The following is a 56025-nucleotide window of genomic DNA, read 5'->3' as shown; positions in this document are numbered from 1 at the left end:
TGGCTAACACTTCCCCTTGCCGGGCGTGTAGAGGACTTTCACCTCCAAGTGAGTGCGCCCTGCCGGGCGCACCAAAAGCAAACCGGCCGCATCAGCGGCCGGTTTTTTACCATCGTGCGATCGAGCGAGGCGCTTACTTGAGCGTGACAGGCACGCTGAAGTACTTCTTCGCGAGGTTGTCGATCGTGCCGTCGGCCTTCAGGTCCTTCAGCGCCTGATCGAGCGCGGTCTTCAGCGCCGCGTCGTTCTTGCGCAGGCCGAAGCCGACGCCCGAGCCGAGGATCTCGGCGTCGCTGACCGTGCCGCCCGCGAACGCGAAGCCCTGGCCTTGCGGCTTCGTCAGGAAGCCCTTCGAGCCCGCTTCCGAATCCTGGAACGTCGCGTCGAGACGGCCCGACTTCAGGTCGGCATACGCCAGATCCTGCGTCTGATACGGCACGACATCAACGCCGGCCGGCGCCCACTTCTTCTTCGCGTACGCTTCCTGGATCGTGCCCTGCAGCACGCCGACGCGCTTGCCCTTCAGCGATTGCGGGGTCGGCAGCAGGCCGCTGCCCTGCTTCGCGATCAGTTGGTTCGGAATCGTGTAGATCGGATCGGTGAACGCGATCGCATGCTTGCGCTGGTCGGTGATCGTCATGTCCGAGTTGATCGCGTCGAACTTGCGCGCCTGCAGCGCCGGGATCAGGCCGTCGAAGTCGTTCTCGACCCACACGCACTTCGTCTTCAGCTTCGCGCACACCGCGTTGCCGATGTCGATGTCGAAGCCGGTCAGCTTGCCGTCGGGCGTCTTGTATTCGAACGGTGCGTACGAGGCCTCGACGCCGAACCGGATCTCCTTCAGATCCGCGGCAAACGCGCTGCCTGCCGCCACCGCCGATGCCGCTACCACCGCGTGCGCGGCCACTTTACGCCAATCCAACTTCATCAGGTGTTCTCCTCGATACTCGAATGTTCCGGAACGACGGACGCATGCATCATTGCAGGGTCGAATGCCACCGACAATGCCCACGCGGCGCCGTGATGCGGCGCAACAGCCGCAAGGCCGCGATTGTACCAATCCGCGCGGCCCGATACGGCAAAGCGGCCGCCGGTGCGCGATGCTGCGCTGCGCGCACGGCGGCCGCCGCGCGACCCGTCGAACTTGCAAGACGGTGTCGCAAATATGCAAGCGCGCCGTCCGCGCAGCGGGCGGGCGTCATCGCAAAAAATGAATCGACTGCCGGACGATGCGCGGTCCGCACGATTGCACGTCGATCAGACGAGCGCCGCCAGCGTGTCGCGCGTCGTATCGACGACGAGCAGGCCCGCGCGCAAACCCGGCTTCACGGTCGGGTTCGGAAATACGATGCGTTCCTCGTCGTGCTTCACCGTATAGCGGTAGTCGCCGTCCTGCGCGAGCACCGTGCCGCGCGCGAACGCGGTGAAGTTCGCGACGTCGGCCGCGACGAACAGCTCCAGCGCATCGCTCTGCTTGGTGATCTGATCGATCACCGTGAACACCCGCGGCAATGAGGCGTCGACGTCACGCCGCTCACCCGACACGAGCTTGCGCACCGCGCGGTCGGCCGGCGCGAAGCGCGTCAGGTCGTTCTGGCCGAACGGCCGCACCTTGCCGAGTTCCAGCGTGCACGCGAGCGCGCCGCACTGCTCAGCCGTGAAATGCGAATACGTGTTGCCCTTCGCGGTATGCAGCAGCACGGCCGCGATGCGTGCATCGCCGAGCCATTCGACCATCGCGCGCGTCGGCGGCGTGCCCGTATGCGGCAGCAGCGCGAATTGCTCGAAGACCGATGCGCGAATCGCCGTGTGCATGTCGATGTGCCAGCGCGCGCTGCCTGCCGGCGCGGCCGCGAAGAATGCGGCGGCCGCCGCCTCGAGCTGCGCGGCGCGCGGCGCTTCGCGGCTCGCGCTCACCTGCGCGTGACGGCCGCTGAACAGGCGGTTCAGGTCGTCGTCGAGATAGCGTTCGCCCGCACGCATCGCCGGCACGTTGCCGAGCACGACCAGCAGCCGGCACGCGAGCGGCAGCGCGCCCGCCGCGAGATCGCGCACCAGCATCGACAGCAGCTCGATCGGCGCCGTCTCGTCGCCGTGCACGCCGGCCGACACGAGCACGCTCGCGCGCGCCGCCGCGTCGGCGGCTGCCGGTTCGAACGCGAGCAGCCCGTCGCCGAGCCAGCGCCAGCGCACCGCGCCGCCCGCGCACGCGCCGTCCCGTTCGGCCGGCGCGCCACCGGCCAACGTGAACGCGAGGAAGTCGTCGAGCAGCGCGGCGGCCGGCATCCGTGCCTCAGCGCTGGAAGTCATACAGCGAACCGACGCGCAGGATCTGCGTGAGCTCATCGAGCGCCGTGCGCGATTCGTCGAGCAGCGCCGGATCGGCGAGGTCTTCCGGGGCGAGGCGATCGCGATAGTGCGTGTCGATCCACGCGTCGAGCGACGCGAACAGCGTGTCGTTGATCCACACGTTCGACGTGACGGCCGCGCGCTCGGCTTCGGTCAGCACGACGCGCAGACGCAGGCACGCGGGGCCGCCGCCGTTCTTCATGCTTTCGCGCAGGTCGAACACGAGCACGTCGTGAATCGGGCCGTTGCCGGCAGCCAGTTGATCGAGATAGGCGGCGACCCTCGCGTTCTCGCGGCATTCCTGCGGCACGACGAGCACCTGCGAGCCGTCCGCGCGCGACAGCAGCTGGCTGTTGAACAGATACGACGTGACCGCATCGTTCACGCTCACCGCTGCGTCGGGCACCTCGATCACGTTCAGGCGCGCCCCGCGTGCGTCGAGCGCGGCGGTCAGCGTGTCGTAGATCGCCTGCTTGTTGACGAACGCGCGTTCGTGCGTGAACAGCGTGTCGCGGTTGCCGACCGAGATCACGTCGTTGTGGAACACGCCCGCGTCGATCACGTCCGGATCCTGTTGCGCGTAGACCGTCGCTTCCTCGGCGAGCCCGTGGCGATGCGCGACTGCGCGGCTCGCCTCGAAGGTCTGCCGTGCCGGGAAGCGCTTCGGCTCGGGGCCGCGGCGGTATTCGGCGCGGCCGTACACGAAGAATTCGACGCCCGGCTTGCCGTATTCCGCGCAGAAGCGCGTGTGGTTCGCCGCGCCTTCGTCGCCGAGCGCCGGCGTGCCCGTCAATGCTTCGTGCACCGCGAAGTGCGTGGGGTCCGCGAACAGCGTCGACAGCGTGCGGCGCGTCGCTTCGTGCTCGATCGCGCGATGCAGCTTGCTGCACAGGTTCGCCGGCGTGAAATGCACGCGGCCGTCGCTCGTGTCGGCCGACGGGCTGACGGTGGCCGCGTTCGCGGTCCACATCGCCGACGCCGAGCTCGCCGCGGCGAGCAGTTCGGGCGCCTGCTTCGCCGCCTTCGCGATCACGTCCGCGTCTTTGCCGGAGAAGCCGAGCTCGCGCAACAGGCGCAGCGACGGCCGCTCCTGCGGCGGCAGCACGCCTTGCGCGAAACCGAGGTCCGCGAGCTGCTTCATCTTGCGCAGCCCCTGCTTCGCGGCGGCCTTCGGGTTCGCGGCCGACTTCTCGTTGTTCAGCGACGCCACGTTGCCGAACGACAGCCCGGCGTAGTTGTGGGTCGGGCCGACGAGCCCGTCGAAATTGGCTTCTTGTGCGTTCATCGTCGCTCCCTCGATCAGAAATGCAGGCCCGGCGACAGGCTCGCGGGCAAAGTCAGTTGCGTGCTTTCCACCGACGCCATCGGGTACGCGCAATAGTCGGCCGCGTAGTACGCGCTCGGCCGATGGTTGCCCGAGCGGCCCGTGCCGCCGAACGGCGCGGCCGACGATGCGCCGTTGGTCGGGCGGTTCCAGTTGACGATCCCGGCGCGGATCGTGCGGCGGAAGTGATCCCATGCGTTGGCGTCATCGGCCAGCAAGCCCGCGGACAGGCCGAACGCCGTGTCGTTCGCGCGCTCGATCGCTTCGTCGAACGTCGCGTAGCGGACGATCTGCGCGAGCGGGCCGAAATGTTCTTCGTCGGGCAGGTTCGCGACACCCGTCACGTCGATGATCGACGCGTTCACGAAACCCAGGCGCGGATCGCGCTGCGTCATCGCGATGATCGGCTTCGCGCCCTGCTCGACCAGGCGCGCCTGCGCATCGACCAGCTTCGCGGCCGCGCGCGCCGAGATCACCGCGCCCATGAACGGCTGCGGATCGGCGTCAAACACGTCGGCCGTGATCTTCGACGTGACGTCGGCAAAGCGTGCGAGGAAGCGATCGCCGAACGCGCCCTGCGGCACGAAGATGCGGCGTGCGCACGTGCAGCGCTGGCCGGCCGACAGGAACGCCGACTGGATCGTGTGATGCACGGCCGCGTCGAGGTCCTCGACTTCGCCGATCACGAGCGGGTTGTTGCCGCCCATCTCGAGCGCGAGCACGATTTCCGGACGGCCGCCGAACTGCTTGTGCAGCAGCGTGCCGGTATCCGAGCTGCCGGTGAAGAACAGCCCGTCGATCTGGCGGTGATTCGCGAGCGCGATGCCGGTGTCCTTCTCGCCCTGCACGAGATTCAGCACGCCGGCCGGCAGCCCGGCTTCGCGCCACACGTCGACCGTCGCGCGCGCGACGCCCGGGGCAAGCTCCGACGGCTTGAACACCACGGTGTTGCCGGCGATCAGCGCCGGCACGATATGACCGTTCGGCAAGTGGCCGGGGAAGTTGTACGGGCCGAACACCGCGACGACGCCGTGCGGGCGGTGACGCAGCACCGCGACGCCGTCGGCCATGTCCTGGCGCTTCTCGCCGGTGCGTTCCTGATAGGCCTGGATCGAGATGCCGACCTTCGCGGCCATCGCCGCGACTTCGGTGCGCGCTTCCCACAGCGGCTTGCCGGTCTCGCGGCCGATCGCGGTCGCGATCGCTTCCTTGCGTTCGGTGAGCAACGCGGCAAAGCGCTTGACGATTTCGCAGCGCGCTTCGAAGTCAAGCGCCGACCAGCCGGCGAATGCGCGGCGTGCGCTCGCGACCGCACGGTCGACGTCCGCTGCCGATGCGCTGCCGCCCTGCCATGCGATTTCATCGGTACCCGGGTTGCGCGACGCGAAGACGGGGCCCGAGCCTGCGACCCAGGCGCCGTCGATGAAGAGTTCCGTCATGATTCGTTTATCCCTGTTTGACTTTGAGCGGCAGCACGCGGACCGGATCGCCGGCCTTCACGTCGAGCGCGGCGGCATCGTCGGCCGACAGCACGAACGCGCCGTTCTCAACCACGCCCGGCGCGACGCCGACGCGGAAATCGCCGAGCGACGTGTTCGACACGAGCGACTTCGGCGGATGGCCGCCCCGCGCGTCGTCCCGCGCGTCGGGCACACCGATCGCAACCGGCACGACGACGCTCTCGCGCACCGTGCGCAGGTCGTTCACATGGCATTCGAGCACCGGGCCCGCGTCGAAGATGTCGACGTGGTTCTGGTAGCGCAGCCCTTCCGCTTCGAGCATCTTGCGGGCCGGCAGCGTGTCGCGGTGCGTGAGGCCGACTGCGTCCTGCGCGTCCTGCGGCAGCAGGTCGACGTACACCGGGTAGCGCGGCATCAGCTCGGCGAGGAACGACTTGCGGCCGTGCGAGCTCAGGTAATCGGCCGCGTTGAAATCGATCTGGTAGAAGTGCGAACCGACCGCGCGCCAGAACGGCGACGTGCCGTCCTCGTCGAAGTGGCCGCGCAGTTCCGCGCAGATGCGTTCCGGAAAGCGATCGCGGAACTGCGCGATGAACATGAAGCGCGAGCGCGACAGCAGGCCGCCGACGCCGCCCGTCCGATAGCGCGGGCTCAGGAACAGCGAGCACACTTCCGCGTAGCCCGTCAGGTCGTGCGAGATGTTCAGCGCGGACATCCGCGTCCACACGCCGAGCTCCTGGCTCGCATGCACGACCGTGCTCACGCGATAGTTGTAGAACGGCTGTTCGAGGCCGACCTGCGTCTCGATTCCGCACACGCCCGCGATGTCGCGCGTCTTCGAATCTTCCATCACGAAGAAGTAGCCGGCCTCGCCGGGCGCCGCGTGGCCTTCGAGCGTGCGGCGCGAGCGTTCGATGCGAGCGGCCAGCGCGTCGCGGTCGGGCTTGAACGTGGTCAGGCCCGGCCCGGTTTCCTGCGCGAGCGACACGAGCGCGTCGACGTCGCCCGTTTGTACGACCCGAACGACGATCATGCTGCGTCTCCCTTCAAATCTTCATCGTCGCGGCGATGCAGCGGCACGCAGCGCACGACATCGCCTTCCTTCACATCGAGCGCCGCGCGCACGTCGCCGGCGAGCGGCGCCTCGGTGCTCCGCGCATCGGCCGTGTCGCCCGGCAGGTCGGCCAGCACGCAGCGGAACGATTCGCCGCTGCCCGTCGACACCATGTACGCGACGTCGCCCTGCTGATGCGCGGCCTCGCGCACGACGCGCTCCGACGCCTGCTTCACGCACGCGGTGCGGTCGACCTGCGCGGTCAGCACCGGGCCCGCGTCGAAGATGTCGACGAAGCGGTCGGGCTCGAAGCCTTCCTCGAGATGGATGTCGTACGCGAGCAATGCCGTTTCGTTCGGCTCGCCGAGCACGCGTTGCGCGGCTTCCGGCAACAGCGGCACGTAGAGCGGATAGGCCGGCATCACTTCCGCGATGAACGTGCGGCTGCGACCGCCCGATGCGATGTCGACGTCGGTGAAGTCGCGGCCGAAGAACTTGCGGCCCACCGCCTCCCAGAACGGCGACGCGCCGTTGCCGTCGCTCACGCCGAGCAGCAGCGTGAACACTTCCGGCGTGAAGCGGCGGCGGTTCGCGGCGATATACATCATCCGGGCGCGCGAGATCAGGTGCGCGGCCGCGTCGCCGCGCAACGACGGATCGACGTAGAAGCCCGCGAGCCGGCTCTTGCCGGTCAGCTCGTGCGACATCGTGAGCGCATGGATCTTGCGGTTCACGTGCAGCTCGCGCGACGCGTGGATCAGCGCGTCGTTGCGGAACGCGTAGAACGGTTCCGAGTAGCCGGCCGCGGCCACGATGCTCGCCGTGCCGAGCAGCTTGCCGGTTGTCGAATCCTCGAGCACGAAGAGGTAGAACTCCTCGCCGGCGAAGTCGACGTCCGCGCGAAACGAATCCTCGGAGAGCGCCACGCGCGCTTCGAGCGCCGCGCGGTCGTGCGGCAGCGAGTGCAGGACCGGCTGCGCGGTGCGCGCCATGTGCGCGAGCGCATCGAGATCCGTGAGTTTGCCGGGGCGAACAAATAGCATCGTCGTTCCTGTCTGCGATGGGGGCGCCGATCAGCGCGCGGTGGCTTCCTGTGCGGCAAGCACTTGTTCGACCGCCTTCTCGAAGCGCTTCACGCCTTCGTCGAGCAGGTCGAACGGGATCACCAGCGACGGAACGAAGCGCAGCACGTTCGGGCCGGCGATCAGCATGATCAGCCCGTGCTCGGCGGCGGCGGTGACGAAATCCTTCGCGCGACCGTCGAATGCGGCGGTGAGTTCCGCGCCGACCAGCAGGCCCTTGCCGCGGATGTCCTTGAAGATGCCGAAGCGCGCGTTGATGCGTTCGAGTGCGCCCTTCAGGCGCACGCTGCGTTCGCGCACGCCTTCGAGCAGCGCCGGGTCGCCGATCAGTTCGACGACCTTGTCCGCGATCGCCGATGCGAGCGGGTTGCCGCCGTACGTCGTGCCGTGCACGCCGACCTTGAAGTGCGCGGCCAGGTCGTTCGTCGTCAGCATCGCGCCGATCGGGAAGCCGTTGCCGAGCGCTTTCGCGGTCGTCAGGATGTCCGGCGTGACGCCCGTGTCCATGTAGGCGTAGAACTGGCCGGTGCGGCCCACGCCCGTTTGCACTTCGTCGAAGATCAGCAGTGCGCCGTTGGCGTCGCACGCTTCGCGCAGTGCCTTCAGGAATGCCGGATCGGCCGGGATCACGCCGCCTTCGCCTTGCACCGGCTCGACGATCACGGCGCAGGTTTTCGGGCCGATTGCGGCCTTCGCGGCTTCGATGTCGTTGAACGGCAGGTGCTTGATGCCTTCCGGCACCGGGCCGAAGCCTTCCGAGTACTTCGGCTGGCCGCCGACGCTGACCGTGAAGAACGTGCGGCCGTGGAACGACTGCACGAACGACACGATTTCGTATTTGTCTGCGCCGTGGCGGTCGAACGCGACGCGGCGCGCGAGCTTCAGTGCGGCTTCGTTCGCTTCCGCGCCCGAGTTCGCGAAGAATGCGCGGTCGGCGAAGGTCAGCGATTCGAGACGCTTCGCGAGGCGCAGCACCGGCTCGTTCGTGTAGCCGTTGCCGATGTGCCAGAGCTTGCGGCCTTGTTCGTCCAGCACCTTCAGCAGTTCCGGGTGGCCGTGGCCCAGCGACGTGACCGCGATGCCGCACGCGAAATCCACGTACTCGCGGCCGGCCGTGTCCCACACGCGGGAGCCCTCTGCACGGTCCGGCACGAACGGCGCGGGAGAGAATACCGGCACCATCACTTCGTCGAATGTCTGGCGGGTCACGGTCGAGGTCGTCATGGTCGTTCCTTTCGGTTTCGTAAGAGGGTTCAACAGGATCAAGTTTAGGGAAGGGTGACGCAAGCGTCTTGCGGAATTGCGACGGGTTCTATCGGAAGGTTTTGGTTTTGCCCTTTCGGGCTGGCCGGGGCGGCTACGCCGTGTCGGTATTTTGGGGCTTTTTCTCGCTCGTCTGGGGTCGGCTTCCCGGGTCGTGAAGCACCTGCGATCGTGTCGGTCTATTAGCGTCGCCCCTCCGCGGGGCAGCGGTTACTTTTCTTTGTCTTGCCAAAGAAAAGTAACCAAAAGAAAGGCGCTCGGATATCGCATAACCTCCCGGTGCCATCGCCAACAGAGTGGTCCGCACAAAAGTGTCCGCGCCAGTCAGGAATCCGGAGTGGTTCGAGCAATGGTTCTGACACCACTGCCTGCCCCACGGAGCGGTATACCGCTCGCTAGCTCCGTCCTCGCTTCGCTCGGCCGATAGGTCCATCCCGGCCAATGCCGCCATCTTCCGCCCGTTGCAAGGCACTCGCTCTACTTTCGATAAACGGGAATTCGCTGCTCTGCCCGTGAAAAAAATGGGGGACACAAATACATCGTCTCGCGCAGACATCGATCGTCAAACGATCCGGTCATACAAATGCGGAGAGCAGAAAAAGTGCCTGGCAGTCGACAGTTCATGCAGGAAGCAAGAGCGCCCTCCCCGCCCTGAAGTACCTTCCAGCCGAGCGTAGCGAGGATGGAGCTAGCGGACGGTATACCACTCCGTGGGGTAACGAGAGATGTCAGAACCATTGCTCGAACCACTCCGGATTCCTGACTGGCGCGGACACTTTTGTGCGGACCACTTTGTTGGCGATGGCACCGGGAGGTTATGCGATATCCGAGCGCCTTTCTTTTGGTTACTTTTCTTTGGCAAGACAAAGAAAAGTGACCGCTGCCCCGCGGAGGGGCGACGCTAATAGACCGACACGATCGCAGGTGCTTCACGCCAACCGCGGGCGGACCGCCAACCAAACCAAGTCAAACCCGGATCTCAATCCTTCCCGCGCTCGACGAGCGCCCCACCCCGAGGTTCGCTGCCGCCGCCGGTCTGCTTCTCGAGCCACGCTCTTCGATCCTCCCGAGGCGTAACACCAAACCTTTCGCGATAAGCGTTAGAGAAGTGCGCAGCAGAAGAGAACCCACAAGCGAGAGAAACCTGAACGACAGACTTGCTGGTCCGCTGCAACTGCGTCCTTGCCTTGAGCAACCGAAGATTGAGGTAATACTTCGAGGGCATTGCCCCGAGATACTGTCGAAAGAGCCGCTCCAGTTGCCGGCGTGAAACGCCGACGAGCCCGGCGATCTCATCGGTAGTAAGCGGATCCTCGATATTGGCTTCCATCAAAAGCAAAGCATCATTCAACCGAGGATGTCGCTCACCGGGCGCGGTAACAAAAGGAATCCGTTGGCGCTCCTCACCACTCCGCAGCGTCCCGGCCCCGAGCGCATCAGCAATCCGCTCCGCGAGATCCACCCCATGTTCCCGGCCAATCATGGCCAACATGAAATCGACGGTCGCCTGCCCACCGGCACAGGTGGCCCGATCGCGATCGATCTCGAAGATCTGCTGCGTGACGATCGACCGCTCGAACTGCTCGGCGAACTGCTGATACGTCTCCCAGTTCACGCTCACGCGATACCCGGAAAGCTGCCCGGCCATCGCCAGCCACCACACGCCGTGATGAATGCCGGTCACAACGGGCGTACGCTGCCCGACCCGCGCGAGACTCGCGAGAAACAACCGGTAATCGGCAAACTGCTGAAACCGCTCGGACACGACGATTACCCAGTCGCACGCGATCGCATCGTTGAACGCCGCATCGGCATGCCACTGCGCGCCGCCCGCGAGCGGCACCGGCCGACCGTCCCACGAACACACCTGCCAGCGATACAGCAGGCGTCCGTCGATCTCGTTCGCGAGATTCAGCGCATCGACGATCGGACCCACGCCCGACATCGACACGGGCGGCAATGCAACGATCGCCACCTGCGTCGTGCGGGTGGCGCCTGCGGGACGAGACACCGGTACCACGTTGAAACCTGCCCTGTCGCGTTACTTGAGGCTGCCCGACAGGAACTGCTTGAGCCGCTCGCTCTGCGGGCGCACCAGCACCTCCTTCGGATCGCCCTCTTCCTCGGTCCGCCCCTGATGCAGGAACATCACATGATTCGACACGTTGCGCGCGAAACCCATCTCGTGCGTGACGACGATCATCGTGCGGCCTTCCTCGGCCAGCTTCTGCATCACCTTCAGCACTTCGCCCACCAGTTCCGGATCGAGCGCGGAGGTCGGCTCGTCGAACAGCATCACGTCCGGATGCATCGCCAGCGCCCGCGCGATCGCCACGCGCTGCTGCTGGCCGCCCGACAGATGCGACGGATACTGCTTCTCGACGCGCGGCGGCAGACCGACCTTCTCCAGGTACTCGCGCGCACGCTCCTCGGCTTCCTTCTTCGAAATGCCGAGCACGTGCACGGGCGCTTCCATCACGTTCTCGAGCACGTTCATGTGCGCCCACAGGTTGAAGTGCTGGAACACCATCGCGAGCTTCGTGCGGATGCGCTGCAACTGCTTGTGATCGGCGACTTCGAGCGCGCCGGCGCGGTCGGTCTTCGTGCGCACGGCCTCGCCGTCGACGACGATCTGCCCCGCATTCGGCCGCTCGAGAAAATTGATGCAGCGCAGGAACGTGCTCTTGCCCGAGCCGCTCGCGCCGATGATGCTGATGACGTCGCCGGCCTTCGCGTTCAGCGACACGCCCTTGAGCACCTCGTTGTCGCCATAGCGCTTGTGGATGTCGACCGCGGCAAGCTTGACGGAAGCGGACGCGCTCGTTTGAGTGATCTCGGCCAACTGGCTCTCCTCGAAGTAATTCAATGACGGGCGGCCGCGAGATACGCGAGCCAGTGGCGCTCCGCGCGGCGAAACGCCGCGACGAGTGCGAACGATACCGCAAGATAGATCAGCGCGGCGATCCCGAACGACTGGAACGCCATGTAGGTCGCGGAATTGGCGTCGCGCGCGACCTTCAGGATGTCCGGCACGGTCGCGGTGAACGCGACGGTCGTCGCGTGCAGCATCAGGATCACCTCGTTGCTGTACAGCGGCAGCGCGCGGCGCAGCGCCGACGGCAGGATCACGCGGCGGTACATCGTGAACGGCGACATCCCGTAGGCCCGCGCCGCCTCGACCTCGCCGTGCGGGATCGCACGAATCGCGCCGGCGAAGATCTCGGTGGTGTACGCGCAGGTGTTCAGCGCGAACGCGAGGATCGCGCAGTTGAAACCGCTGCGGAAAAACGCGTCGAGCAGCGAGTGCGAGCGCACGAACTCGAGGCTGTACATGCCCGTGTACATCAGCAGCAGCTGCACGTAGAGCGGCGTGCCGCGGAACACGTACGTGTAGAACCGCACGGGCATCGACACCCACTTGTTCCTCGACACGCGCGCGACCGCGAGCGGCACCGCGCACACGAAGCCGAGCGAAATCGACGCGACGAGCAGCCACAGCGTCACCGCGAGGCCGGACAGGCGCTGGCCGTCCCAGAAAAGGAACGCCTTGCCGAATTCCTGGAGGATCTCGATCATAGTTCTGCGTGCCGCACGCCCATGGAATAACGCTTCTCGAGCTGGATCAGCACGAGGTTGGAGACGGTCGTGATCGCGAGATAGATCAGCGCCGCGACGAGGATGAAGAAGAACATGTTGAACGTGCTCTTGCCGGCGTCCTGCGCGGCCTTCACGACGTCCGCGAGACCGATGATCGACACCAGCGCGGTCGCCTTCACGAGCACCTGCCAGTTGTTGCCGATGCCCGGCAGCGCAAAGCGCATCATCTGCGGAAACATGATCCGCACGAACACGCGCGCGCCGCTCATCCCGTAAGCCGAACCGGCTTCGAGCTGGCCGCGCGGCACCGACAGGAACGCGCCGCGAAACGTCTCGGTGAAGTACGCGCCGTAGATGAAGCCGAGCGTCAGCACGCCGGCCACGAACGGATCGATGTCGATCTGGTTCCAGCCGACGAGGTCGGTGAACTGATTCAGCCAGATCTGGATGCTGTAGAACAGCAGCAGCATCAGCACAAGGTCGGGCACCGAGCGGATCAGCGTCGTATAACCGGTCGCGATCGCTCGCAGCACCCGGTTGTGCGACAGCTTCGCCACCGCGCCGATCAGCCCCAGCGCCACCGCAGTGGCGAGCGACAGCACCGACAGCTCGATGGTCTGCACAGTGCCGGCCCAGAGGACGGGACCAAAGCCGTAAAGGAACACGCGCGTCTCCAGAGTTGAATGAATGCCGACGCGTATGCCTGTCCCGCGCCGGGCTGACGCGGATAGTCGCAAGCGAAATTATTTGCCTCAAATCACCGTGCGCGCGATTGCTGCGTCGCAACAATTCGTCCCATCATTTCTGCGCACGGCCTACGCCGCTGTTTCAAAAGGAAAAAACCCGCTTCCTGACAGTCCGATGACGCGCCGGGAAGCGGGCTTTTTGCAATTTTCCGGTCGCTTTTTCGATATAGCGCCGGCTTGGCCGTCAGGCCGAATGGGCAGATCCGGACCGACGCCACACAATCGCTCGCTCATGCCCGCGACGCGCTGCGCGGGCTGGCTGAAGAAGCGCCGCGCGTGAGCGTCACCGCCCTTTCAGGATGTCGGAGCGCGATGTCGTATAGACGAGCCCGTCCGGGCCGAAATGGACGTTGAAGAACGCGTCGGTGTTGACGCCGTCCTCGAGCCAGCGCCAGCTCCAGACCGTCTCGGGTTTCAGCGGATACTGCGCGACGTCGCCGGGCTTGCCGAGCAGGCGCCGCACCTCGTCCTCGTCCATCCCCGGGCGCACTTTCGCGAAATTCTCGGCGGTCAGCACCTGTGTCGCGCCCGTGTAGCGCCCGTTCGCGTCGAGATCGACGAACCACGTCTGGTTGCCCATCGGGCCGCGCGGATATTCGAGACGCTTCGAGCCGTCGGTGAACGTGCGCTCGGTCTCGGGTTTGCCCATCGTGCCACGCACGTCGGCCTCGGTCGATTCGCCGACCTTCAGCCCCTTCAGCAGCAGCGGCGCGGGCTTGATCGCGTTGAAGAAGTCCCTGATACGTTGCACGTCGAGATGGCCTTGGTCGTCGCAACCGGTCAGCGCCAGCGCGGCGGCCAGCATCGTCACGGAAAGCAGCCGGAAACGAAAAATCATCGGAAAAATGGCGCGTGGAGAAACACGCGGCAAGGATACTCGCGCGGCGCCGAAAGCGCGAGACGGGCCGCGCGGCCCGTCGGAGGTTCAATGCGTCGTTTCGGTTTCGGTCCGGGCTTCGGACGCCCGAGTCGCCGGCGGCGCCGGGCGCGGCCCACTCGGCGGCGCGCCCGGACGGCCGCGCGTGCGCACCAGCTCGGCAAGCTGCCACGAGCCGAGCGCGAGGCAGCCGAACAGCACTTCGCGGCCACGCTTGACCACCGCGAGCGACAGCGCCGTCTCGCGGTCGACGCCGAACATCTGCGCGAGCAGCACGACGGTCGCCTCCTGCACGCCGAGCCCGCCCGGCACCATGAACGCCGCATGCCGGACGGCCTGCGTCATCGCCTCGATCGCGATCGCGCCGCCGATCGACACCGGATGGCCGAGCAGCGCGAGCGCCCAGTAGATCTCGAGCGCGCCGAGCACGTAGCCGGCCAATTGCCAGAAGAACGCGCTGAACAACAGGCCCGTGCGCGACATCAGCGAATCGATGTCGGCGTCGAGCCGGCGGCCGTCGACGCCCTGCAGCAGCCGGTGCGAATCGCCGAGCAGGCGGCCCGCGAAACGCTCGATCGCATGGAAGATGCCGCCGCGCCGCATCAGCACGACGCCGAGCACCGGCAACGGCAGCGTCAGCAGCAGCGCGAGGCCGATCGTGCCGCCGCCCATGTTGTCGGTCGTCGCGAGCAGCAGCACGAGGCCGAGCGCCGCGAACGCATACTGGACGACGATCGTCACGAGCACCTCGACGATCACCGACGCGGTCACGCGGCTCGCGTCGGGCACCTGCCAGCGCGCGAGCCGGATGCCGGCGATCTCTCCGCCGATCCCGACCACGGGCAGCAGCCGGTTCACGGCCTCGCGCACGGTCGCGATCCACCACAGGAACGCCAGCGACGCGCGCCGGTCGAGCAACTGGTGCCACGCGTATGCATCGAGCAGCAGCGGCAGCGCGTGGAACGGCACGAGCCACAGCAGCGCGTAACCGGCGCGCGCGAGCATCTGCGACACGTCGCCGACGCCTTCGTGCAGTCCCAGCGCGAGCAGGATGCCGATGCCGATCGGCCAGCCGAGCCACTTGATCCACTTGCTCATGACGGCTGCGCTCCCGGTGCGCGCGACGCATGCGCGCCGCGCCGGGCCGCGGGCCCGCCGAACACGTCGGCAAAGCCGCCGGTCGCGACGCCCGCCGCCTTCAGCGCGGCCGCGACACGCGGCGACAGCAGCGCATCCAGTTCGTCGACCGGTCGGTAGCCGGCCATCGTCGGCGTGATCGGACCGTCGCCGGCTTCGGCCGGATGGCAGTAGATCTCGCCGACGCCCGGCGGCAGCTTCGCGAGCGCGTCGAGCAGCACGGCCTCGTCCATCGCACCCGTATGCTCGATGCCGACCACGTAGTCGTTGTGCGCGAGCCCGGCCCGGTCGAGCCGCGCGCGCACCAGCGCGATCCACGGCTTGAGCAGCGCGGGCGCGCTCGTTTCGTACGGCAGCCGCACCGCGCGCAGCCCGTAGTCGCGGCCGATCTCGACGATCATCGACAGCACGGTCGGGTGCAGGTGGAAATGCTTGTGCGCGTTCACGTGATCGAGCGGCAGGCCGCTCGCCGCGAACGCGTCGAACTGCGCACGGATCTCGCGGCGCAGTTGCGCGCGCACGTGCGGCAGGAAGAAGAAGCGACAGCCGTCCTTCGCCATCGCGTCGCCGAAGCGCCCGTCAAGGCCGACGAGCGCGGGAATCTCGTGCGCGGGCAGCGTGGCTGGCCCGTCCGCGAGCACCAGATGCAGGCCGACCGCGAGCGACGGCAGCCGCCGCGCGCGCTCGATCGCATCCTGCGCCGCAGGCGCACCGACCATCAGGCTGGCGGCGTTCAGCACGCCGTCGCGATGCGCACGCTCGACCGCCGCGTTGACGCGCGGGTGCAGCCCGAAGTCGTCCGCGGTAAAGATCAGCGCCCGCGCCGCCCGCTGCGTCGTCACGGATCAGGCCTCGTGCGCGCGCAGGAAACGGAAGAACTCGACGCCTTCGCGCAGGCGACGCTTCATCATGTCCCAGCTCGTCAGCATCTCGCGCACGATTTCCCAGATCTTCGACGGGCGGAAGTAGAACTGGCGATAGAACTGCTCGAGATGGTGATAGATCTCGTCGCGCGACAGGTGCGGATAGCCGATCGCCGCGAGCTGCACGCCTTCCTTGCTGACCAGGTTGATGGTCTTGTTCTCTTCCATCCAGCCGTTCTCGACGGCCTGCTTGTACAACGTCGTGCCCGGATACGGCGCGGCGAGCGACACCTGGATCGTGTGCGGGTTGATTTCCTTCGCGTACTCGATCGTCTTCCTGATCGTCTCCTGCGTCTCGCCCGGCAGGCCGAGGATGAAGGTGCCGTGGATCTTGATGCCGAGCTTCTTGCAGTCCGCGCTGAAGCGGCGCGCGAAATCGGTGCGCACGCCCTTCTTGATGTTCACGAGGATCTGGTCGTCGCCCGATTCGAAGCCGACCAGCAGCAGGCGCAGGCCGTTGTCCTTCATGATCTTCAGCGACTTGTACGGCACGTTGGCCTTCGCGTTGCACGACCACGTGATGCCGAGCTTGCCCAGGCCGATGGCGATGGCTTCGGCGCGCGGCAGGTCGTCGGTGAAGGTGTCGTCGTCGAACATCAGTTCCTTCACTTCCGGCATGTTGTCGCGGATCCACTTCGCTTCCGCGAGCACGTTCTCGACCGAGCGCGTGCGGTAGCGATGGCCGCTGACCGTCTGCGGCCACAGGCAGAACGTGCAGCGCGACTTGCAGCCGCGGCCCGTGTAGATCGACACGTACGGATAGTTCAGGTAGCCGATGAAGTAGTTGTCGATCTTCAGGTCGCGCTTGTAGACGGGCGCGACGAACGGCAGCTCGTCCATGTTCTCCAGGATCGGACGCGCTTCGTTATGCTCGATCGAGCCGTCCTTCGCGCGCCAGCTCAAGCCCTTGATTTCGGGGAACGGCTTGCCTTCGGCGATTTCCTTGCAGGTGTAGTCGAATTCCTCGCGACACACGAAGTCGATCGCGTCGCTCGCCGTCAGCGAGTTGTGCGGATCGACCATCACCTTCGCGCCGACCATGCCGACCCGCATCGACGGCTTCATCTTCTTCAGGTCCTGCGCGAACATCGCGTCGGTCGGGAACGACGGCGTGCTCGTATGGATGATCACGAGGTCGTAGTCGTTGGCGATCTTCAGCGTTTCCTCGACCGACAGCCCGTCGGCCGGCGCATCGACGACGCAGCTGCCCGGCACGAGCGCGGCCGGCTGCGCGAGCCAGGTCGGATACCAGAAGGAACGGATTTCGCGCTTCGCCTGATAGCGCGAGCCGGCTCCGCCGTCGAAGCCGTCATACGAAGGGGCCTGCAAGAACAGCGTTTTCATGAATGCTCCGGTAGCCTGCATAGTTCGTTTCGTTACAACGATTCAGTCAAAAAACCGCGGGCCGCCCTGCCGGCGCCCGCCTCTCTGTCATGTCGCGCCGCGCGGCTTCGCCGTGCGACGCGTCTCGGCCCGCGGGCCGGGTTCGATCGACGGCGCTAGCGGCCGTCCACTGCTTCCACGGCCGCCGTCGCGCGTTCGCCGCCGACGACCGTCATCCTGGCGCCGCGCCACACGACCTGCGTGCCGAACACGGCCGCGAGCCACTCGAGCGCGAGCAGCGTGTCGCGCACCGCGACGAGCGGCAGGTCGCGCCAGAACGCGCGCCAGCCGTCCTCGCCGCGCGCGTGCAGCACGAGCCGCCCGAATGCGCCGACCGCGGCCGCCCCGCCCGCCAGCGTGCCGGCGAAGGTGCCGTCGAGGCGCAATGCCAGCACCGCGCCGATCGCGAGCCACGGCACGGTAAACGTGATGAACAGGAACGCGAAGCCGGCCGGGTTCAGCGAACGAATCGTGCGCAGCCAGCGCGTCTCGCGGTGCCACAGCGGCCCGAACGACGGTTCGATCACGTCGGTCGCGACCTCGACCTCGGACAGCACGGTGCGCCGCCCGAGGCGGCGCGGCAGCTCGGCCAGCCAGAAATCGTCGGCCAGCTCGTCCTTCAGCGCGAAGAGACCGCCGATCCGGTCGAGCGTGTCGCGCGTGAGCGCGAGCGTCGCGCCGAAGCCGAAGCGGCTCGAGCGGCCGAGGTGGGTGATCCGCACCGACGGCGCGAACCACGCGTCGACGAACTGCGCGCCGATCCGCGTCCAGAAGCCGCCGACGCTGCGCGCATGATACAGGCACGTGACGACCCCGACCGACGGGTCCGCGAGCGGCGCCGTCACGCGCTCCAGATAGTCGGGCTGCACCGCGATGTCGCTGTCCGCGATCACGATGCGGCCGTATTTCGCGCGCTCGGCGAGATTGATGAGGTTGCTGACCTTCAGGTTCTTGCCGTGCACACGCGCGTCGATCACGAGCGTGATGTCGCAATCCGGATGATCGGCGCGCAACCGCTCGACGACGGCCGCGGCCGGATCGGCCGACGATGCGACGCCGAACAGCACCTCGTAGCGAGGATGGCGCTGCGCGCAGAAGGTCGCGAGGTTTTCATACAGGTGCGGCTCCGCGCCGCACAGCGGCTTCAGCACGCTGACCGGCTCGAAGCCGTCGCGCACCGTCGTGCGCGGCGTGCGCGGCCGCGGCGCGAAGGCCGCGACGAGCGCATAGCCGGCCGCGGCCAGCGTGAACGCGATCAGGAGCCAGTCGAGCAGCGTGGCGGTGGGCGTCATGTGCGATGCCTCCCGGCGACGTGGGCGCCATGGCAACCGCTTGAGCGTGATTGAGCGTGATGCGGTATTCCGACAACGACGAACGCGGGCACGACCCGACTCCTTGTTCCAGCAGCGTCTGTAAGGGGAAGGCGCGACCCGTTGTTCGGGTTCGGCCATGCCCGGCTTCGCGTGGCGTATCCCCGCGCAGCGCCCGGACGGCATGCGGGAAGACTCGAATGGCTCCATCGGCACAAGATGGGCAGGCGGCGGATTTTAGCAGTCTGCGCCCCCCCGCGCGCGGTGCTACGCGAAACGGACTAGTGCAATTCCGGCAAAGCTGAGCGGTCGACGAGCCTGATCGGCCCGGCCACGTTCACATTAGCGTAAGCACTTTGCAGGCGTATTGCAGTCTTTAAAATCAAACGTTTCGTGCAAATTTGTATGTCGATGCGGTTTCACTTCCAATCGCCGTAAAGTTTGGTAATAAATCAGCGATTAGATTGATTTTCGCAACGATGGTCGCAAGCAACCCTGCGCCCCTGTAAGGCGCATGGGTATCCGCGCGCCGCCAGCACGTTCCGGAACCCTTTGGCAAAATCCTTGGCGTCTGTTGCGTCCGCGCATCACCACGCCACCCCGTTTCGAAGGTCTTCCGATGACACCGTTTTCCGTACTCGATCTCGCGCCCATTCCGGCCGGCGCCGACGCCTCGCAGGCGTTCCGCAACACCGTCGATCTCGCGCAGCACGCGGAGCGCTGGGGCTACCGGCGTTACTGGCTGGCCGAGCATCACAACATGCCGGGGATCGCGAGTGCGGCCACCGCCGTCGTGATCGGCCACGTCGCGGGCGCCACGCAGACGATCCGGGTCGGCTCGGGCGGCATCATGCTGCCGAACCATGCGCCGCTCGTGATCGCCGAGCAGTTCGGCACGCTCGCGTCGCTGTATCCGGGGCGCATCGACCTCGGCCTCGGCCGCGCGCCCGGCACCGACCAGACCACGTCGCGCGCGCTGCGCCGCGACCTGATCGGCAGTGCGGATTCGTTCCCGGACGACGTCGCCGAGCTGCAGCGCTACTTCGCGGAGCCGGTACCCGGCCAGCGCGTGCGCGCGGTGCCTGGCGCGGGGCTCGACGTCCCGGTGTGGCTGCTCGGTTCGAGCCTGTTCAGCGCGCAGCTCGCGGCGATGCTCGGGCTGCCGTTCGCGTTCGCGTCGCACTTCGCGCCCGACTATCTGATGCGGGCGCTCGAAATCTATCGCGCGCAGTACCGGCCGTCGGCCGCGTGGCCGAAGCCGCATGCGATGGTCGGCGTCAACGTGTTCGCGGCCGAGACCGACGACGAGGCGCGGCGCCTGTTCACGTCGCTGCAACAGCAGTTCATCAACCTGCGGCGCGGCACGCCGGGCAAGCTGCCGCCGCCCGTCGACGCGCTCGAGGCGAACGAACTCGAACTCGCGACCGTCGCGCATTCGCTGTCGTTCGCGGCGGTCGGCTCGCGCGACACGGTGCGCGACAAGCTGCGCGACCGTATCGCGCAGACGGGCGCCGACGAGCTGATCATCACCGCGCAGATCTACGATCATGCCGCGCGGCTGCGCTCGTTCGAACTGGCCGCGCAGATCCGCGACGAACTCGCGAGCGAGGCAAGCTGACGGCACGACCGCGCGCGGCCGGCCGCCCGCGCCGCGTCACTGCGGGCGCACGGCGTCCAGCCCGTCGAGCAGCGCCTTGTGGAACGCGTCCGGGTCCTGGATCTGCGGCGCGTGGCCGAGCGCCGGGAATTCGACGAGCTGCGCGCCGGGAATCGCGGCCTGCGTGCGCTTCGCGAGTTCGGGATAGCGGCCGAGCTTCGCGTGCACGTCGGGCGGCGCGACGTCCTTGCCGATCGCGGTCGTGTCCTTGTCGCCGATCATCAGCAGCGTCGGCACGCGAATCGCGCCGAATTCGTAGACCACCGGCTGCGTGAGGATCATGTCGTAGATCAGCGCGGAGTTCCACGCGACCGCGTCGCGGCCGGCGCCGCGATACATGCCGGCGAGCATCTGCACCCAGCGCTCGTACGACGGCGCCCACTTGCCCGCGTAGTAGGTCGCCTGCTCGTAGCGGCGGATGCCGTCGGCGTTGGTCTTCAGCTCGCGCGCATACCAGTAGTCGACCGACAGCGGCGGCACGCCGAGCGCCTTCCAGTCCTCGAGGCCGATCGGGTTCACGAGCACGAGCTGGTCGGTCGCCTTCGGATACATCAGCGCGTAGCGGATCGCGAGCATCCCGCCCGTCGAGTGGCCGACGATCGTCGCCGATTTCACACCGACCGATTCGAGCAGCGCGTGCGTGTTGCGCGCGAGTTGCTGGAAGCTGTACTGGTAGCGCTCGGGCTTCGACGACTTGCAGAAGCCGATCTGGTCGGGCGCGATCACGCGATAGCCGGCGCGGCTCAGCACGCCGATCGTGTCCTCCCAGGTCGCCGCGCAGAAGTTCTTGCCGTGCAGCAGCACGACGGTGCGGCCGTTCGGGTGCGCGGGCTGCACGTCGAGGTACGCCATCTCGAGGGTTTCGCGCTGCGACACGAACGCGTATTCGTGCACGGGCGCCGGATACGCGAACCCTTCCAGACGCGGGCCGTACGCGGGCCCGTCGTTGGCGGCGGGCGTCGCGGCGACGCTCGCAACGGGCATCGCGCACGCGGCGGCGCTCGCGCCGAGCACGGCGGCGCGCGCGGCGGACAGGATCTTGCAAATCGAAAGCATGGCGATCACGGTGATGGGGGGGCGCGCGCGGGCTGCCGGGTTGCCGCGGGCTGTCTCGGGCTGTCTCGAGCTGTCTCGCGCCCCGCGATTCTACGCGGTCGCGTGACGACGGCGCGCAACACTCCAACGCCGCGCGACTTCCGCGCGTACGACGAACTCGGGTATCGTGTGACGTGACCCTGAAACGCGTGCAGGCGAATTCCCATGAAAAACGTCCTCAGCATTCAGTCGCACGTCATCTACGGCCATGCCGGCAACAGCGCGGCCGTGTTCCCGATGCAGCGCCTCGGCGTCAACGTCTGGCCGCTCAACACCGTCCAGTTGTCGAATCACATGCAGTACGGCCACTGGGCCGGCAGCGCGATCGACGCCGCGAAGATGGAGCAGCTCGTCGACGGCATCGCCGCCATCGGCGCGCTCAAGCGTTGCGACGCGGTGCTGTCCGGCTTCCTCGGCTCGCCGCCACAGGCACGCGCGGCGGTCGAGATCGTGCGCTCGGTGAAGGCGATGAATCCGAACGCGTGGTACTTCTGCGATCCGGCGATGGGCCAGACGGGCGGCGTCCGGCCCGAGCCCGGCGTCGAGGAATTCATCGTGCAGGAGGTGCCCGCGCTCGCGGACGGCATGTCGCCGAACCATACCGAACTGCAGAAGCTCGCCGGGCGACGCATCGAGACCGTGGCGGAAGCCGTCGACGCGTGCCGCGCGCTGATCCGCCGCGGCCCGAAGATCATCCTCGTCAAGCACCTGCACGACCGCAACAGCCCGGCCGACCGCTTCAACATGCTCGCCGTCACCGAAACCGAAGCGTGGATCGGCCAGCGGCCGCTGTATGCGTTTCCGCGCCATCCGGTCGGTGTCGGCGACCTGACCAGCGCGATCTTCGTCGCGTGCCGGCTGCGCGGCGACTCGGTGCGCGCCGCGTTCGAACACACGCTCGCGGCCGTGCACGCGGTCGTGAAGGCCACCTACGACGCACGCCGCTACGAGCTCGAGCTCGTCGCCGCGCAGGATGAAATCGCGCGGCCGAGCGAATGGTTCGGCGCGTGGGTGACCGACGCCTGACGCGTGCGCATCGCCCTGCTCGCCGCGGCTGCCTGCTGCCGCACCTCGGCCGTCCTGCGGCTCCCTCGCTGTTCCCGCTGTTCCCGCTGTCCGCGTGCCGCGCAGCACCCGCCTCGCCCGTTGCCGCTGCCCCGCAGTCCGTGCGGCGGCGCACCGCCGGCTGCAACCCGGTCCACGCGTGCAAACGTTTCCGGACTTCACATGAATGACACCGATTCCTCGCTATGCTCGCGGCGGCACGCATCGGCGCAGCCGCATCCTGCGACCCGGTGTGCGCCCTTTCCGCAGGTCCCGCCAATCGGCTCCCTCTTTACCCCACGATAACGACCATGACCCGATCGAACCGTCGTGACTTCCTGCGCGTCGCCGCCGGCACTGCCGGCGCCGCCGCGCTGAACCTGTTTCCGCCCGTGATCCGCGATGCGCTCGCGATTCCCGCGAACCGCCGTACCGGCACGATCCGCGATATCGAACACATCGTGATCCTGATGCAGGAGAACCGCTCGTTCGACCATTACTTCGGCACGATGCGCGGTGTCCGCGGCTTCGGTGACCCGCGCCCGCTGCGCCTCGCGAACGGCAAGTCGGTGTTTCACCAGCCGGTCGGCCCGGCCGAACTGCTGCCGTTCCACCCGGGCGCCGACAAGCTCGGCCTGCAGTTCCTGCAGGACCTGCCGCACGGCTGGCAGGACATGCACGCTGCCTGGAACAAGGGCCGCTACGACCAGTGGGTGCCGAACAAGGGCACGACGACGATGGCGTACCTGAAGCGCGACGACATCCCGTTCCACTACCAGCTCGCCGACGCGTTCACGATCTGCGACGCGTACCACTGCGCGTTCCCGGGCTCGACCGACCCGAACCGCTATTACATGTGGACCGGCTACGTCGGCAACGACGGCACGGGCGGCGGCCCGGTGCTCGGCAACGATGAAAAGGGCTACGGCTGGACGACCTATCCGGAAGTGCTCGAACAGGCCGGCGTGTCGTGGAAGATCTACCAGGACGTCGGCACGGGGCTCGACGCGAAGGGTTCGTGGGGCTGGACGTCCAACCCGTACATCGGCAACTACGGCGACAACGCGCTGCTCTACTTCAACCAGTACCGCACCGCGCTGCCGGGCACGCCGCTGTACGACAAGGCGCGCACCGGCACCAACATCAGCGCCGGCGGCACGCTGTTCGACGTGCTGCAGCAGGACGTGAAGAACGGCACGCTGCCGCAGGTATCGTGGATCTGCGCGCCGGAAGCATATTCCGAGCACCCGAACTGGCCGGCCAACTACGGCGCGTGGTACATCGAGCAGGTGCTGAAGGCGCTCGTGTCGAATCCGGACGTGTGGAGCAAGACCGCGCTCTTCATCACGTATGACGAAAACGACGGCTTCTTCGATCACGTGCCGCCGCCGTTCGCGCCGCAGTCGCGCGACAACGGGTTGTCGACGGTCGCGACGACCAACGAGGTCTATGCCGGCGACGCGTCGCACATGGCCGGTCCGTACGGGCTCGGGCCGCGCGTGCCGATGCTGGTCGTGTCGCCGTGGACCAAGGGCGGCTGGGTCTGCTCGCAGACCTTCGATCACACGTCGCTGCTGCAATTCATCGAGGCGCGGTTCGGCGCGCAGTATCCGATCACGGCCGCCAACGTGTCGCCGTGGCGCCGCGCGGTGTGCGGCGACCTGACGTCGGCGTTCGAGTTCGCGACCGCGGACGCCGCGTGGCCGACGCTGCCCGACACGAGCGGCTACGCGCCGCCCGACCGCGTGCGCCATCCCGACTACATCCCGGTGCCGCCGGTGCTGCAGAAGCTGCCGAAACAGGAAGCCGGGCTGCGTCCGGCGCGCGCGCTGCCGTACGAGCTGTTCGTGCACGGCCGCGTCGAAGCCGCGAACGGGCAGTTCCGGCTGACCTTCGCGAACACGGGCCGCGCAGGCGCCGCGTTCCAGGTCCAGTCGCGCAACCGCGTCGACGGCCCGTGGGCGTACACGGTCGAAGCCGGCAAACGCATCGCCGATACGTGGAGCGCCGCCGCGTCGCTCGGCCTGTACGACCTCGACGTGTACGGCCCGAACGGCTTCTACTGCCATTTCCGCGGCCCGTTCGCGACCGGCGTCGGCAGCGCGAGCGTGAACCCCGAAGTGATCTACGGCTACGACGTCGCGAACGGCAACATCACGCTGCGCCTGATGAACCGCGGCCACAAGGCCGTGCGGCTGAAGGTCACGAACGCGTACGGCCACGGTCACGCGCGCACGTTCGACCTCGCGCCGGGCGCGCACGTCGACGATTACTGGGACCTGCGCGGCAGCCACGGCTGGTATGACCTGACCGTCAGCGACGGCCGCCAGCTCGGCTTCCTGCGCCGCTTCGCGGGCCACGTCGAAACGGGCCGCCCGAGCACCAGCGACCCGCTGATCCGCACGACCGCGTCGCACGACGACGCCGAAGCCGCATCGGACGCCCTGTCCGACTGACGTCGACCCACGCGCGGCGCGGCCCCGGCGGGCTGCGCCGCGTCTTTGCCCCGCAGCACTCCCCCTCTCTGCGCCCGTTCCGTTCGCGACGGGAAACTCCCGATACCGGCCGCCCGCGCTCGCGCGGAAGCTATGCGCAAATCCGCATCGAATGCGCGACAAATTTCCAAGACCCGCGCATATCGGCGACCTATATATCGAAGCAATCGGGGCTCTTCACGGAGCCTGACGGGAGATGTTTCCGAGGATCACGCTGCCGACCTCCCCGCCCGATTCCGAGAAGCGGTCGAACCGCCCGCCCGTCGCACGCGCCCGGCCCGCCCGGACGCGCGCGGTACCCACTCGCCGGTGTCGAACAAGAGGAACAACATGAAATTCCGTCATTCCCTGCTGTCGGTGTCCATTGCCTCCGCGCTTGCCCTCCTCTCGCAACAGGCTGCTCACGCTGCCGACGCAACCGACGTGAAGGTCGGCTTCGCCGCGCCGCTCACGGGCGTGAACGCCGGCTACGGCAAGGATCTGCAGAACGGCGTGCAGCTCGCGCTCGACGATGCGGTCGCGCAGAAGGTGCAGATCGCCGGCAAGCCTGCCCACTTCAATCTCGTCGTGCAGGACGACCAGGCCGACCCGCGCATCGGCGTGCAGGCCGCGCAGGCGCTGGTCGACCAGAACGTGTCGGTCGTGGTCGGCCACTTCAACTCGGGGACGACGATTCCGGCGTCGGTGGTCTACGACAAGGCCGGCATTCCGGTGATCGACCCGGCCGCGACCAACCCGACGCTCACGTCGCGCGGGCTCGCGAACATGTTCATGGTGATCGCGACCGACGGCCAGAACGCCGGCAACGCGGGCAAGTACGCGGTCGACGTGACGAAGGCGAAGCGCATCGCGATCATCGACGACCGCACCGCGTTCGGCCAGGGCGAGGCCGACGAATTCGAGAAGGCCGTGAAGGCTGCCGGCGGCACGATCATCGGACGCGAGTTCACCAACAACCAGGCGGTCGATTTCCGCGCGCAGATCACGAGCCTGAAGGGCAGAAACCCGGACCTGATCTTCTTCGGCGGCCTCGATTCGCTCGCCGCGAACTTCATCAAGCAGATGCGTCAGCTCGGGCTGAACGCGCAGTTCGTCGGCGGCGGCGGCGTGAAGGACAACGAGTTCATCAAGATCGCGGGCCCGGCCGCCGAAGGCGCGATGGCATGGGAATACGGCCGGCCGCTCGACGAGTTGCCGCAGGGCAAGGATTTCGAGGCGCGCTTCAAGAAGCGCTTCGGCGTCGACGTGCTGTCGTACGCGCAGTTCGGCTATGACGCGGCGTGGGCGGCGATCAAGGCGATGCAGGCGGCCGGTTCGACCGACCCGAAGGCCTATCGCCCGGCGCTGAAGAAAGTCGACTTCGAAGGCGTGACCGGCCGCATCTCGTTCGCGAACGACGGCTCGCTGAAGAGCGGGATGTCGACGCTGTACCAGGTGAAGAACGGCGCGTGGAAGACGATCGTGACCAAGGGAGGCTGATCGGCGAGGCAGGCGGCCGGCGGCGGGCACGCCGCCCGGCCGTGAAGATCGGCGGAATCACCCCGATCTCATATGACGACTGATGTTAAAGCGATTTCACCCGCGCGCAGCCGCGCGGGCTCCGCAACTCGGCGGTCAGCCGGCTTCGGCCTCCGCCGCCTCGTGCGCGCGGCGCAGCCGCTCGCGGCTGTTCGTGAGATGCGTGCGCATCGCGGCGCGGGCCGCTTCCGGGTCGTGGCGCGCGATTGCCTCGTAGATGTCCTCGTGCTCGTGATTCAGCCGGCCGACGTAGCGCTCGAGGTCGTCGCCGGCAAAGCGCGCCGAATTCACGCGCGTGCGCGGGATGATCGACGTGCCGAGCTGCGTCATGATGTCGACGAAATAGCGGTTGCCGGTGGATTGCGCGATCTGCAGGTGGAACTGGAAGTCGAGCTGCGCGGTGTCGCGGCCGCCGCCCGCGCCCGTCGCGATCGCGTCGAGCGCGCGCCGCAGCGCGGCGAGGTCGCCATCGTTCGCGCGCTGCGCGGCGAGGCTCGCGCACTCGCTTTCGAGGCTGATGCGCAGCTCCAGCACCGCGAGCACGTCGCGCAGCGTCGTGATCGTCGCGGGATCGATGCCGAGCGTCTGGCGGCGCGACGGCTCGAGCACGAAGCTGCCGATGCCGTGGCGCGTCTCGACGAGGCCGCTCGCCTGCATCCGCGAGATCGCCTCGCGCACGACCGTCCGGCTCACGCCCTGCGCCGCCATGACTTCGGTTTCGGTCGGCAGCTTGTCGCCGGGACGCAGCGTGCCGTTTTCGATCTGCGCGGTCAGCGCGTCGACGACATCTTGTGCGAGGCTGCGTGCGCGACGGCGCGGCGCGGCGGGAAGCGTAGGCACGGACATGTGGCCGGTTCCTTTTTGAATGATCGTAATGTGAGCCGAGGGTTTACGCGGGGTTTGAGCGAAAGCCGATGATTCATTATACTGCGTCACAAGTCATCCGACGACTGATGATCGGCGCACAGTCTCCTGTCGACTCAGGTCGGCTGTTCAGTCCCGCCTGGTCCCGTGCGTAACGATCGATCGACCCGTGTTCGCGTGCTGCGCTCCATGGGCCCGGTTGTCGCTTCCACCCCGTGCTCGGGTTGCGTCGACATGCGGGGCTTGCGCGCCGCGCACGTCGGTTGTCGAATGATCGCACCTCACGCCGCGCGCGGCAAAGCTTTTGCCGCACGGCATCGCCTACTTTTTCGCCATCGCCGCCCATGAACGCCGTCACTGCCTCGCCTTCCCACGACACGCCGCGCATCGTCGACCTGCAAGCGATTCCGGTCGCCGGCCACGACAGCATGCTGCTCAACCTGAGCGGCGCGCACGGCCCGTTCTTCACCCGCAACCTCGTGATCCTGAAGGACAGCGCGGGCCGCACGGGCGTCGGCGAAGTGCCGGGCGGCGAGAGCATCCGCCGCACGCTCGACGACGCGCGCGCGCTCGTCGTCGGCCAGCCGGTCGGCAACTATCACGCGGTGCTCAACGACGTGCGCCGCACCTTCGCCGACCGCGACGCGAGCGGCCGGGGGCTGCAGACCTTCGACCTGCGCACGACGATCCACGCGGTCACCGCGCTCGAAGCCGCGCTGCTCGACCTGCTCGGCCAGCATCTCGGCGTGCCGGTCGCCGCGCTGCTCGGCGAAGGCCAGCAGCGCGAGCGGGTCGAAATGCTCGGCTACCTGTTCTACGTCGGCGATCGCACGAAGACGGCGCTCCCCTATCGCGACGGCCGCGGCGCGACCGACGACTGGACCCGCGTGCGCGACGAGGCCGCGCTGACGCCCGAAGCCGTCGTGCGGCTCGCCGAAGCCGCGCATGCGCGCTACGGCTTCAACGACTTCAAGCTGAAGGGTGGCGTGTTCGACGGGGCGAGCGAGATCGAAGCCGTGACGGCGCTCGCCGAGCGCTTCCCCGACGCGCGCGTGACGCTCGATCCGAACGGCGCATGGTCCCTCGACGAGGCCGTGCGACTGTGCCGCGATCAGCATCACGTGCTCGCGTATGCGGAAGATCCGTGCGGCGCGGAGAACGGTTACTCGGGCCGCGAGGTGATGGCCGAATTCCGCCGCGCGACGGGGCTGCCGACGGCCACCAACATGATCGCGACCGACTGGCGGCAGATGGGCCATGCGGTGCAGTTGCACGCCGTCGACATCCCGCTCGCCGATCCGCATTTCTGGACGATGCAGGGCTCGGTGCGGGTCGCGCAGATGTGCCGCGACTGGGGCCTCACGTGGGGTTCGCATTCGAACAACCACTTCGATGTGTCGCTCGCGATGTTCACGCACGTCGCGGCCGCGGCGCCCGGCCAGGTCACCGCGATCGACACGCACTGGATCTGGCAGGACGGCGAACGGCTGACGCGCGAGCCGTTGAAGATCGAGAACGGGCTGGTGGAAGTGCCGAAGCGGCCGGGGCTCGGCATCGACATCGACATGGATGCGGTCGCGCTCGCGCACGAGCTGTACAAGCAGCACGGCCTCGGCGCCCGCGACGACGCGGCGGCGATGCAGTATCTGATCCCGGGCTGGACGTTCAACAACAAGCGCCCGTGCCTCGTGCGTTGAGGGCGCGACGAACCGGGCGGCAGGTCCGCCCGGTCGGACGGAATGATGCGGTTCGCCGGTGGATTGGCGATCGCCGGCCGGGAAAGGCCGGCGAAGCAAAAGCGGGATTCGCGCGCGCGCGGCTAGCCTATCGCCCGCTGATGGATCCCCTGGCCTGCCGCCCCCCTAACCGGGCGTCCCTAACCGGGCGTCCCTAGCCGGCTGCGCCAATCCCCCGCGCCATCCCCGACGCGGCGAACACGATGACGATCACCAGCACCGCCTGCCAGTGGCCGATCCGCACATAGGTGCGCGCACGGCCGATATCGGGCATCTGCTGCCGCCGCGCGGCGACACGCCAGCGGATCAGCCCCAGCATCGGCACGACCTCGAGCAGCAGGATCAGCACGAGCGCGGTCATCTTCAGGTGAAAGAGCGGTTCGTGCAGGTAGTACGCGGTGCCTTTCTCGAAACCGCCGAACGCGCGTGCGACGCCCGTCGCGATCAGCACGAGCGCCGACACGCCCCAGACCGCGTCGGCCTTGAACACGCCGGGCAAATCGACCGCCTGCGCGGATGCGATGAGCCGGCGCAACGCGCGGTTACGCGCCGCGATCGCGGCAAACGCGACGCCGAACGCACTCAGGTGAATGGCAGCCAGCAACCAACGGACGATCATCGCGCCTCCTTGTCGCCCGCGCCCGGTGCGCGAGCCTGTCAGACGATTTGCTTGAGCGCCGCGTCGAGCGCGAGCACCGCGACGCGGTCCCCTTCGGTCGCGAGCGGCGTGCGCATCACGACCTGCCGGTTGTGGCCGACAGCCGCCGGCGAATCCCACAGCAGTTCCACCTTCGGCCGATTGAACAGGCTGCCGCGACGCGGCGGCACGACCGCCTGCTGCGCGCCCTGCTCGCCCGCGGCGGGCGCGGCAGGTGCGACCCGGCCGGGCCAGCGCACCGACAGTTCGCGCGCGTCGTACTGGCCGACCTTGCGGCTTTCCATCCAGACGATCGCGGTGCGCGTCAGCACGTCGAGCGAGATCGCATACCGGCCGACCGCGAAGCGGCGCGCGGCCACGTTGGTCCGCCACAGCGGCCGCGGCCGGCAGATCCAGACGATCGCCGCGTACAGCGCCGGCGCGGCGACGAGCCAGCCGTTGGTCGCCGTCACCGCATGCAGCGCGCGGCGCCAGCCGGCCGCCCACGTGAACGCGCCGATCGACCACGCGGCAAACAGGAAACCGATCAGCGCGAACACGCGCAGCGCCTGGCGCAGCCACTGCGGCAGCGGATGGAACGGCCGCTCGGCCCGCGCGGCGGCGCCCGGCAGCGCGAGCAGCAGGAAGATCAGGATGAGGTAGAGGAATGCCCACGGCGACGACACCATCGCCGACAGCGACGAGCGATAGCCCATCTGGGACATCGAGAACAGCCAGCGCGCGAGCAGCACGAGACCGATCGCGCGCAACGCGAAGATCACGCCGGCGCCGGGGGCCGGCGCTGCGCGCGTGGTTTTCGTTCTCGCCAAGACTGCTCTCCTCTGGATAGTCGTACCGGGCCGGATTTCACGGCACGGCCATTATAGGGACATTACCGTCTGGACAGACGGCAGGATGGCGTGCCGGGCCGCTTCGGAGGCCGTTCGCAGCGTCGGGCGCGGCGAGAATACAACAGATCCGCGCCGCAGATGTGACAACGCCCCGCCGGAAAACCCGGACGGGGCGTCGTGGCGGCCGCGCGGCGGCGGCCCGCAATCAGCTTGCGTTGACTTCGCGGAGCACCGTGCGACGCTTCTGGCGCAGCAGTTCCTCGTAGCCCTTCACGTAGTTCTGCGCCATCACCTTCGACGAGAAACGGGCTTCGAACGCGGCGCGAACCTTCTCGCGCGGCAGCGTATCGAGACGCTTGAGCGCGGCGACGGCCGACAATTCGTCTTCGACGACGAAGCCCGACACGCCGTTGTCGATCACTTCCGGCACCGAGCCGCGCTTGAACGCGATCACCGGCGTGCCGCAGGCCATCGCCTCGATCATCACCAGGCCGAAGGGCTCCGGCCAGTCGATCGGGAACAGCAGCGCGTGCGCGTTGCCGAGGAATTCGGTCTTTTCGGACTCGCTGATTTCGCCGATGTACTCGACGTGCGGCAGCGCGAACAGCGGCTTGATCTTCTCTTCGTAGTACGCGCGGTCGGCCTTGTCGAGCTTCGCGGCGATCTTGATCGGCAGGCCGGCCTGCTCGGCGATGCGGATCGCCGTGTCGACGCGCTTCTCCGGCGAGATGCGGCCGAGGAACGCGAGGTAGCTCGGCTTCACGTTCGGGATCGGCGTCAGCAGGTTTTCCGGCAGGCCGTGGTAGACGGTCGACAGCCAGTTCGCCTGCGGCAGCGGGATGCGCTGGTTGTCGGAGATCGACACGACCGGCACGTCGCTGAACGCGTTGAAGATCGGCTGCAGTTCCGGCAGGTCGAGACGGCCGTGCATCGTCGTCAGATGCGGGACCGGCTGGCGCGAGAACAGCGAGAACGGGTAGTAGTCGATATGGCAGTGCAGGACGTCGAACTCTTCCGCGCGGCGGCGCACCTGCTCGAGGAGCAGCATGTGCGGGGCCATCACGTCGCGGATCGTCGGGTCGAGGCGCAGCGCCTGCGGCCAGCACGCTTCGAGCTTCGCGGAGGTTTGCGAATCGCCGCTCGCGAAGAGCGTGACGTCATGCCCCATCTCGACGAGTGCTTCGGTCAGATAGGACACCACTCGCTCGGTACCGCCGTACAGTTTCGGGGGCACCGCTTCATGCAACGGAGCGATTTGGGCGATTCGCATGCGTAACTCCTAAAAAATCGGCAAAAAACCAGGTATGGGTCGGCAACCTGCCGGTGGTCCGGGCTGGAAACATGTCGTCCGAACCTCGGACGAATCAGCCTGCCGGGGGCGTCGAACCCGCGCTGCTCAAGGAGCGTCGGCGACGCGACAGGCATAGAACGTTTGAAACGAAGACCCGTTGACAGGGGTTCGTAAAAAAACCTGGAATCGAACCCGGAGCCGATTATCTAGGGTTATTCCCGATACGGCGCACGACATTTCAAACACTTTACTTTGTTACAAAGGCGCAACACTTTGCAACCCGCGGACTCGGGCGTCCGTTCTAGAGTGGAAGGCCGTTTTGGCGATCCTTGTTAACCCGCAGCTGCCGGCAGCGTGATTCCGGCATGGAGGACGGGATGCCGGATTTTATCTCAAAATCGAGCGCGAGCCCCTGGCCAAGGCAAGATTCGCGCAGCGCGACGCGCGGCGTTGTTTACAATGCCGGATTATTCAGTCCGGGCGAACGCCGGCCTGCGACCCAGCCGCCCCGCTCAATCACCGAATCACCGCACCCATATTTTGGAATCTCTCACCCCCGCCCAGCGCAACGCCCACAACGCGAAGCTGTCGAGCTACGCGCATCGGCCGATCGCGTTCCTGTTCCGCTACATCCGCCTCCACCCCGTCGCGCACCTGGTCGTGCTCTGCAGCGTGCTGGCCGCCGTCGGCTGCGCGCTCGGCTCGCAATATGCGATCAAGCACCTGATCGACGTGCTCGCGACCGGACGCCATCACCCGGGCCCGCTGTGGAGCGCGTTCGCGCTGCTCGTCGGGCTGATCGCGGCCGACAACCTGCTGTGGCGCGTCGGCGGCTGGGTCGCCGCGCACACGTTCGTCGCGGTCACCGGCGACCTGCGGCGCGACCTGTTCCAGTACCTGATCGGCCATTCGCCGACGTATTACTCGGAGAAGCAGCCCGGCACGCTCGCCAGCCGCATCACGGCCACGTCGAACGCGGTCTACACGTCGGAGAACACGATGGCGTGGAACGTGCTGCCGCCGTGCATCGCGGTGATGGGCGCGATCCTGATGATCATCGTCGTCAATCCGCTGATGGCGGCCGGCCTGCTCGGCTGTTCGGCCGTACTGTCCGTCATCCTGTTCAAGCTCGCCGGCCGCGGCTCCGCACGCCATCACGCGTTCGCGGCGAAGGCCGCGGCGGTCGACGGCGAGCTCGTCGACGTGATCGGCAACATGGGCCTTGTGCGCGCGTTCGGGATGACGCTGCGCGAACAGAAGCGCTTCAGCGCGACGGTGAAGGCCGAGATGGACGCACGCCAGCAGAGCCTGCTCTATCTCGAAAAGCTGCGGCTGCTGCACGCGGTGATCACCGCGATGCTGTCCGCCGGCCTGCTTGGCTGGGCGCTGTGGCTGTGGGACCAGGGCCGCGCGACGTCGGGCGACATCGTGCTCGTCAGCTCGCTCGGCTTCACGATCCTGCACGGCACGCGCGACCTCGCGGTCGCGCTCGTCGACGTCACGCAGCACGTCGCGCGCCTGTCCGAAGCGGTGAAGACGCTGCTCGAGCCGCACGGGATGCCGGACCGCTCGGACGCGCAGCCGCTGTCGGCCACGGGCGGCCGCGTCGACTTCGAGCGCGTGACGTTCGCGTACCCGCACCGCCGCGCGATCCTCGACCACTTCGACCTGCATATCGAGCCGGGCCAGCGCGTCGGCCTGATCGGCAAGTCGGGCGCGGGCAAATCGACCGTGCTCGCGCTGCTGCAGCGCTTCTACGACACGCAGGACGGCGTCGTGAAGGTCGACGGCCAGGACGTGAAGGCCATCACGCAGGACAGCCTGCGCCACGCGATCGCGCTGGTGCCGCAGGACATCTCGCTGCTGCACCGGACCATCTACGACAACATCGCGTACGGCCGCCCCGACGCGACCCGCGACGAAGTGCTCGCCGCAGCGCGCGACGCGCGCTGCGCGGAGTTCATCGAGGCGATGCCGGAAGGCTATGACACGATCGTCGGCGACCGCGGCGTCAAGCTGTCGGGCGGCCAGCGCCAGCGCATCGCGATCGCGCGCGCGATCCTGAAGAATGCGCCGATTCTGCTGCTCGACGAAGCGACGTCGGCGCTCGACAGCGCATCCGAGGAAGCGATCCAGAGCGCGCTCGACCGACTGATGGTCGGCCGCACGGTGATCGCGATCGCGCACCGCCTGTCGACGCTGCGCAACTTCGACCGCATCATCGTGATGAGCAACGGCAAGGTGATCGACGACGGCCCGCCCGAGGTGCTGCGCAGCCGCCCCGGCCTGTACCGCGATCTGCTCGCGAAGCAGCACGGCCGCCATCATGCGGCCACCGACGGCAACACGCCGACCGGCGAACGCGTGGCCTGACGCGCGTCGGCATCCGGCCAACGAAAAAGCCGCCGTGCTTGCTCGCACGGCGGCTTTTTCAATTGCAGCGGCAGCAATGGATCGGGATCAGACCTGCTGCAGATCGCGCAGAAAATTGTCCCGCCACACCGACACGTTGTTCTCGCGAAGCTGCGCGATCATGTCCGCATAGCGTGCGCGCCGTTCGGCGAGCGGCATCGTCAGCGCCTGCGACAGCGCATCGGCCATCCCGTCGATATCGATCGGATTGACGATCAGCGCGCCCGTGAGCTCGCGCGCGGCGCCCGCGAAGCGCGACAGCACCAGCACGCCCGGATCGTCCGGATTCTGCGCGGACACGTACTCCTTCGCGACGAGGTTCATCCCGTCGCGCAGCGGCGTCACGAAACCCACGCGCGCGAGCCGGTACAGCGCGGCCAGCAGCTGCCGGTCGTACTGGCGGTGAATGTAGAGGATCGGCGCCCAGTCGAGCTCCGCGTAGCGCCCGTTGATGCGCCCCGACTCCGCTTCGAGCTGCAGCCGGATGTCCTGATACGCGCGCAGGTCCGCGCGCGTCGACGGCGCGATCTGCAGGAACGACACGCGGTTGCGAATCGACGCCTGATGCTCGAGCAGCTTCTCGAACGCCCGGAAGCGCTCGACGAGCCCCTTCGAATAATCGAGCCGGTCGACGCTCATGATCAGTTGCCGCCCGCGCAGCGACGTCGCGAGCGTGCGCACCGCCTTGCCGTGCTCGCCCGCCTGCGCGAGCGACGCGATCTCGTCCGGATACACGCCGATCGGATAGGCGGCCGCGCGCAGCGTCTGGCCGAACGCCCGCACGTGCGCCGTGTGCCCGTCGTGCTCGACCTCGCCGTCCGCCTCGAACGCGATGTAGTCGCAGAACGCGCGCAGATCGGGCTCGGTCTGGAAGCCGAGCAGATCGAACGCGCACAGCGACTCGACGAGCTCGCGGTGCGGCGGCACGTTGACGAGCACCTGCGCGGCCGGAAACGGGATGTGCAGGAAGAAGCCGATGCGGTTCTTCACGCCGGCGTCGCGCAGCGCGCGCGCGAACGGAATCAGGTGATAGTCGTGCACCCAGATCACGTCGTCGTCCTGCAGCAGCGGCACGAGCTGCTGCGCGAGCCACACGTTGACGCGGCGGTAGCCGTCGAATTCGTGGCGATCGTACTGGATCAGGTCCGCGCGGTAGTGAAACGCGGGCCACAGCGTCGCGTTCGAGAAACCGCGGTAGTACTGGTCGTAATCGCGGCGCGACAGCCCGACGGTCGCGAACGTCACCGGCCCGCGCTCCTCGATGCGGATCTGCGGCTGCGGCGCGCCGGACGCGACCACTTCGCCGCTCCAGCCGAACCACATGCCGCCGGTTTCCTTCAGCGCGTCGTAGACGCCGATCGCGAGGCCGCCCGCCGCCGGTTCGCCTTCCGAAATCGGTGCGACGCGGTTTGAAACGATGATGAGCCGGCTCATGCGTGCGGTTGCCCCGCGTCGAGCCAGCGTGCGATCTGCTCATGCAGTGCGTCGACCGAATCGAGCCGCATCCGCGCGGACGTCTCGCCCGCGCCGACCTTGATCGACAGGCCGCCGCGCGCGTTGACCACCGCGAAGCCCTTCTCGTCGGTCAGGTCGTCGCCCGCGAACAGCGGCACGCGGCCCGCAAACGGCGGCTCGTCGAGGAACGCGGCCAGCGCGCGCCCCTTGTCGACGCCCTTCGGCTTGATCTCGAACACCATCTTGCCGGGTTGCAGCACGTACGCATCCGGATAGTCGGCGACGAGGCGCTCGGCCGCTTCGCGCGCCACCGCCTCGCGCTCGGGCGCATTGCGAAAGTGCAGCGCGACGGCCGCACCCTTGATTTCGAGCAGCATGCCCGGATGGCGATCGACCACGCCCGCGAGCTCGCGCTCGATGCGCAGCAGGCGCTCGTCGTTGAAGCCGATGCGCTGCGTGTCGCCGTTCGCGTCGCGGCGCTCCGCGCCGTGCAGGCCGGCGATCGGCAGGCCGGGCATCTTCAGGAACGTGTCGAGGTTGTCGATCCCGCGTCCGGACACGATCGCGACCGCGCCGTGCGAGCGGCGCGACAACTCGTCGAGCAGCGTCAGCAGCGACGGCGGAACGTGAATGCTGTCGGGGGTCGGCGCCAGCTCGACGAGCGTGCCGTCGAAGTCGAAGAAGAACGCGGTATCGGTCAGGGACAGGGAAGCCGGAACGGATTGCATCGATTCGATAGTCTGAGGGCGGCCGGCACATGCCGGCCGCCGCTGCGCGAATGGAGTTGTGCGCATCTTACCGCGCCTGCGCCCCCAGATGGGCGAAACGGGGCAGCGCGGACCTCGCGCCAGCCGCCGCGTCAACTGCGACATATTGCCCCGCTCGCCAACCCCGTACCGGTTTCAAAAGGACGCAGGCGCGCGAATTGCGCTACAGTCGCAACCGCCTGCCGCGCGACGCATGGCATCGCGCCGGCCGGTCACCCATTTCGCCCGATCGAGCCCCAGGATGCCGTCTCGCCTCTCCCGCCTCATCCGCACGGCCGCGGCCCTCGCCGCCGCCGTGGCGCTCGCCGCGTGCACGCACGACGAGCCGCGCTGGAACCTGACCAACGTCACCGGCCACTTGCCCGACCTGTCGTTCGAGCTGACGGGCGGCGACGGCCGTCCCGTCGACGCCGACGCGTTCCGCGGCCGCGTCGCGCTCGTCTACTTCGGCTACACGCACTGCCCCGACGTCTGCCCCGAAACGCTGGCGCGGTTGATGGAAGTGCTGGCGAAGCTCGGCCCGCAGGCGGATAACGTGCGCATCCTGTTCGTCTCGGTCGACCCCGCGCGCGATACGCCGCAGGCGATGCAGTCCTATGTCGCCGCGTTCGACGCCGCGCATGCGCGTGGCCTGACCGGCACCGATGGCCAGATCGAATCGCTCGCGAAGCGCTATCGCGTCGCGTACCAGATGGAAAAACGCGATCCGTCCGGCGGCTACGAAGTAACGCACAGCTCGGCCGTCTACGTCTTCGACGCGACCGGCCGCGCACGCCTGCTCGCGACCGATCGCGATTCGCCCGACGCCATCGCCGCCGATGTGCGCCGGATCATCGACACTGCCTCCACGACCTGAATTCCGCCATGAACACGAAAACGACCCTCAAGACGTTCGCCCTCGTCGCCGCGCTGTGCGCCGGCGCGCACGCGTATGCCGCCGGCGCGATCAGCGCGCAGAACGCGTGGGTGCGCTGGCTGCCGAACAAGCTGCCCGCGGGCGGCTACGTGACGCTCGTGAACACCGGCGACAAGCCGATCGACCTCGTCGACGTCGACAGCCCCGACTACGGGATGGCGATGCTGCACCAGACGGTCTCGAACGGCTCGACGCAGAAGATGGAAATGGTCGACAAGCTGACGATCCCCGCGCGCGGCAAGGTCGACATCGCGCCGGGCGGCTATCACTTCATGCTCGAGGAACCGAAGCACGCGATCAAGCCCGGCGACACCGTGCACCTGCGCCTGAAATTCTCCGACGGCGAAACGGTCGATGCGCCGTTCGCCGTGAAATCGCCGGCCAAGACGAAGTGATGCGCGCGCGATGAACGTCCTGTACTGGCTCGATCCGTGGGAACCGTCGCCGACCGTGGTCATCGCGGTGCTGACGGCCGCCGTGCTGTTCGCGCGCGGCGCGAGGAAGGCGAAGGTGTCGCCGCTGCGGCAGTTCTCGTTCTGGTTCGGGCTGACCGCGCTCTACATCGCGCTGCACACGCGGCTCGACTACTTCTTCGAGCACGAATTCTTCCTGCACCGCGCGCAGCACCTCGTGCTGCACCATCTCGGGCCGTTCTTCATCGCGCTGTCCTATCCGGGCGCGGCGATCCGTGCGGGCATTCCGTTCCGCTGGCGGCAGCGCTTCGTGCGCCCCGCGCTCGCGTGGGCGCCGGTGCGGGCGACGCTCGACGTGGTGTTCCATCCGGTCGTCGCAGTCGTGCTGTTCGTCGGGCTGATCTATTTCTGGCTGCTGTCGCCGATCCACTTCATCGCGATGCTCGACTGGCGCCTCTATCGCGTGATGAACTGGAGCATGGTGATCGACGGGCTGCTGTTCTGGTGGCTCGTCGTCGATCCGCGCCCGGCGCCGCCCGCGCGGCTGTCGCCAGGCCGCCGGATCCTGATCGTCGTCGCGGCGATCCCGCCGCAGATCGCCCTCGGCGCGCTGATCTTCTTCACGCCGCACGAGCTGTATCCGATCTATTCGATCTGCGGCCGCGCGTTCACGTGGCTGAGCCCGCTGCGCGACCAGCAGATCGGCGGCCTGCTGCTGTGGATTCCCGGCTCGATGATGAGCGTGATCGGCGCGCTGATCGCACTGCGGCACTGGCTGCGGCTATCCGCGCGCGGGCGCCTGATCGGCGAACGGGTCGCGCAGCGCGCGGACAAGCCGCCGGTCGCACGCACCGCGCACTGACCGCCGCGGCGCGCGGCGCGCGTCATGCTCGCGCGCTGCTCATCCACACGTGCGGGATGCCGTCCTCGTCGTGCACGTCCGAACTCGGCGTGAAGCCGAATGCCCCGTAGAAACGCTGCAAGTGGGCCTGCGCATGCAGGCTCACCGGCGTATCCGGCCATTGCGCGCGGATATGCTCGAGCGCGCGCGACAGCAGCCCGTTGCCGAGGCCCGCGCCGCGAAACGCGGCGGTCGTCAGCACGCGGCCGATGCGCACGTCGGTGTGCTGCGCGTCCGGCAGCAACACGCGCAGATAGCCGGCCAGGCGGCCGGCCGGATCGAAGGCGGCCAGGTGCCACGCGGCCTGGTCCGCATCGTCGATGTCGCGATACACGCAGTTCTGTTCGACGACGAATACGGCGCTGCGCGCTTCGAGGATCGAATAGATTTCGCGTGCCGTCAGCGCGTCGAAGGGTTTCCAGCGCCAGTCGAGATCGGCGGCGCTCGGGGATGCGGCGGGTGCGGAGGCGTTCATGTGCGGTCCTGATTCGGGCGCGCCGGCCGGCGCGCGGCAACCGTCGATTATGCCTCGAAGCACGCGTCGCGCGCGACCGCCTGCCCGCGCGCGAAAAAAAGGCCCCGCATCGCGCGGGGCCTGCTCGTCATGCGGTCATGCCGGCATCTGGCCGAAGCGGCCGCTGTTGAAATCGTCGATCGCGGTCCGGATTTCCTCTTGCGAATTCATCACGAACGGGCCGTAACCGACGACCGGCTCGTCGATCGGCTCGCCGCTCAGAATCAGCAGCTTCGCGTCGCCGTTCGCTTCGATCTCGACGTCTCTGCCGTCGCGGCCGAGTTGCACGAACTGCGCTTCGCGCGCCACCGTCTCGCCGTTCACCAGCACGGTGCCGCTCAGCACGACCACCGCGAGCGTGCGCCCTTCGGCGACCGGGAACCGCGCATGGCCGCCCGCCACGAGCCGCACGTCCCACACGTCGATCGGCGTGTGCGTGCGGGCCGGGCCGCGCCGCCCGTCGAACTCACCGGCGATGATCCGCGCGCGCCCCGCGCCGTCCGGCAGCTCGACCACCGGGATATCGGCGTTCAGCAGCGTCTGGTAGCCGGGCGCGCCCATCTTGTCCGCGGCGGGCAGGTTCACCCACAGCTGCACCATCTCGAGCGGGCCGCCCCGCGTCGTGAACGCCTCCGAGTGGAATTCCTCGTGCAGGATCCCGCTCGCGGCCGTCATCCACTGCACGTCGCCCGGGCCGATCGTGCCGCCCGCGCCCGTCGAGTCGCGGTGCGCGACTTCGCCGTCATAGACGATCGTCACCGTTTCGAACCCGCGGTGCGGATGCTGGCCGACACCGCGCGGCGCGCTCGCCGGTTCGAACGTCGCCGGACCGGCGTAATCGAGCAGCAGGAATGGGCTCAGGTGCGTGCCGTGAGACTGGTAGCTGAACATCGAACGCACCGGGAAACCGTCGCCGACCCAATGGCCGCGCGGCGCACTGTACACACCCTGGATCTTCTTCATTTGCCTTCTCCGAATTGCGGCGAAACCCGTGTTTCGCATCCTTGAGCGACAATATAGAGATGGAACGATCGATCCGGTAGACTGCCGGAATCGCACTCAGCGTTCCATTTCATGAACGATAAAGCGCGGGATCTGAACGATCTCTACTACTTCGTGCAGGTCGTCGAACATGGTGGCTTCGCGCCGGCCGGGCGCGCGCTGGACATGCCGAAATCGAAGCTGAGCCGCCGTATCGCGCTGCTCGAGGCGCGGCTCGGGATGCGGCTGATCCAGCGTTCGACGCGCCGCTTCACGGTCACCGACGTCGGGCAGACCTATTACGCGCATTGCCGCGCGATGCTCGTCGAGGCCGATGCCGCCGACGAGGCGATCGCGCTGCTGCACGAGGAGCCGCGCGGCATCGTGCGCGTCAGTTGCCCGATCGTGCTGCTCGATTCGCTGGTCGGCACGATGATCGCCGCGTTCATGGCCGCGTGCCCGCGCGTCGAGATTCACCTGGAAGCCACCAACCGGCGCGTCGACGTGGTCGGCGAAGGGATCGACGTCGCGATCCGCGTGCGGCCGCCGCCGCTCGAGGACAGCGATCTCGCGCTGCGCGTGCTCGCCGAGCGCGGCCAGTGCCTCGTCGCGAGCCCCGCGCTGCTGCGCGAGCATGGCGTACCGGCCGTTCCCGCCGATCTGACGCGCCTGCCGAGCCTCGATCACGGCGTGCCGCAGTCCACGCACGTGTGGCGGCTGCGCGGGCCCGACGGCGCGCACGCGGAAATCCATCACCAGCCGCGCTTCGTGACGGGCGGCATGCTCGCGCTGCGCGCGGCGGCCGCCGCGGGCGTCGGCGTCGTGCAGTTGCCGACGATGATGGTGCGCGACGAGGTGTCGCGCGGTGAACTGGTCACCGTGCTGCCCGACTGGGCGCCGCGCCGCGAAATCGTGCACGCGGTGTTCGCGTCGCGCCGCGGGCTGCTGCCCGCGGTGCGGGCGTTGCTCGATTTCCTGGCCGAGCGGTTCGCCGAACTCGAACCCGACTGAACGCGCCGCATCACGCACAACCGTGCGCTGCAGACCGCGCGCGCGTGCCGTAGACTGCGGTACGCGCAATGCGCATTTTCACAACCCCTATCGCTTTCCCGCCATGTTCACGCTGTTCAACGACCCTACCGCCTCCAAGGCCGATCAATACGCGACGCTCGTCGAGCAGGCACGCGCGCTCGTCGAATCCGAACGCGACCTGACCGCGAACGCCGCGAATTTCTCCGCGCTCGTGTATCACTCGCTCGATCGCCTGAACTGGGCGGGCTTCTACTTCTTCGACGGCACCGAGCTCGTGGTCGGGCCGTTCCAGGGCAAGCCCGCGTGCGTGCGGATCGCGCTCGGCAAGGGCGTGTGCGGCACGGCCGCGCAAACGCGCGAGACGCAGGTCGTGCGCGACGTGCACGACTTCCCGGGCCATATCGCGTGCGATGCGGCGTCGGAATCGGAAATCGTCGTGCCGCTGGTGGCCGCCGACGGCACGCTGATCGGCGTATGGGACGTCGACAGCCCGGTCGCCGCGCGCTTCGACGACGAAGACCGCCAAGGGATGGAAGCGCTGTGCCGCGTGTTCGTCGAACACGCGTGGCAGAAGGCGCGCGGTTAGGCGTCGCGGCGCCGCGGCGCTGGCCGCCGAACGACACGGGCCCCGCGAAGGGGCCCGTTTCATTGCAATGCCGCGCCGCCGTCTGCGGCGCACGACCGGCGTCAGGCTGCGTGCGTGCCCGAAAGCGCGGCGAACGCCTGCGGCTTCGCGTCCTCGGTCAACACCTCGAAGCCCGTTTCCGTCACCACGACCATGTGCTCCCACTGCGCGGACAGCGAATGGTCCGCCGTGACGACGGTCCAGCCGTCGGCCAGCATGCGCGTGTCGCGCTTGCCCGCGTTCAGCATCGGCTCGATCGTGAAGATCATCCCCGGCCGCAGCGGCAGGCCGGTGCCCGGGCGACCGTAATGCAGCACCTGCGGCTCGTCGTGATAGACGTCGCCGATCCCGTGTCCGCAATACTCGCGCACCACGCTGAATCCTTCGCGATGGGCGACCTGCTGGATCGCATAGCCGACGTCGCCGAGCGTCGCGCCGGGACGCACCGCGCGGATGCCGGCATGCATCGCCTCGTAGGTCGACGCGACGAGCCGCCGCGCGAGTTCGTTCGGTTCGCCGACGAAATACATGCGGCTCGTATCGCCGAACCAGCCGTCCTTGATCACCGCGATGTCGAGGTTCACGATATCGCCGTCACGCATCGGCCGCGACGTCGGAATGCCGTGACAGACCACGTGATTGACCGACGTGCACAGCGTCTTCGGATAGCCGTGGTAGCCGATGTTCGCGGGGATCGCGCCCAGTTCGTCGACGATGTATTCGCGGCAGCGCGCGTCGAGCTCGTCGGTGGTGACGCCCGGCTTCACGTGCTCGGTGATCATCGTCAGCACCTGCGACGCGAGCTTCGCGGCTTCGCGCGACTTGGCGATTTCCGCGGCACCGCGGATCGGAATTTCGCGTTTCGCCATTACGCCACCTGCTCGATGCTCTGCGCGACCGTCTCGGCCGGCCCCACGTCGCCGCCCCGCGCCTCGGCCTCGATCAACATCTTGCAGATGTCGCCGTAGGAGAGCGCCGGATTGAGTTCCGCCAGCATCCCGACGCGCAGCCAGTGTTCGGCCTGTGCATTGATCGAACGGCTCAGCGCCGTGCTCGTCGAGCGCAGCCGTTCATGCATGTGCTCGGAAATCTTGATGATGCCCATATATCCCCAATTAAACGAAACGTAGCTGTTTTGTATATTACGCCGTGCACGACGACCGAGCAAGCCGTTCGCGCCCGCCTCCCGCCGCCCTGCGGCCGGAAATGCCGTTGACATCAAATTCCAGTTTGCTGGAAAATCAATCCATCATGAAAGAATCAGCGATCACCGCGGCCGACGATACCGGCATCAACGAGCGCATTGCCCGGCGCGTGCGCGACCTGCGCACCGTCCGAGGCTACACACTCGACGCGCTGGCCGCGCGTTCCGGCGTCAGCCGTTCGATGATCTCGCTCATCGAACGCGCGGCGGCCAGCCCGACGGCCGTCGTGCTCGACAAGCTCGCGGCCGGCCTCGGCGTGTCGCTGGCCGGGCTGTTCGGCGGCGACCGGGACGACGCGCCCGCCCAGCCGCTCGCACGGCGCGCGCAGCAGGCCGAATGGCGCGATCCGGCGTCCGGCTATGTGCGACGCAACCTGTCGCCGGCCGGCTGGCCGTCGCCGATCCAGCTCGTCGAGGTCGATTTCCCGCCCGCCGCGCGCGTCGCGTACGACAGCGGCGGGCGCGAAAGCGCGCTGCATCAGCAGGTGTGGATCATCAGCGGCCGCGTCGACGTCACGTTCGGCGATACGCTTCACGAACTTCGCGAAGGCGACTGCCTGGCGATGCGGCTCGACCAGCCGCTGATCTTCAGCAATCCGTCGCCGCATGCGGCGCGCTATATCGTCGCGATTTGCGATGCATCCGCCGCCGGCATGCGCGGCGCGTAATGCGCGCGCCGTGTGTGCAACCGGTTTAGCCAAACAGGAAGGAAACGTATGAATTCCCCGACACAGCGCGACGACGTGCGCCTGATCGATTGCAGCGAGGCCGAACACGCGGCGGCCATTCTCGAGATCCTGAACGACGCGATCGTGAACTCGACCGCGCTGTACGACTACCGGCCGCGCCCGCCGGAAGCGATGATCACGTGGTTCGCGACGAAGCGCGCGGGCGGCTTTCCGATCATCGGCGCCGTCGACTCGGCGGGCACGCTGCTCGGCTTCGCGAGCTGGGGTACGTTCCGCGCGTTTCCGGCATTCAAGTACACGGTCGAGCACAGCGTCTACGTGCGCAACGATCAGCGCGGTCGCGGGCTCGGCGAACTGCTGCTGCGCGAAGTGGTCCGGCGTGCGCGCGAAGCGCAGGTCCACGTGCTGGTCGGCTGCATCGACGCGGCCAACGCCGGCAGCATCGCACTGCATACGAAACTGGGGTTCGAGCACGCGGGCACGATCGCGGAGGCCGGATTCAAATTCGGCCGTTGGCTCGATGCGGCGTTCTATCAACTGAAGCTCGAGACGCCGGTGCAGCCGGTGGATGGGTAATTGCTTTGCGGCCGTCGCATGCGCCGTGCGCGACGGCCATCAAGCGATGCGGAGACATATGGCGTGCAAGCGTGCCGCAAACACCTCTTCCTGGCAGGAAGACGAACTGCCCGCCTGCTCGTCGGGGCCGCTGGGCAAGCCGGGTTACCCAAATAACCTTCCCCGGCCGGCGCATAAATCGACGCCCAGACTTACCCCACCCTACCCGCATCGTTTTGCCACCGGACGCTCTCTTCCGACCAGTCTCTCGACCCACTATGTAACGACGCGCGAGCGGCACAGGCAATTTTCAGCAGAGCGGCAACGGCAGCCGTATTTTTATTTATCAGGCATTCACCTTGAATGCCGCCTTCTTTTACGTGGAAATATAATCGACGCAAGATGCGGCGGTTAGCATTTACTGCGGCAACCGTCTTTAAATGCGCAATAGAGATCGTCCATGCAAGCACGTCTGATGCAGATATCGTGATCTGCACCTGAATTCGAAGCCGAAACTACAACGCCCAGTGCTGACAAAAATAATCTTCATTCCCAATGGAGAAACATTCAATTTAATTGGATATGAAATCATCAAATTAATTTCTACGGGTAAACGATAGATAGCTTGTCACACCTTATTTAAGGAAATTTCCTAATATGATCTGACGGGGATCTACAGATCTGATTATTGCTTGCCACATGAAAATCATTACGGCACCATTTTTTTAAAATTATCGGGAAATTTCACCCGGACCCCTGGCGGCCGCAGACAGGGCAGAAAGACCTATTGTCGACGAAAAAACATTTTCTGGGCGCGAACGCTGAACATTGCCGAATATACAGCCCGAATCGCAGATGCCGTGAATTTTGCCTGCCAAAGAGTATCGGATCGTCAATCGCAGATTGCGGAGGCGTTTATGTAAAAAATCAAGCCATCCATGAACCGAGTGTGGCGAAACACCAAATCCATCTTTCATCGTGGAGACCGAAAATGACTTCCTATTATGTCGACTTCAACAACGACACCAAGCAAACCTGGACCATGGCTGTATATCAGACCCTGCCGAGTTCCATTGGATTGGAAAGCGTGTCGTGGAAGCAAACGACCGTTCCTCAAAGTGGCGCCAGCGGTGTGACGTGGGATATTTTCTATAACGTCGCCATTGCCAATTACCAGCAGATTGGCGGCATCGGAGTCTACAAAGCCAGTCAGACGCTGACGACGGAATTGGGGACGTCATGGGACTGCATTTTTAAAGACAACGTCCAGCAATTGGTGCCGGGGTCCGGTTCCGTACCTCCGGATTCCGTCCTGATCAACAACAAGTCGACCAATCTCGCGAACCTTGGTATCGGCATGAGCGGTCAGGGATCCGTGTTCAAGAAGGGCGTGGTCAGCGGCGCATCGGCTCAGTTCCAGGTGACACCGACTTATTGGGTAGGCTTGTTCAATTCACTCGTCCTCGGCGAAGTGATCTCGAGCAACGTCGTCGTGGGTCCGCTACAGCTGTCTTATCCCAGCGGGCAGAACCTCGCAACCGTCAATGCATACATGGACGGCAACACGATCAAGCTCAACGTCACATATGGCCAGCAAGTGGCCGTCGAAAATAGTGTGGTGGACAGAATCATTGCTGCGCAACCGACGCGATCAGGGATTTTGCTCGAGTACGGCAACTAAACGGCTACGCGCTCTTGTCATGCGAGGGACAGGCGCCGTTACGGCGCCTGTCTTGTTACACAAAATTTTCCGATGTGGACAATTGATATGCGAACCATTGCCAAGATTCTCTTTCCGACCTTGATGGCCTGCCTTGTATTCAACGGAGAAGCCGGCGCCGCCGAAAAATCCTTTTGCTATTACCATCACAATTGCCCTGCCGACGGAAAACTGCCGAAAGGTCAATTGCCCGAGCAATATACCAAGCGCCAGTGCACGAACGGTGGAGGAAAGAGCTGGGGCGACGGCCCGAAGAGCTGTGAGAACGTAAACGATTGACGGGCCTTGGTATTGAGGGACGACTTCAGACGTGATTGCACGAATTTCGACGATGCCGACATTTTTGCCGGACCGAACCCGTCGGCAAAGGAATTTTCCTGTGAACCGCCCTGGTTATTCGGAGATTTTCTGTCGATACCGCCTATGTCGATTGACACGTAGCAATCCATCGCGACGAGATCGACGGTCAATCGTCCCTCAAAATCACAATGCCTGCCCGGACGATGCAATAGCAGGAAGAATGGCGTAGTTATTTAACATCCCCACGACTGCTTTTATATTTGTGGCGCATCTTTATCTCGTGCCTAAACGGTGCGCTCGCAGCCCCCTGCCACTTCCCTCGTTGTGGCAGGGGTTTTTTAGTGTCTTCCGATATTACGGCCGCACGGTCGGGCCCTGCCATAGAAAGACCTTCCAAACGGGTTGGACGAGTTGCGCGGCGGCTGGAGCGCAGCCACCTTCAAGAAATGACGCTCGAACAGCCCTTCGTGCCGGAACTCTGCATGTGCGCCCGAAGCCGGAGGGCGGCGCGACCGCCACCATTGATGGAAAGCCCATTACCGGCGGCGGCCGCAAGCACCACTCCTCCCCGCAGTACGAAGCCCTCGTTCCGATCCTGCGGCCACGGGGCGGTATTACCCTCACACGTTCGACGGCCGAAAAATCGCCATCGATGGCATGAAAACCGCGTGTGGAGCGACGCTGATCGCATCCTGGTCGTCCCGACGTCGGCTCGGGTAACGCGACGACTGGTGTCGCTACGTCCGCCCAGTAACCCTGAAACCCGATGCGGTGAGGAACGGTGCCCGTTCCTGACCATGCCCGAGCCGATGCTTCGCCTGCAGGCGTGGTTACGCGTGCCTCTTGAGTGGTTCGAGGCGGCTTTGTATTGCTCCGGGTGATTTACTTACAAGAATGAAAGCGCCGCAGAAAAAAGAAAAGCCCTGATGAATCAGGGCTTTATCTCGTTCTACCTGGAGGCGCGAGCCGGAGTCGAACCGGCCTAAACGGCTTTGCAGGCCGTCATTCTTCCCTGAATATCAATAACTTACATCAATTAACCACTCAATATAACCGTTCATGAGCATCTACCGGACCTTGAACTTAAAAAGGCCGAACTTTGGCATGGCCGGTTACTGTAAAATCACGACGCCTTCGCAACGGTGCCGATGCGATCGGATAGCCCGTCCGTCGGAGCGCAGACTATGAGCATTCACAATGACGCAACACGATCTCCCGGACTATTCAGAGCTGTCACAGTCTGAGTCCCTCCTTCGCCGCATCGTTTATTCAGACGTCATTGAAGCGGTAACGAACCGGCTATCGCCGCTCTCCGGCCCCAGCGCCAAGGCCACCAAATGGTTGCCCAAGGTCCTGCATGGTCCAGGTTTGACTTATACGGTTCAATTGAATAGTCAATTCGTAGCCGTTTTTGTTGAACAAACCCACGTCCTCCGAAAACTTCGTCGAGAGTGGGAAAAAATCGGCCGCGATGACTTTCCCGGCGCCATTCTTCAACACCCATTTAAAGCGGCAATCAACTTTACGGGCGCACACTCGATCCTAGGATCCTTGACACTAGATGGCGGTGGAGTTTTTCTCAGTCCAGACGCGTCTGCAATACTAGATGATATCGGAATAAAGAGCAGCGCCAGCGCATTCCCGTATAACTATCCCGTGTCCTTATGCTATGCACTCGGATTCGGAAAAAAAATTAGCCCCATGTCCGCCGGCTCACATATGGATGCGCTCGTAGGGTATTCGCTCGCACAGTGGAGGCGCGATGCCGCCTCCAAATGACGCATTACCGCATGAAGCATTGCGATGGCATATAGCTCAAGAAGCACGTCAAGAGATCGAATGCCAAAGTTATCTTCAGGATGCGAGCGCATTACTAATCACTGGACTTGACGCCGTAGTTGAAGTAAGCCGCCGCGAGCAGCAAATGATGGTCGGACGCGCAGACTACTTCATCATCTATCGCGGATTCGATATGAATCGCCGTCCAGGCCGTTTTGCATCTGTCTGGGAAGTTAAAGCACCTCAGTGTTATGTTTTTGATGAAGACACTCAAGAACGTCTGTCACCGTCGACAGATCTCGTGCATGCAGAAACACAGCTCATGTACTATGTCGCGGAAATGCGCGGCAATCAGATGCTCCGAGAGCGATACGAGATCAGAAGCGATGACGACATCCAATTCGGCGGTGTAATTATCGGCTGCGATGAGCGAATGGTAAGGAGAAAGGCGCGATCACTGATCACCGATGAGCAAATGCAAAGGTTGGTCGACGAAGCCATGCGCCTCCGGACTAAGACTTTCTATCGCCCGAATCAGATGCGCCTTCTCACTTGGAGTGCACTGGTAGAACATCTAACTCCCCGAAACGTAGCCGCAATCCAGTAGTTCAGGGGATGGAATGATAAGCGTAAGGCTTATCCAGCAAGGCTCCCGCCGCTTGCTGTAGCAATTTTTTTAGCAGACAAATATACGGGGCTATTCGCCCTCGACACTGTCGATATCTAGCCGCCCAAGTCGCGACGCCAAAACGACTCGTGCGCTTCGCCAGTCCGCCAACGCCTGCACACGTCTTTGCTTTGCTGTCGCCAAAGCTGCTTGGGTATTCAGCAGTTCCAGAATATTCCCCACGCCAACTTGATACCGATGCTGCGCGGCCTCGAACGCTTGTCGTGCCACGGTCAGCAGCTTCTCACTTTGCGACGCAGTGGCCGTGGCGGTGTGCAATGCATGCCAGGCCAACCACACATCCAGCGCAACCTGTTCGCGTGCACCGTCCAGCATCGCCGCCTGCCGCTCCGCCTCCGCTGTCGCCTGATCGATCTGATAATGTCGCCCGAATCCTTCAAAAATCGGAATGCTAACCTGGATGCCGACGTATGCATCACGGCCCGTCGCTGGAAACGTTGGAATCCCTAACCCGAGACTCGCCGGCTGATTATTCCGACTATACTTCGCGACCAGATTAACGCTCGGCAATCCGGCCGCACGGGTTTGCGAGATCTTGGCCTGCGCGGCTTCGAATTGCGCCTGCGCGGCACGCACCGTCGGATGCGTTCGCTTGACCTCGTCGATCAACTGCGCGAGGGGTTCGCCCCAATCCCTTTGTGGCGTCGCCATCACCGTGATTGGCGGCACCACAATCGGCGCGTTCGGATCGAGCCCCATGTCGTTGGCGAGCGCCCCCAACGCGGCCTGCAAATCGCCTTCCGCCTTGATCCGTTCGCTTACCGCCTGCTCGTGCTGGGTCAGCGCTTGAAGCGCGTCCGAGATCGGCGCGACACCCCGATCAACACGCGCCTGCGCCGCCGTCGCGCTGTCCGCCGTTGTGCGTTCAATCTCAACCGCGACGTCAAGCGCCCCCTGCGCCGCCTCGGCCGCGTCGTAATCTTTCGCCACCGTCGCGAACTGGTCTTGCAGCGTTGCATCCTGTGTCGCTCGCGCGGCCGCCAGCAGATCAGACGCGTTTCTGATTGCCGCCGTACGGCCGCCGAAGTCGAACAGCAACCAGTTCAGCGTGAGACTTTCCGAGCGAACCGTAGCAGTTGTGTCGGAGCTGAGCTGCGGGTGATCGTTCACGTCGGTCCGAGAGCTATCCCGCACGCCCTGCCAGTCACCGGAGACAGTCGGTAAGAACGCGGCGCGGGCAACACCGACAGCGGCCGCCTGCGCTTTTACGGCAGCCCACGCCACACGCGTTTTCGGGTTATGGCACAACGACCGCGCCACCGCCTCCTGCAAGGAAAGCGGCGATCCCGGGGCTCCAAACTGACATGCCTCGGATCTAGCAACCATCCCGCCAGCTGCCGTTCCCGACACACCACGCCCGGCAAGAAGCGGGTCGAACGGCCATGCCGACACGCTTGCCAGCATGAAGCAGGCTCCCGTCAGCCACATTACCCTCTTACCGTTCATGGAAGCTCTCTTGCGCGCCTTCGATAAGCGGGCCGAGGAAATACTGTGCGACGGTCTGCTTCCCGGTCTTGATGTCGGCTGTCACTGTCATGCCTGGCGTCAGCGCAACCCAGCGATCGTCAACACGAATCCGGTTGCTCTTAAGTCGAATGCGCGCCTTAAAGACCAGCCCCTGCTTTTTATCCGACGCCGAATCGTTCGCAACCGATACGACCTCGCCGTCGAGCAATCCATACCGCGTGTAAGGGAATGCCTCGACCTTGACGGCAGCACGCTGGCCGACCTTGACGAATCCGATATCGCGGTTGTCAATCGTCGCCTCGACCTCCAGCGCATCGTTCGGGACGATTTCCATCACCGCCTGCGCCGTCGTTACCACTCCGCCCAGTGTGTGAACTGCAAGCTGCTGGACCGTCCCCACGACAGGCGCGGTTAGGTTCATCAGACCAGCGCGCGTGTGCGCCTTCGTCTCGTCGTTTCGACTCTGCGTCAGTTGCTCGTTGGACTTCTCCAGCGTGTCGAGTTGTTCGCGTCGAAATGTCGACGTTGCTGTCTCGATATCAGCTCGCTGTTCTGCGATGCCAGCCGTGAGTTCTCTCGCATGCCCTTGCTGAGCCGCGAGTTCATGCTCCTTGTCGAGTGCCGCCTGCTCTTTGTCCAGATAGTCTTGCCGGGCAACGTACTTGTCGGCCACCAGCGCCTGATAGTCATTCGCCTGCTTACGGGCAAGCGGTGCGGTCGCTGCCAGCTTCGCGACCTCGGCACGTGTACTGTCGAGTTCAGCCTGGCGCTTGAGCAGTTCGGCCTGCGCCGACGCGAGCCTGTCGCGGTACTCGCGCCACGCGCCTTCTGCAAGCTGCTGGGCCTGTTGTTGTCGATCGATCGGTGCACCATCAACCGTCGCCACTCTAGGTAGCGCATTAGCCTGCAAAGCATCCAGCAGGGCCTGCGCGCGTGCTGCCGCTAGCGCTGCATCCAACTTCGACGCCTTAGCCTTGTCCTCGTCCGCCATGGCCTGCGTCGTGTCGAGCTGCAGCAGCAGTTGTCCTGCCTTGACCTGCTGCCCGTCCTGCACGCTAATGCTACGGACCACGCCCGTCACCGCCGGTTGGATGATCTTGACTTGTGCATTCGGAATCAATTTGCCCTTCGCCGTCGCAACGATATCGAGACGGGCCAACAGAGCGATCAAAACAACGATGACGACCAATATAGATATTACGCGGGCCGTCCATCGCGGCGCAGGATGTACGGGCGTTTCGACCAATTCCAGGTGCGCGGGCTGAAATGCTCGCTCGTAATCGAGCTTCGGGGTGTCGTCGAGTTGCAAACGAATCGCCCATGCCGCGCGCCAAACGGCGACATATCGCCCGACCAAATCTTGCAAAACCTGCCAACGGAGCGACACGATCAACCTTCGTTTTGCAGTGAGACAAGATGCGCGTAATAACCGCCATGCGCGAGCAGCGCGTCATGTGTGCCGCGCTCTACAATCCTCCCGCGATCCATTGCGACAATCTGGTCGGCGTGGCGCACGGCAGTCAGACGGTGCGCGATGATAATGACGGTTCGCCCCGCACAGATGGCCCGCATGTTCTGCTGGATCATTCGTTCGGTTTCGAAGTCAAGCGCGCTGGTCGCTTCGTCAAAAATCAGGATGCGCGGGTTCGTCAGCAAGGCGCGTGCGATGGCGATCCGTTGGCGCTGGCCGCCCGACAGGTTCCCGCCGTGTTCTTCCACGAGCGTGTCGTAGGCCTGCGGTAGTTCGCAAATGAATTCGTGTGCGCCTGCCAGGCTCGCCGCCTGCATGACGGCTTCGAACGGCACGCCCGGATCGGCCAGCGCGATATTTTCGCGAATCGAGCGGCGGAACAGTAGGTTTTCTTGGAGCACGACGCCGACCTGACGGCGCAGCCATGCCGGATCGGTCAGCGCAAGATCGACGCCATCGATGCGCACCACACCGGATTCCGGCAGATACAGACGTTGCAGCAGTTTCGCGAGCGTGCTTTTACCTGAGCCGGAACGCCCAACGATACCGATAACCTGACCGGCCCGGATATCGAGCGAAACATCATCAAGCACGAGCGGGTGATCCGGCCGGTAGCGGAATCGGATATGTTCTAACCGCACATCGCCGCGCACAGCGGGTAATGCCTGTGCACTCGGCGGCAGTTCGGTGCGCGTGTTCAGGATATCGGCCAAGCGCTGCATCGAAATCCCAGTCTGCTGGAAATCCTGCCAGAGTTGGGCGAGCCGCAGTACGGGCGACGCGACACGCTGCGAGAGCATGTTGAAGGCGATCAGGCCGCCCACCGTCAAGCGGCCTTCGATCACGAGCTTCGCACCGAAAAACAGCGTCGCGAGCATCACGAGCTTGCCGACGTACTGAATGGCCTGCTGCCCGGCATTGCTCAACACCGTCACACGAAAGCCCGACGCGACATAGTCAGCGAGCTGCGTTTCCCACTTGCGCACGAACTGCGGTTCGACGGCCATCGCTTTGAGTGTTTCAACGCCCGATACGGCCTCGACCAAAAAGGCCTGACTGTCTGCACTACGCGCGAATTTGGCATCGAGCCGGCCGCGCAAACCCGGCACGAGAAACGCCGAAATTGCCGCATAGAATGGCAGCGAAATCGCTACGATGAGCGTCAGCCAGACGCTGTAAATGCACATCACCGCAAGAAAGACCACCGAAAACGCGAGATCAATGATCGCCGTAAGCGCCTGCCCCGTCAGGAAATTTCGAATGCTTTCGAGTTCACGCACGCGCGCGACCGTATCGCCAATCCGGCGCGCAGCAAAGTAGTTCAGCGGCAACGCGACCAGATGACGAAACAGACGTGCGCCGAGTTCGACATCAATTCGGTTCGTGGTATGGGCGAAAATGTAGTTGCGCAGGCCCGTCAACACGACTTCGAAGGTTGAACTGATAAACAGCGCGATACAAACGACCGCGAGTGTGCTGGTCGTGTGGTTCACCAGCACTTTGTCCATGACGACCTGAAACATCAGCGGCGTCACCAGCCCGAATATTTGCAGGACGAGCGAGATACCCAGCACTTCGAGTAGCAGCCGTCGATACTTGACGATCGCCGGAATGAACCATGAGAAATCGAAGCGAGCCAGTTGGCCCGCGAGCGAGGCGCGCGATGCGAACAGAATCTGACGCCCAGTTGTGCGCGCCGTCAACGTCTCGATTGGCACGACGTGCGGGTTCGTGCTGTCGCCTTCTAGCACTAACGCCGTGTCGCCCTCGCTGCGTGCGACGATGAAGTGTCGGCCATCGCGATCGAGCACCAGCGCGGGCAGCGAAACACGGTTCAGCCGTTCGGGTACGAACGGCACGATACGCGCCTTGAGGCCCAAGGAACGCGCTGATAGCACGAGCACATTTGAGTCGAACGGTAGATTGCCTTGGGCCGCGTCGTGACGTAGCTTGGCTGCATCCGCGACAATACCGTGAAAGCGGGCAATCGCGACGAGGCAGGCAAGGCCACAGTCGGTCGCGAATGGTGCGCCAGCAGCGCTGGCCTGATCGGGTGCATTCATGGGACAGAAACGAATGCTGCCCGAATGCAGCTCGGGCAGCCATTTGAAAACGCAGGACGCACCCTCTACCGGCACCGCAAGAACGGCACCGATAGAGGAATGAGGCAGCTCAGTGCAGATTGGCAGCGAGCGCTGCGAACGCGTCCTGATGGACCGGTTGCGGCACTGCCGAACTGCCCGCCGAGGGCGCAAAAGATGCCATGGCGGCAATCAGGCTGCGCACCTGGTTCTCGACGGGATTCGCCGTCGCATTCGGGTTGTTCATCAGATTGACACCCGCCACCTCTCCGGTGCTGCCATCAGCACGCGTAAACGTACTGTCAACCAAAACTTGATTGCCATTACTATCTCGATTGACCTGCGTGCCATCAAGATTCAGCGACGTAATGCCGAGCTGGTTCAGGCTCATTAATTGCCCGCTCTGAAATTGCCCAGTACCGGTCGTATCAACCCAAACCTTCAGGCTGTTCCACAAGACGTCCGCTTGCGTTAGCGCCCCATGCCCATTACCGTCGACCTGCTGCGCGAGCGATTGCAGTGCGCCGAAGCCTGCCACCATCTGGCTGTCCTGCGTCACGGTCGTCGCGTTGTTCTGGTCGTTCGGATCATAGACGAGGTAACCCTCGCCAGCAGTACCCCACGCGGTCTGAACCTTCTCCCCGCTATTGAGCATGTCGAAATACGTCGACGAATTCGCGAGTGCCGTCGTTTTTACGTGATCGCCATTCAGACTCAATATGATTGGATCGCTACCACTCGGGCACGGGGTCGCCGGACTCAATGGGCCCAGGGTGACGGTGCCAGTAGGCAAGTAGCCATCGTCACCTGCCCCGTCTATGGTCGGAATCGGACCGGGCAATGCAATTTGCGGGGGCGGGGAATTGCCGTAGGCCTGTGCAATTACTGCATTTGACCACCCGGACCCCTTGTTGCCAGTACCGTAGAGCATATCTCGATTGTTCGGGCCCGTCAGAAAATTTACCTGGCAATTATTCGCATAAATTGTATCGCCCGAACCTAATACATTAATCGTACACGCCCCTCCGGTCACATAGACGATCTCGTTGGTACCGGATACCGTGATAGAGTCATTGTTACCATTTACTTGTAGCGTCGTTGTCGGGGGGGCAGCCTGGGACGCAAGAGACGCTGCTCCATCCCAGTCGCTAATCGACATGCCGCTGCCGTCAACAATATTGCCTGTGCCGCCCGAAATGCTCACACTCGAACCCGCGGCACCACTAACGAGGTCCGAATTGCCCAAGATACCCACGCTCGCCCCCGTCTGGAGGGCAATTTCATTATTGCTTCCTTGAACTGCCGCGTTCGCGTTACCATTCAGAAATATGCCCGTACCCTGTCCATTAGCAACCGTTCCACCGAAGATATCGCCATTGGCATTAACTATGTCTGAGGTGCCGCTCGTATCGTTGAGAACTAAGAGCATCCCACTTCCAGCTGTAACCGTATTGCCACCACCATAGACGCCCAAACTATCTCCTGTATTCTCGGAGATACCATTATTGGTACCGCTGACGTTCACTTGTGCGTTGACGTCCAGCCAAATGCCCGTACCTTGTCCGTTCGCGGTGCCTCCCCCGAACTGGTCTCCATTGCTGTTTATTGTGTCAGATATGCCGTTGGTACCGGACACATACGCCAATGCGCCCGCCGTCGCATCGATCGTGTTCCCGCCACCATAGGCTCCCATGCTGTCGCCAGTGTTTAACTGGATACCATTGTAGTTGCCACTCACATTGGCCTGTGCATTGACATCCATCCAGATCCCAGTGCCTTGACCGTTAGCCGTCGTGCCACCGAACGCATCGCCATTTGCAGTAACTAAGTCGAACGCGCCATTGGTGCCGGATATGTAAGCCAATGTGCCCGCCACCGCGCTGATCGAGTTTGCACCACCGTACGCGCCCATGCTGTCACCGGCACTCAAGTGGATACCGTTGTTATTGCCACTCACATTAGCCTGCGCATTGGCATCCATCCAGATCCCGGTGCCTTGACCGTTAGCCGTCGTGCCACCGAACGCATCACCATTTGCAGTAACTAAGTCGAATGCACCATTGGTGCCGGATATGTACGCCAATGCGCCTGCCACAGTGCTGATCGTGTTTGCGCCACCGTACGCGCCCATGCTGTCACCGGCACTCAAGTGGATACCGTTGTTGTTGCCACTCACATTAGCCTGTGCATTGGCATCCATCCAGATCCCGGTGCCTTGACCGTTAGCCGTCGTGCCACCGAACACATCGCCATTTGCAGTAACTAAGTCGAACGCGCCATTGGTACCGGTTATATACGCCAATGCGCCCGCCACCGTGCTGATCGTGTTCCCGCCACCGGCCGCGCCCATGCTGTCACCGGC

Annotated in this window: 47 protein-coding genes and 1 pseudogene; 17 read left to right on the top strand and 31 right to left on the bottom strand. The window is 65.4% G+C overall.

All coding sequences use genetic code 11. The features are described from left to right. Positions 1-133: 133 nt before the first annotated feature. The 16 genes from J8I35_RS31020 to hpnI form a co-directional block, all read right to left on the bottom strand. Positions 134-928, bottom strand: coding sequence for an ABC transporter substrate-binding protein (locus J8I35_RS31020; protein ID WP_050011412.1), 795 nt, complete (start codon positions 926-928; stop codon positions 134-136). Between the two features lie 329 nt (positions 929-1257). Beyond that, a complete protein-coding gene (astE, locus tag J8I35_RS31015) occupies positions 1258-2286 on the bottom strand; it encodes a succinylglutamate desuccinylase (protein WP_176016678.1) in 1029 nt (342 codons plus the stop codon). A gap of 7 nt (positions 2287-2293) precedes the next feature. Continuing rightward, complete coding sequence (gene astB / locus J8I35_RS31010; RefSeq protein ID WP_050011414.1) at positions 2294-3634, bottom strand: N-succinylarginine dihydrolase; 1341 nt, start codon at positions 3632-3634, stop codon at positions 2294-2296. Between the two features lie 14 nt (positions 3635-3648). Then, positions 3649-5112: a succinylglutamate-semialdehyde dehydrogenase gene (astD, locus tag J8I35_RS31005; RefSeq protein WP_124594725.1), complete on the bottom strand. Its 1464-nt coding sequence runs from the start codon at positions 5110-5112 to the stop codon at positions 3649-3651. Between the two features lie 7 nt (positions 5113-5119). Continuing rightward, positions 5120-6166, bottom strand: a complete 1047-nt coding sequence (gene astA / locus J8I35_RS31000) for an arginine N-succinyltransferase (protein WP_089488287.1) — start codon at positions 6164-6166, stop codon at positions 5120-5122. Next, entirely contained in the window at positions 6163-7230 is a 1068-nt protein-coding gene (gene aruF, locus J8I35_RS30995) for an arginine/ornithine succinyltransferase subunit alpha (RefSeq protein ID WP_209928744.1), read from the bottom strand. Before aruF ends, astA begins: the two co-directional genes overlap by 4 nt. A gap of 30 nt (positions 7231-7260) precedes the next feature. After that, positions 7261-8493, bottom strand: a complete 1233-nt coding sequence (locus tag J8I35_RS30990; RefSeq protein WP_209928742.1) for an aspartate aminotransferase family protein — start codon at positions 8491-8493, stop codon at positions 7261-7263. 1018 nt (positions 8494-9511) lie between these two features. Continuing rightward, on the bottom strand, positions 9512-10552 hold the full coding sequence (locus tag J8I35_RS30985) for a GlxA family transcriptional regulator (protein WP_089488286.1): 1041 nt from the start codon (positions 10550-10552) through the stop codon (positions 9512-9514). A gap of 21 nt (positions 10553-10573) precedes the next feature. Next, positions 10574-11374 (bottom strand): ATP-binding cassette domain-containing protein, encoded by an 801-nt coding sequence (locus tag J8I35_RS30980; RefSeq protein WP_006488736.1) that lies wholly within the window; start codon positions 11372-11374, stop codon positions 10574-10576. Between the two features lie 20 nt (positions 11375-11394). Next, on the bottom strand, positions 11395-12108 hold the full coding sequence (locus J8I35_RS30975) for an ABC transporter permease (protein WP_006476443.1): 714 nt from the start codon (positions 12106-12108) through the stop codon (positions 11395-11397). After that, a complete protein-coding gene (gene hisQ, locus J8I35_RS30970) occupies positions 12105-12794 on the bottom strand; it encodes a histidine ABC transporter permease HisQ (protein ID WP_011544981.1) in 690 nt (229 codons plus the stop codon). The genes J8I35_RS30975 and hisQ overlap by 4 nt, the downstream gene beginning before the upstream one ends. A 364-nt stretch (positions 12795-13158) precedes the next feature. Next, positions 13159-13713 carry a hypothetical protein gene (locus J8I35_RS30965; protein WP_050011421.1) on the bottom strand — a complete coding sequence of 185 codons (555 nt, stop codon included), beginning with the start codon at positions 13711-13713 and terminating at the stop codon, positions 13159-13161. Positions 13714-13800: 87 nt separating this feature from the next. Next, complete coding sequence (locus J8I35_RS30960; RefSeq protein ID WP_209928740.1) at positions 13801-14850, bottom strand: lysylphosphatidylglycerol synthase domain-containing protein; 1050 nt, start codon at positions 14848-14850, stop codon at positions 13801-13803. Next, positions 14847-15731, bottom strand: a complete 885-nt coding sequence (gene hpnK, locus J8I35_RS30955; RefSeq protein ID WP_050011423.1) for a hopanoid biosynthesis-associated protein HpnK — start codon at positions 15729-15731, stop codon at positions 14847-14849. Before hpnK ends, J8I35_RS30960 begins: the two co-directional genes overlap by 4 nt. A 3-nt stretch (positions 15732-15734) precedes the next feature. Next, positions 15735-17156: a hopanoid biosynthesis associated radical SAM protein HpnJ gene (hpnJ, locus tag J8I35_RS30950; protein WP_209928739.1), complete on the bottom strand. Its 1422-nt coding sequence runs from the start codon at positions 17154-17156 to the stop codon at positions 15735-15737. A gap of 155 nt (positions 17157-17311) precedes the next feature. Continuing rightward, positions 17312-18487, bottom strand: coding sequence for a bacteriohopanetetrol glucosamine biosynthesis glycosyltransferase HpnI (gene hpnI / locus J8I35_RS30945; RefSeq protein WP_124556937.1), 1176 nt, complete (start codon positions 18485-18487; stop codon positions 17312-17314). Positions 18488-19124: 637 nt separating this feature from the next. Here hpnI and J8I35_RS30940 point away from each other — a divergent pair. Beyond that, on the top strand, positions 19125-20123 hold the full coding sequence (locus J8I35_RS30940) for an LLM class flavin-dependent oxidoreductase (protein ID WP_124556936.1): 999 nt from the start codon (positions 19125-19127) through the stop codon (positions 20121-20123). A 36-nt stretch (positions 20124-20159) separates the two neighbouring features. Here the strand turns inward: J8I35_RS30940 and J8I35_RS30935 are convergent, their stop codons facing one another. Beyond that, on the bottom strand, positions 20160-21218 hold the full coding sequence (locus J8I35_RS30935; RefSeq protein WP_209928737.1) for an alpha/beta hydrolase: 1059 nt from the start codon (positions 21216-21218) through the stop codon (positions 20160-20162). A gap of 204 nt (positions 21219-21422) precedes the next feature. Between J8I35_RS30935 and pdxY the strand changes: the two genes are divergently transcribed. From pdxY to J8I35_RS30920, 3 genes are all read left to right on the top strand, one after another. Next, positions 21423-22283: a pyridoxal kinase PdxY gene (gene pdxY, locus J8I35_RS30930; RefSeq protein WP_050011428.1), complete on the top strand. Its 861-nt coding sequence runs from the start codon at positions 21423-21425 to the stop codon at positions 22281-22283. Positions 22284-22612: 329 nt separating this feature from the next. Further along, positions 22613-24757, top strand: a complete 2145-nt coding sequence (locus J8I35_RS30925) for a phospholipase C, phosphocholine-specific (protein ID WP_209928732.1) — start codon at positions 22613-22615, stop codon at positions 24755-24757. Positions 24758-25126: 369 nt separating this feature from the next. Beyond that, positions 25127-26275, top strand: coding sequence for a branched-chain amino acid ABC transporter substrate-binding protein (locus tag J8I35_RS30920; protein ID WP_209928729.1), 1149 nt, complete (start codon positions 25127-25129; stop codon positions 26273-26275). A gap of 135 nt (positions 26276-26410) precedes the next feature. Here J8I35_RS30920 and J8I35_RS30915 read toward each other — a convergent pair whose 3' ends face one another. Beyond that, positions 26411-27160 carry a FadR/GntR family transcriptional regulator gene (locus tag J8I35_RS30915; protein ID WP_209928724.1) on the bottom strand — a complete coding sequence of 250 codons (750 nt, stop codon included), beginning with the start codon at positions 27158-27160 and terminating at the stop codon, positions 26411-26413. 362 nt (positions 27161-27522) lie between these two features. Between J8I35_RS30915 and gudD the strand changes: the two genes are divergently transcribed. Next, positions 27523-28875, top strand: a complete 1353-nt coding sequence (gene gudD, locus J8I35_RS30910) for a glucarate dehydratase (RefSeq protein ID WP_124629908.1) — start codon at positions 27523-27525, stop codon at positions 28873-28875. Positions 28876-29068: 193 nt separating this feature from the next. Here gudD and J8I35_RS30905 read toward each other — a convergent pair whose 3' ends face one another. From J8I35_RS30905 to J8I35_RS30895, 3 genes are all read right to left on the bottom strand, one after another. Then, positions 29069-29533 carry a DUF2214 family protein gene (locus tag J8I35_RS30905; RefSeq protein WP_175975394.1) on the bottom strand — a complete coding sequence of 155 codons (465 nt, stop codon included), beginning with the start codon at positions 29531-29533 and terminating at the stop codon, positions 29069-29071. A gap of 38 nt (positions 29534-29571) precedes the next feature. Next, on the bottom strand, positions 29572-30381 hold the full coding sequence (locus J8I35_RS30900; RefSeq protein ID WP_089488280.1) for a hypothetical protein: 810 nt from the start codon (positions 30379-30381) through the stop codon (positions 29572-29574). Between the two features lie 226 nt (positions 30382-30607). After that, on the bottom strand, positions 30608-31672 hold the full coding sequence (locus tag J8I35_RS30895) for a glycosyltransferase family 4 protein (RefSeq protein WP_006476459.1): 1065 nt from the start codon (positions 31670-31672) through the stop codon (positions 30608-30610). A 561-nt stretch (positions 31673-32233) separates the two neighbouring features. On the opposite strand from J8I35_RS30895, the gene J8I35_RS30890 reads away from it, so the two are divergent. Then, the gene (locus tag J8I35_RS30890; RefSeq protein ID WP_204383731.1) at positions 32234-34066 is read left to right on the top strand and encodes an ABC transporter ATP-binding protein; all 1833 of its coding nucleotides are present in this window, start codon (positions 32234-32236) and stop codon (positions 34064-34066) included. 87 nt (positions 34067-34153) lie between these two features. On the opposite strand, the gene otsA is transcribed toward J8I35_RS30890, so the two are convergent. Together otsA and otsB are read right to left on the bottom strand one after the other, a co-directional pair. After that, a complete protein-coding gene (otsA, locus tag J8I35_RS30885) occupies positions 34154-35539 on the bottom strand; it encodes an alpha,alpha-trehalose-phosphate synthase (UDP-forming) (protein WP_204383729.1) in 1386 nt (461 codons plus the stop codon). Next, positions 35536-36288: a trehalose-phosphatase gene (otsB, locus tag J8I35_RS30880; protein ID WP_124556928.1), complete on the bottom strand. Its 753-nt coding sequence runs from the start codon at positions 36286-36288 to the stop codon at positions 35536-35538. The genes otsA and otsB overlap by 4 nt, the downstream gene beginning before the upstream one ends. Before the next feature lie 280 nt (positions 36289-36568). Between otsB and J8I35_RS30875 the strand changes: the two genes are divergently transcribed. Genes J8I35_RS30875 through J8I35_RS30865 form a run of 3 tightly spaced genes read left to right on the top strand, consistent with a single transcriptional unit; the run spans position 36569 to position 38518 of the window. After that, positions 36569-37183, top strand: a complete 615-nt coding sequence (locus J8I35_RS30875) for an SCO family protein (protein ID WP_124556927.1) — start codon at positions 36569-36571, stop codon at positions 37181-37183. Between the two features lie 8 nt (positions 37184-37191). Then, a complete protein-coding gene (locus tag J8I35_RS30870) occupies positions 37192-37638 on the top strand; it encodes a copper chaperone PCu(A)C (protein WP_175975399.1) in 447 nt (148 codons plus the stop codon). Between the two features lie 10 nt (positions 37639-37648). After that, complete coding sequence (locus J8I35_RS30865; protein WP_050011442.1) at positions 37649-38518, top strand: cytochrome c oxidase assembly protein; 870 nt, start codon at positions 37649-37651, stop codon at positions 38516-38518. 22 nt (positions 38519-38540) lie between these two features. On the opposite strand, the gene J8I35_RS30860 is transcribed toward J8I35_RS30865, so the two are convergent. After that, entirely contained in the window at positions 38541-39032 is a 492-nt protein-coding gene (locus J8I35_RS30860) for a GNAT family N-acetyltransferase (protein ID WP_089488277.1), read from the bottom strand. 135 nt (positions 39033-39167) lie between these two features. Then, entirely contained in the window at positions 39168-40034 is an 867-nt protein-coding gene (locus tag J8I35_RS30855; RefSeq protein WP_209928722.1) for a pirin family protein, read from the bottom strand. A 111-nt stretch (positions 40035-40145) separates the two neighbouring features. Here J8I35_RS30855 and J8I35_RS30850 point away from each other — a divergent pair, with 111 nt between their 5' ends. Then, positions 40146-41063 carry a LysR family transcriptional regulator gene (locus tag J8I35_RS30850; protein WP_050011446.1) on the top strand — a complete coding sequence of 306 codons (918 nt, stop codon included), beginning with the start codon at positions 40146-40148 and terminating at the stop codon, positions 41061-41063. A gap of 103 nt (positions 41064-41166) precedes the next feature. Further along, entirely contained in the window at positions 41167-41670 is a 504-nt protein-coding gene (locus J8I35_RS30845) for a GAF domain-containing protein (RefSeq protein WP_209928720.1), read from the top strand. 101 nt (positions 41671-41771) lie between these two features. Here J8I35_RS30845 and map read toward each other — a convergent pair whose 3' ends face one another. Together map and J8I35_RS30835 are read right to left on the bottom strand one after the other, a co-directional pair. Next, on the bottom strand, positions 41772-42578 hold the full coding sequence (gene map, locus J8I35_RS30840) for a type I methionyl aminopeptidase (protein WP_124594713.1): 807 nt from the start codon (positions 42576-42578) through the stop codon (positions 41772-41774). Continuing rightward, a complete protein-coding gene (locus J8I35_RS30835) occupies positions 42578-42814 on the bottom strand; it encodes a ParD-like family protein (RefSeq protein ID WP_050011449.1) in 237 nt (78 codons plus the stop codon). Before J8I35_RS30835 ends, map begins: the two co-directional genes overlap by 1 nt. A 146-nt stretch (positions 42815-42960) precedes the next feature. Here J8I35_RS30835 and J8I35_RS30830 point away from each other — a divergent pair, with 146 nt between their 5' ends. The 6 genes from J8I35_RS30830 (at position 42961) to J8I35_RS30805 (ending at position 48563) form a co-directional block, all read left to right on the top strand. Then, positions 42961-43581: a helix-turn-helix domain-containing protein gene (locus J8I35_RS30830; protein ID WP_176016599.1), complete on the top strand. Its 621-nt coding sequence runs from the start codon at positions 42961-42963 to the stop codon at positions 43579-43581. Positions 43582-43629: 48 nt separating this feature from the next. Beyond that, the gene (locus tag J8I35_RS30825) at positions 43630-44178 is read left to right on the top strand and encodes a GNAT family N-acetyltransferase (RefSeq protein ID WP_209928719.1); all 549 of its coding nucleotides are present in this window, start codon (positions 43630-43632) and stop codon (positions 44176-44178) included. Between the two features lie 970 nt (positions 44179-45148). Next, positions 45149-45838, top strand: coding sequence for a hypothetical protein (locus J8I35_RS30820; protein WP_050011453.1), 690 nt, complete (start codon positions 45149-45151; stop codon positions 45836-45838). 87 nt (positions 45839-45925) lie between these two features. Then, positions 45926-46156: a hypothetical protein gene (locus J8I35_RS30815; protein WP_080334137.1), complete on the top strand. Its 231-nt coding sequence runs from the start codon at positions 45926-45928 to the stop codon at positions 46154-46156. A gap of 1218 nt (positions 46157-47374) precedes the next feature. Further along, positions 47375-47956: a hypothetical protein gene (locus J8I35_RS30810; protein WP_209928717.1), complete on the top strand. Its 582-nt coding sequence runs from the start codon at positions 47375-47377 to the stop codon at positions 47954-47956. Then, the gene (locus tag J8I35_RS30805; protein WP_209928711.1) at positions 47940-48563 is read left to right on the top strand and encodes a DUF4263 domain-containing protein; all 624 of its coding nucleotides are present in this window, start codon (positions 47940-47942) and stop codon (positions 48561-48563) included. The genes J8I35_RS30810 and J8I35_RS30805 overlap by 17 nt, the downstream gene beginning before the upstream one ends. A gap of 90 nt (positions 48564-48653) precedes the next feature. Here the strand turns inward: J8I35_RS30805 and J8I35_RS30800 are convergent, their stop codons facing one another. The 4 genes and pseudogenes from J8I35_RS30800 to J8I35_RS30785 form a co-directional block, all read right to left on the bottom strand. Continuing rightward, complete coding sequence (locus J8I35_RS30800; protein ID WP_245170503.1) at positions 48654-50048, bottom strand: TolC family protein; 1395 nt, start codon at positions 50046-50048, stop codon at positions 48654-48656. Positions 50049-50079: 31 nt separating this feature from the next. Next, positions 50080-51498, bottom strand: a complete 1419-nt coding sequence (locus tag J8I35_RS30795; RefSeq protein WP_209928705.1) for an HlyD family type I secretion periplasmic adaptor subunit — start codon at positions 51496-51498, stop codon at positions 50080-50082. A 2-nt stretch (positions 51499-51500) separates the two neighbouring features. Further along, positions 51501-53645 carry a type I secretion system permease/ATPase gene (locus tag J8I35_RS30790; RefSeq protein ID WP_209928703.1) on the bottom strand — a complete coding sequence of 715 codons (2145 nt, stop codon included), beginning with the start codon at positions 53643-53645 and terminating at the stop codon, positions 51501-51503. Between the two features lie 109 nt (positions 53646-53754). After that, positions 53755-56025, bottom strand: a pseudogene (locus J8I35_RS30785) (S-layer family protein); the annotation flags it as partial.

Origin of the sequence: Burkholderia sp. CpTa8-5 (assembly GCF_017815045.1) — a bacterium.
Lineage (GTDB): Bacteria > Pseudomonadota > Gammaproteobacteria > Burkholderiales > Burkholderiaceae > Burkholderia > Burkholderia sola.
The sequence above is the reverse complement of the archived record's forward strand: the minus strand, read 5'-3'. Positions and strand labels throughout refer to the sequence as shown.

What these genes read in the sequence shown, in the direction of transcription:
- J8I35_RS30875 (WP_124556927.1), top strand. Translation starts at nt 36,569, where the DNA reads ATGCCGTCTCGCCTCTCCCGCCTCATCCGCACGGCCGCGGCCCTCGCC.
- J8I35_RS30860 (WP_089488277.1), bottom strand. Translation starts at nt 39,032, where the DNA reads ATGAACGCCTCCGCACCCGCCGCATCCCCGAGCGCCGCCGATCTCGAC.
- aruF (WP_209928744.1), bottom strand. Translation starts at nt 7,230, where the DNA reads ATGCTATTTGTTCGCCCCGGCAAACTCACGGATCTCGATGCGCTCGCG.
- J8I35_RS30845 (WP_209928720.1), top strand. Translation starts at nt 41,167, where the DNA reads ATGTTCACGCTGTTCAACGACCCTACCGCCTCCAAGGCCGATCAATAC.
- J8I35_RS30820 (WP_050011453.1), top strand. Translation starts at nt 45,149, where the DNA reads ATGACTTCCTATTATGTCGACTTCAACAACGACACCAAGCAAACCTGG.
- map (WP_124594713.1), bottom strand. Translation starts at nt 42,578, where the DNA reads ATGGCGAAACGCGAAATTCCGATCCGCGGTGCCGCGGAAATCGCCAAG.
- J8I35_RS30895 (WP_006476459.1), bottom strand. Translation starts at nt 31,672, where the DNA reads ATGCGAATCGCCCAAATCGCTCCGTTGCATGAAGCGGTGCCCCCGAAA.
- J8I35_RS30830 (WP_176016599.1), top strand. Translation starts at nt 42,961, where the DNA reads ATGAAAGAATCAGCGATCACCGCGGCCGACGATACCGGCATCAACGAG.
- J8I35_RS30800 (WP_245170503.1), bottom strand. Translation starts at nt 50,048, where the DNA reads ATGCTGGCAAGCGTGTCGGCATGGCCGTTCGACCCGCTTCTTGCCGGG.
- J8I35_RS30940 (WP_124556936.1), top strand. Translation starts at nt 19,125, where the DNA reads ATGACACCGTTTTCCGTACTCGATCTCGCGCCCATTCCGGCCGGCGCC.
- astA (WP_089488287.1), bottom strand. Translation starts at nt 6,166, where the DNA reads ATGATCGTCGTTCGGGTCGTACAAACGGGCGACGTCGACGCGCTCGTG.
- astB (WP_050011414.1), bottom strand. Translation starts at nt 3,634, where the DNA reads ATGAACGCACAAGAAGCCAATTTCGACGGGCTCGTCGGCCCGACCCAC.
- otsA (WP_204383729.1), bottom strand. Translation starts at nt 35,539, where the DNA reads ATGAGCCGGCTCATCATCGTTTCAAACCGCGTCGCACCGATTTCGGAA.
- otsB (WP_124556928.1), bottom strand. Translation starts at nt 36,288, where the DNA reads ATGCAATCCGTTCCGGCTTCCCTGTCCCTGACCGATACCGCGTTCTTC.
- J8I35_RS30865 (WP_050011442.1), top strand. Translation starts at nt 37,649, where the DNA reads ATGAACGTCCTGTACTGGCTCGATCCGTGGGAACCGTCGCCGACCGTG.
- astD (WP_124594725.1), bottom strand. Translation starts at nt 5,112, where the DNA reads ATGACGGAACTCTTCATCGACGGCGCCTGGGTCGCAGGCTCGGGCCCC.
- J8I35_RS30825 (WP_209928719.1), top strand. Translation starts at nt 43,630, where the DNA reads ATGAATTCCCCGACACAGCGCGACGACGTGCGCCTGATCGATTGCAGC.
- J8I35_RS30810 (WP_209928717.1), top strand. Translation starts at nt 47,375, where the DNA reads ATGACGCAACACGATCTCCCGGACTATTCAGAGCTGTCACAGTCTGAG.
- J8I35_RS30790 (WP_209928703.1), bottom strand. Translation starts at nt 53,645, where the DNA reads ATGAATGCACCCGATCAGGCCAGCGCTGCTGGCGCACCATTCGCGACC.
- J8I35_RS30815 (WP_080334137.1), top strand. Translation starts at nt 45,926, where the DNA reads ATGCGAACCATTGCCAAGATTCTCTTTCCGACCTTGATGGCCTGCCTT.
- J8I35_RS31020 (WP_050011412.1), bottom strand. Translation starts at nt 928, where the DNA reads ATGAAGTTGGATTGGCGTAAAGTGGCCGCGCACGCGGTGGTAGCGGCA.
- J8I35_RS30855 (WP_209928722.1), bottom strand. Translation starts at nt 40,034, where the DNA reads ATGAAGAAGATCCAGGGTGTGTACAGTGCGCCGCGCGGCCATTGGGTC.
- gudD (WP_124629908.1), top strand. Translation starts at nt 27,523, where the DNA reads ATGAACGCCGTCACTGCCTCGCCTTCCCACGACACGCCGCGCATCGTC.
- J8I35_RS30990 (WP_209928742.1), bottom strand. Translation starts at nt 8,493, where the DNA reads ATGACGACCTCGACCGTGACCCGCCAGACATTCGACGAAGTGATGGTG.
- hpnJ (WP_209928739.1), bottom strand. Translation starts at nt 17,156, where the DNA reads ATGAAAACGCTGTTCTTGCAGGCCCCTTCGTATGACGGCTTCGACGGC.
- J8I35_RS30805 (WP_209928711.1), top strand. Translation starts at nt 47,940, where the DNA reads ATGCCGCCTCCAAATGACGCATTACCGCATGAAGCATTGCGATGGCAT.
- J8I35_RS30920 (WP_209928729.1), top strand. Translation starts at nt 25,127, where the DNA reads ATGAAATTCCGTCATTCCCTGCTGTCGGTGTCCATTGCCTCCGCGCTT.
- hpnI (WP_124556937.1), bottom strand. Translation starts at nt 18,487, where the DNA reads ATGACGCCCACCGCCACGCTGCTCGACTGGCTCCTGATCGCGTTCACG.
- J8I35_RS30835 (WP_050011449.1), bottom strand. Translation starts at nt 42,814, where the DNA reads ATGGGCATCATCAAGATTTCCGAGCACATGCATGAACGGCTGCGCTCG.
- J8I35_RS30905 (WP_175975394.1), bottom strand. Translation starts at nt 29,533, where the DNA reads ATGATCGTCCGTTGGTTGCTGGCTGCCATTCACCTGAGTGCGTTCGGC.
- J8I35_RS30925 (WP_209928732.1), top strand. Translation starts at nt 22,613, where the DNA reads ATGACCCGATCGAACCGTCGTGACTTCCTGCGCGTCGCCGCCGGCACT.
- J8I35_RS30935 (WP_209928737.1), bottom strand. Translation starts at nt 21,218, where the DNA reads ATGCTTTCGATTTGCAAGATCCTGTCCGCCGCGCGCGCCGCCGTGCTC.
- J8I35_RS30915 (WP_209928724.1), bottom strand. Translation starts at nt 27,160, where the DNA reads ATGTCCGTGCCTACGCTTCCCGCCGCGCCGCGCCGTCGCGCACGCAGC.
- J8I35_RS30850 (WP_050011446.1), top strand. Translation starts at nt 40,146, where the DNA reads ATGAACGATAAAGCGCGGGATCTGAACGATCTCTACTACTTCGTGCAG.
- J8I35_RS30965 (WP_050011421.1), bottom strand. Translation starts at nt 13,713, where the DNA reads ATGATTTTTCGTTTCCGGCTGCTTTCCGTGACGATGCTGGCCGCCGCG.
- pdxY (WP_050011428.1), top strand. Translation starts at nt 21,423, where the DNA reads ATGAAAAACGTCCTCAGCATTCAGTCGCACGTCATCTACGGCCATGCC.
- J8I35_RS30960 (WP_209928740.1), bottom strand. Translation starts at nt 14,850, where the DNA reads ATGAGCAAGTGGATCAAGTGGCTCGGCTGGCCGATCGGCATCGGCATC.
- J8I35_RS30975 (WP_006476443.1), bottom strand. Translation starts at nt 12,108, where the DNA reads ATGATCGAGATCCTCCAGGAATTCGGCAAGGCGTTCCTTTTCTGGGAC.
- astE (WP_176016678.1), bottom strand. Translation starts at nt 2,286, where the DNA reads ATGCCGGCCGCCGCGCTGCTCGACGACTTCCTCGCGTTCACGTTGGCC.
- J8I35_RS30870 (WP_175975399.1), top strand. Translation starts at nt 37,192, where the DNA reads ATGAACACGAAAACGACCCTCAAGACGTTCGCCCTCGTCGCCGCGCTG.